We start from the raw sequence: 57,671 nt of genomic DNA, 5'->3' as shown, positions 1-57,671 counted from the left end.
CCGCCGACGGCCCACTTCACGAAAGCGCGCCGGGACAAATAGGATTGCGGACTTGCCGCAGGGTGAAGGACCGTTGCTTCGGCCTCGGCTTTCCCTTCCCGTTCCGTGCGCACGACTCGGCGGTTAGGCTCCTTGAGCCACTTGGCCCGCGTAATGGAGTGGTAGATGATATAAGGCAACCCAATCCAAGTAAGCAGATCATGCACCGTCAGCGCATGGTTCGACCACCATGGTCCAACCGCCCGGAACTGCCAGAGCAGCACGCCCGAGATAAACCATCCGACGAGTAGTCCCAGCACAACAAAGACATTAAACTTCTGCCAACGTTTGCCCCGAAGCTGCTTCCAGTGCTTGGCCGCGAGAAGCAGATAAAAGATTACCGGTACCAACGACAGCAGTCCGACAATAATATGCAGCTCTTTCAGCCATACCCGGCCTTCGCCAAGCACGCCCCGCCAATAGTTCATGACCAGCATAATGCCGGACAAAGCCAGAACAACAACAATCCAGCCGTTCCAGGCGTGCAAGATAGCCAGCTTTCGTCCAAAACCTTTGCGCAGCCGCCGCAATAATTCGCCCATTCCCACGCTTCCTTTCCTTAATGAACCGTCTTCGCTTCACGAACCGTGAACCAGAATCTGCTGCCTTGCCCTTCCGGCTGCTCTACCCCAATCGTCCCGCCATATTGCTCGACGAGCAGCTTGGCTATGGATAATCCAAGCCCGGCACCTCCGCCCTCGCGGCTGCGGGAGCGGTCCGTCCGGTAAAAGCGGTCAAAGATCCGCTTGCGGTCGCTTTCCGCAATTCCCGCTCCTTCATCGGTAACCGACAGACGGACAACGTCGTCCGCCAATTCATCTGCAGCGATCCAAATAATCCCGCCTTGCGGGGAGTAACGAACCGCGTTTTCCAACAGATTTTGCAACACGCGCTGGAGATGTCTCGCCCGCATGTTCACGCGCAGCGGCCGCTCGGGCAAGCGGACGCGAAGCTGCTGCCCCATCGCTTCAAGCTGAAGCGAGAATCTCGGATGCAGCTCAAGCAGCACATCCTCTACCACGGCAGGCTCAACGCCTTCCTCTGCTTCTGCCCTGGCATCCAAGGTAGACAGTTCAAACAGATCCTGAATGAGTTCGCTTAGCCGAATGGTCTCCGATCGAATAGTAGCGATGTAACGCCGGTATTCCGCTTCGTCTTCCAGCACGCCATCCTCGAGCGCTTCCGCATAAGATTGCATGGAGGCAAGAGGCGTGCGCAAATCATGGGCCATATTCGCCACGAGCTCGCGCTGGGCGGACTCGGCGGCTTTTACTTGCTGAAAGCTGTGCTCAAGGTTGGTACCCATCCGGTTGAATTGTTCGGCTAGTTGCCTGAACTCCTTCAACCCCGTCGCCTCGACCCGTGCCCGCAAGTCCCCAGCAGCAATTCGCGTTGCCCCTTCTCCCACCCTTCGAACCGAGTTTTCAAGCGGTCGCACAAGCAGGAAGAACAGCAGCGCAGAGGCTAGACCGGCGCCAACGGTAGCGGTACATAACCAGACCAGTTGCTCCCGCGTGACAAGCATATATTGAAAGAATACAAGGAGCAGCACAATAATAAAGGCGATACTTATCGTGCTCGCGAGCAAAAGGTAAGTGCGGAGTTTCATGCCGGACTCCCCTTATGGTCCAGCTTATAGCCGATGCCCCATACCGTCTTGATCCAGCGGGGATCGGAAGGATTCGGCTCAATCTTCTCCCGCAGACGCCGAATTTGAACCGTAACGGTTGTCGTGTCGCCGTCATACGCAATATCCCATACTTGATTCAATAGCTGGCTGCGCGAGAACACCTTCCCCGGGTACATCGCCAATAAATGAAGCAGGTCAAATTCCTTAACGGTCAATTCAATGTCCGATCCAAGAACGGAAACTCTTCTCTCCTGCGGGTAGATCGACAAATCCTCGAGATGGATCGCTTGCTCGCCTGCTGCCTGCTGATCCAAGCTTTTTACATTTTCGGCATGGTTGCCTTTGCTCCCTGCGGCAGCTTCCTTGCTCCAGCCCATTCTCCGCAAAATATTATTCACCCGCAGGACAAGCTCCCTCGGACTAAACGGCTTAATCATGTAATCATCCGCGCCCATCGTCAGACCTAACAGCCGGTCCGGCTCCTCCCCTCGGGCAGTCAGCATAATAATCGGCGTATCATCGGTCTGCCTAATCGTATCGCATACTTCCAGTCCATCCATCTTGGGCATCATCAGATCGAGCACCAGCAAGTCCGGACGATGCTCCTTCCAGAGACGGACCGCCTCTTCTCCATTCTCGGCCACCCATACCCGATGGCCTTCCCGTTCCAAATACCGTCGGCACACATCCGTAATATTCCGTTCATCGTCCGCGACTACAATGCAGGCTCCCATCTTCTGCCCTCCGTTCAATAACCTCTAGTTGCTTTTATTATACGGCTTGTTTCTATAAGATACGACTTTACGCTCGGCAAAAAAGATAGAAGAAGAGGCCGTCCCATGAGGGGCGGCCGTTTTACCGAACATTATTTGCTGTCGTTCATCATCTTGCTGTCGTTCATAGCTTTGTCGTCATTCATCATCTTGTCGTCGTTCATCTTGCCATCGTTCATAGCTTTGTCGTCGTTCATCTTGCCATCGTTCATAGCTTTGCCGTCGTTCATCATCTTGTTGTCGTTCATCTCGGCCGATGTCGACGGCTTATTGTTCATGTCGTCTTTATTGTTGTTTCCATTGCATGCGCTTAGCAGCAACACGCCTCCTATCACAACAATCGCCCATACTTGTTTCTTCATCCCGATCTCTCCTTTAAGCCTATGAATATCGTCCCTGCTCTCTACGATACCCAGCTTACCGGACATAACTAACCATTGAAGAACGGGGCTCTTGCAAAAGTCTTATTAAATCCTTACAAAACCATTACGTCCGCGCTTGTCCGATTTCCGGCACAAAAAAGGCCTTGCACCCGCAATCTACAGGTACAAAGCCATTTCGTTAGTTACTCAGCTGACCGAGGAGTTGATCTTACCCATCTCGTCTTCCACCAAAATTGTTAGCTCATCCTCATAACCGCCCGTAATTCTGTACTTCCGGATATAATCCCGTACAAATTTACGAGGATCTTTCGGTTGAAAAATTCTCGTGAGTTCCTTCAGGCTTTCCTTGACCTCATTTTGGCTATGTTTCGCCATGAAATCTCCTCCCCTATACGTTGGATGGTCGTCCTAAACAACAAATCCGAGAACGGATGCGGATTTTACCCCCCATTTTAGTGCAGGCAACTCCATGGTCAATGAGTCACAATGTTTGCATTTTTCTTACTATTATAACATTCCGGGCCAGATTGTGAAATATCCAAATTGCCTATTGGGCCCTTGCCTAATTGTCCCGGGGAGGGTTTGCAGCCGGACCTGCATCCTCTGCCGGAGCAGACTTAGGAGGCGTTGGAGGCGGAATTTCAACAGAGGAATGATGCGTTTCGTTTCTATTAAACATTCGTAAATAAGCAAACACGCCAATAAGTGCAACAGCAATGCCAAATATCAATACGACTGCCGTAATCCATCCGTCGACCATTCTTCCGCCTCCTCTCTTCTTATATTTATCGGCTGAACGCTGATTTGGTTTCACTTTATCCGCGTAATTTTTTTTCTTCCATATATAGGTTATTATATCGGACCGGCAATCCGACAGCAACTCGGCCAATCAGCCTAAAAAAAAGTTACCTCGACACAATTCGGTAAGACCCGCTCCCCCATGCAATCAACCTCTCGTCTTCATCTTTCACGCCGGCCTGCAGGGTAATCGTCCGTCCGATCCGGTGTATAATCTCGGCTTCGCACACCAATATTCCGCTTCTCGCGCTCTCCAGAAAATGCGTGTTAAGGCCCGCGGTTACCGTCTTTTCGCGGCATGCCATCATAACGACCAACCCCATTGCATTGTCGAGCATAGACATCAATACCCCGCCATGAACGATGCCAATCAAATTGAGATGACGCCTCTCCGCGTGTAGGCGGATCGCCGCTTTTTTCTCATGGGCAAATACGACTTCACAGCCTAGCTCGCTCCAAAATGTTCCGCTGGCCATCTCCTCGAGCTGGTCCAGATGACTTTTCCTATCCGCCTCTTCCGCGGCAAAATCCTCCGCCACGCGCCATCACCGCCTCATTGCTCTTGATCTTTCTCAAGTTCCTCTTCAAGCAGCTTGCGCCTTAATACTTTGCCGATCATCGTCTTCGGGAGAGACTCCCGGAACTCATACAAATGCGGAACCTTAAAGGCCGCAAGCTTCTGTCTGCACCAGACATCAAGCTGGGCAGCCGATGCGTAGGTTCCTTTTTTAAGTACAATGTACGCTTTCACCGTCTCGCCCCGGTATGGATCCTTCACGCCCAACACGGACGCTTCCATCACGGCCGGATGTTCGTACAGCACCTCTTCGACCTCGCGCGGATATATATTGAAGCCGCCTGCAATAATGATGTCCTTGATTCTGTCCACAATCGTAAAAAAGCCGTCTTCGTCCATATAACCGAGGTCCCCGGTATGCAGCCAACCTCCCCGAAGCACCAAATCGGATTCCTCCGGATTGTTCCAATACCCCTTCATTACCTGAGGCCCCCGGATGCATAACTCCCCGACTTCGCGGATAGGAAGAAGCTTGCCTTCCGGACTTAAGATGGCGGCAACCGTATCGGGAAACGGCATGCCGATCGTGCCGTTCTTCCGTTTGCCCCAGATCAGATTCGCATGCGTCACCGGGGAAGCTTCCGTCAGGCCATAACCTTCAATCAGCTTGCCTCCGGTCATTCGCTCAAATTGCTCCTGCACTTCGAGCGGCAGCGCGGCCGATCCGCTTATGCAAGCTTCGATGGAAGACAGATCGGTGCTGGCGGATTTCTTATGATTGATAAGAGCGACATACATCGTTGGCGCGCCGGGAAACAACGTTGGTTGTTGGCGGCTGATCGTATCGAGCACCGTTTCCGTCTCAAATCGCGGCAGCAGCACCAGCGAACCGGCACGCATAACCGAAAAGTTCATTAATACGGTTAATCCAAATACATGGAATAAAGGCAACGCCGCTAGAAATCTTTCGTAGCCATCCTTCACCTTATAACACCAAGCCGAGGTCTGCATCGTATTGGCCACAAGGTTCCGATGTGTCAGCATCACCCCTTTCGGCGTTCCGGTTGTACCGCCGGTGTATTGAAGCTGGGCAAGATCGCTGCCGTGAATATCGATGATAACGGGAAGATTGGAACTGGAAGAGAGCAGCTTCCGGTAGGATACAACGCCTTGGCGGCCATACGGAATGTCGGCTTTGAAGCCGTCTTTGCGTTGTTTGATTGGATAGAGGAGATTTTTGGGAAAAGGGAGTCCGTCTTTGAGCGACGTAATAATGACGTTCTTCAGCTTCGGCAGCGGCCCTGCCTCCGGGTCTTCGCCCCGTACATTGGCAAGACGCCCGTAGAACAGGTCAACCGTAATCATCGTTGTGGCCCCGCTGTCCTTCAGCTGATGCTCCAGCTCCCGCTCGACATACAGCGGATTCGTCTGGACAACAACGGCCCCAACCTTTAGAGCGGCATAGTAGGAGATGACCGCCTGCGGGCAGTTCGGCAGCATGATCGCGACCCGGTCGCCGCGGTTCACTCCAAGCGAGATAAGGCCATTCGCCAGGCGGCAAGTATGATCGTACAGCTCGCGGTAGGTAAGCGACTTGCCAAGGAAATGCACGGCTTCGTTCGCCGGAAATTTCTCTACCGCGTTCATGAGAAATTGCGGAATGCCATGGTTCGGATAGTCTAGAGAAGCCGGAATCTCCGGCGGATAATGGCGCAGCCATGGCTTGGGAACTTCCTTCGGAGCCTCCGGCTCCTCGGGCGCGGCGGACGCGCGAGCGGCAACTTCGGCGAGCGGTGCCTCCGGCGGCTCGGGCTCGGGGCGGGCCGCAGCGGGAACTGGCTCCGCTTCGGGCGGATCTTCCGCCGGAGCGGCATCCGCGACTACCGCTGGCTCGGCGCTTGGCGCAGGCTCCGCCGGCGGAGCCGCTTCCGCTTCAGGCGGATCAGACGCCGGGATCGCTTCCGCGACTGCCGCGGGCTCGGTGCTTGGCGCTGCCTCAGCAGGAGCCGATTCCGCTTCGGGCGGATCAGACACCGGGGTCGCTTCCGCGACTGCCGCGGGCTCGGCGCTTGGCGCCGCCTCCGCAGGCGGAGCCGCTTCCGCCGCTACAGCTGGCTCGGCGCTTGGCGCCGCCTCCGCGGGCGGAGCCGCTTCTACGAGCTGCGGGGCTGCGGCTTCCTCCTGCCGTGATGGAAATGCCGGATCGTTAGGTACGGCATTGGCCGGCTCTTCTTGCCGATCTTCGGGTACAAGCGGGTTTTCCGGATTTGCCCTATCCATATGGAGTTCCCCCTCTTACACAATATATTGCTCCCCGCTAATGACACGCGCCGCAATGTCCCGTTTGGTCGCGATCGTATCCACGAGTGGACCGCGCATCAGCTTTTTCAGGACAGACAGCTGCATTTGCAAGGTATCCCCCTTGACCAGACCAGCCAGCGCAACCTTCGCAATGGCTTCGATTTTCTCTAGTGCTTCCTGCACGAATACTTCCGTCATTTGAATCGCGTTACGGGCTTCAGCTCCGCTTTGCACAAGCTTCTGCGTGCGCAGCAGCGCGCTTTCGGCCGCGAAGAGCTGAATCATAATGTCCGATAGCGAACAGAGTACCTCTTGTTCCTGATCCAGACGCACGCCAAGCTTTTGCACGGCGAGACCGCCAACGGCTAGAAACGCTTTTTTCCCTTGCGATACCCGGTAAGCCTCGCGGCTAAGCGGTTCGTCAAAAGCGGGAACCGGCATCGGCTGCAGCAACTCGGCCTGGAGGGACTGCGCTTTTTCGAGGAGCGGAAGTTCGCCTCTCATCGCTTTTTTCAGCAACGTTCCGGGAATCAGCATCCGATTAATCTCGTTTGTTCCTTCAAAAATCCGGTTAATCCGCGAATCCCGGTAGATCCGCTCCACCTTATATTCCTTCACATATCCGTAGCCGCCGTGAATCTGCACCCCTTCGTCCGCGACAAAGTCCAGCGTCTCCGAAGCAAACACCTTGTTGATGGAGCATTCCAGCGCGTATTCGCTAATCGCTTTCGCTGCCCGCATGCCGGCATCCGGAGCATCCGCGCCAGCACCTTCGGCGCTCAACATCGCGTCAATCCATCCGGCGGTACGGTAAACCATAGACTCCAGCACGTAAGTGCGAATATTCATATCCGCCAGCTTGGCGCCAATGAGCGGGTAGGACGAGATGGCGCGGCCAAACTGTTTGCGCGTATTGGCGTATTTGGAAGCGAGCTCGATCGTTTCTTTGGCAGCGCCCAGACAGCCCGCTCCCAGCTTGAAGCGACCGATGTTCAGAATATTGAACGCGATCTTATGGCCTTGGCCGACCTCGCCAAGCACATTGTCCACCGGAACGGCCACATCCTCGAAAAATAAAGGGCGCGTCGACGAGCCTTTGATGCCCATCTTGTGCTCCTCGGGCCCGAGACTGAAGCCCGGCATTCCTTTTTCCACGATAAACGCGGTAAAAGCTTCGCCATTCACCTTCGCATACACGATAAACACGTCCGCAAAACCCGCGTTCGTGATATACAGCTTGGAGCCGTTCAAGAGATAATGGCTGCCGTCAGCAGACAGCTTAGCCGTAGTTTTGGCGCCTAACGCATCCGAGCCGGAGGCCGGTTCCGTCAAGCAATAAGCGGCGATCAACTCGCCGGTAGCAAGCTTCGGCAAATATTTGCGCTTCTGCGCGGCGGTTCCGAAAAAAACGATCGGCAGCGTGCCAATCCCCGTATGCGCGCCTACGGACAACGCGAAAGAAGAGGCGCGGGCAAGCGTCTCCGACAGCAAAGTCGTGCTTACTTTATCCAGCCCCAGTCCGCCGTAGGCTTCCGGCACATCCGCCCCGAGGAGGCCAAGCTCCCCCGCCTGGCGCATCAGCTTAACCGTGAGTTCGTAGTCCAAACCTTCAAGCTGTTCATCAACCGGAAAAATCTCGCCCTCCATAAATTGCTGCGCCGCATCCGCCATCATCTGCTGCTCTTCGGTGAAGTCCTCCGGCGTTACCGTTGCGGACGGCAAAGCATCCTCGATGACAAATCTACCGCCAAACCGAATGTTTTCTCCCATGCTTCAAGTCTCCTTTCAGGCGTATACCTCAAACACCCCTGCCGCTCCCATGCCGCCTCCGACGCACATCGTAACCACGCCAATCCCGCCGCCGCGTCTCTTAAGCTCGTGAATAAGCGATACCGACAACTTTGTCCCCGTACACCCAAGCGGATGGCCAAGGGCAATAGCTCCGCCGTTCACATTTACGCGTTCCGGATCGATGCCAAGCTGCTCGATAATCGGCACGCATTGAGCGGCAAAAGCTTCATTTAGCTCAAAAACATCAACGTCGTTAACCGTTAAGTTAGCGGCATTAAGCGCTTTGGGAACGGCCTCAATCGGGCCGATGCCCATCACTTCCGGCGCTACGCCGGCCACCCGGTAGGTACGGAATGCGGCAAGCGGCGTCAACCCAAGTTCTCTGGCTTTGGCGCGGCTCATGATGACAACCGCTGCGGCTCCGTCGCTCATCTGCGAGGAGTTGCCGGCCGTAACCGTGCCTTCCCGGGCAAAAGACGGCTTCAGCGGCGCTAATGTCTCCGGCGTTGTTTCCGCGCGCACCCCTTCGTCGGTGTCGAAGGTAAAAGTCTTCTCTACAGGCCGGCCGTAATCGTTCACATCGGATCGCGTAGCGGTAACCGGAACGATCTCGTCTTTGAATCGGCCTTCCCGGATGGCCGCCGCCGCTTTGCGGTGGCTGGACGCGGCAAACGCATCTTGCGCAGCGCGGGTTACGTTGTAGCGGCGCGCCACTTCTTCCGCCGTGTGGCCCATGCCCATGTAGACCTCCGGCATCGTATCCACGATGCCCGGATGAGGCGACAGCTTGAAGCCGGTCATTGGCACATGGCTCATGCTCTCCACGCCGCCCGCGACCAGAATGTCCGCGTCGCCAAGGCGAATCCGTTCCGCCGCATAAGCGATCGACTGCAGCCCCGAAGCGCAAAAGCGGTTAATGGTCACCGCCGGCGTTGTGACCGGGAAACCCGAATAAAGCGCGAGGATCCTCGCCATATTCAGTCCCTGCTCTCCTTCCGGCATCGCACAACCGATGATGACATCCTCAACCTGCGCCGCATCAAGACCGGGCACTCTCGCCACCGCTACCGTTAACACGGCCCGTCCGAGGTCCTCAGCCCTCGTCTCCGCCAGACTTCCCTTCTTCGCTTTGCCAACCGCCGTCCTTACCGCGGATACGATAACGGCATCGCGGTCATTGTCCGCAAACTTGCCCTCTGCTCCCATAAACGCCCTCCTTCTTATTGCCTCCGCCAACGCATATGCGGTGGCGGAACCTTGTGCTCGCGCTGCGACGATGCATAACATTTAGTGGCGTTAAGGTCCCTCAACGACCTTAACGACCTTAACGACCTTAATCATTGTCCATCAGAAACTCACAAACTGAAGCTATTAGCCCGACTGGCATTAGTTCCGCAGAGGCTTGCCGGTGGACAACATGTGGCTCATACGGTCTTGCGTTTTGCGCTCGCCGCATAGGCTGAGGAACGCTTCGCATTCCAGGTCGAGCAAATATTGTTCGCTTACTTCCGCCCCCGGCGCCGCGTCGCCGCCGGACATAATATGGGCGAGCTTACCCGCAATAAGCGCGTCATGCTCGCTGATCTGGCCGCCGAGCAGCAGACCGTGCACGCCCATGCGCAGCACGGCTTTGCCTTCTCGGCCGGCTACGCGGACACGCGTTTCGGGCTGCGGCGTATAGCCGGCGCGGTCTAGCTCAAGCACCGCCCGCTTCGCTTCGGCAATACGCGCATCCTGCCGCATAATGACGCGGTCTTGCGGGCGCTTCAGCCCAATGCGGTCCACATCAAAGCCGGAGCTCGAGGTTTTGGCCATCGCCACCGTCTCAAACAGAGCATTCAAATGCGGCTGAATATCGCCGCCACCCGCTCGCGCCGCCGCCATGACGGCCGCTTCCTTCGAGCCGCCGCCCGCCGGAATCAGGCCGACCCCGGTCTCCACAAGACCGAAGTACGTCTCCGGGGAGAAAATAATCCGGTCCGCCGGCAAGCAAGCCTCGACGCCTCCGCCTAGCGTCATCCGATGAGGCGCGGCGACAACGGGGCGGTCTAATTTTTTGATCGCATACATGCTGCTCTGGAACATCCGGATGATGTCCTCGACTTCATCCCACTCGCCGTTTTGCGCCTCCATCAGGAGAAGCAGCAGATTCGCGCCTACGCAGAAGTTACGTCCCTCGTTGGCAATAACTAGCCCGCGCCAGTTGCGGCTTACCTCATCCGCCGTCCGCCGAATGGCGGTAAGAATATCTCCGCCAATCGCGTTATTAGGCGAATGGAATTCGAGACAGACGACATCGTCGCCAAGATCAATCAAGCTGGCATCGGAGGTACGCAGCACCGTACGGCCCGCTTCCTTCAAGGCAGCTAACGAAATCTCATCGGGCGATATCTCTTCGGCCGCATACCCTCCGCCCCCGCCGGCGTATACGAGCCTTTTGCCCTCCTGCACCTTATAGAAGCTGCCATTCCCCTCTGCAATCCACGCCTCAACCCAATCCGGAACCAAATCTCCCTCAGCCTTCATCCGCGCAACGGATTTCTCGAGGCCTAGGGCATCCCATAGCTCAAACGGGCCAAGCTCCCAGCTAAATCCCCACTTCATCGCCTTGTCGATGTCCGTAATGGAATCGGCGATGACGCCAACGAGAGCGGCCGAATAGAGCAACGTCCGTTTGATCGTCTGCCAAGCAAACTGCGCATATTTATGTTTCGGATCGGTGCCAATGAGCGCCCGGACTTTGCCACCCGTTCCTTTGGCCGCCTTGGCCGCATCGATAATAGGCCCTTTCACCGGGATTTTAGCCCGGTAAGCAAGCGATTCCAAATCGAGCGATTCGATCTCGCTGCCGCCTCTTGGCCCTTTGATTTTCCGGTAAAAACCGCCGCCGCTTTTCTCCCCCAGCCTGCCCGAAGCGACCAGCTTCTCCAAGAGCGGAGGCCGTGCGAACGTCTCGCGTTCAGCCGCATCCGTGCTTTTCTCCCGGACGTTGTCTACGACATGCAAGAGCGTATCGAGACCAACCAGATCGAGCATCCGGAACGTCGCGGTCTTCGGCCGGCCCATCGCAGGACCTGTCAACGCATCGGCTTCTTCCACGGTGAGGCCGAATTTCAAGCCCTCCTCGAGCGTCACCAGCATGCCGTACGTCCCGATCCGGTTCGCGATAAAGTTAGGCGTGTCTTTGGCCACAACAACCCCTTTGCCCAGACGTTCCTCGCAAACCGCGGTCAAAAGCGCCGTCACCCCGGGATCCGTATCCGCAGTCGGCACAACCTCAACCAGCTTCATATAACGCGGAGGATTGAAGAAATGAGTCACCGCAAAATGCCGCCGGAACGCTTCGCTCCTGCCCTCTGCCATCTCCGCCACGGACAAACCCGATGTATTGGAGGTCACGATCGTGCCGGGCTTCCACACCGTCTCCACCTTCGCAAACAAGCTCCGCTTCACGTCCAGCCGTTCTACAACCGCTTCCACAATCCAATCCACCTCGGATAGTCCGGCTAGATGATCCTCGAGATTACCGGCCGTAATCCTTCCTGCAAAAGAAGGCTCATACAGCGGAGCCGGCTGGGTTCTCGCCATTCTGGCAACGGCAGCTTGCGCGAGGCGGCTGCGCACCTGCGAGGAAGAGAGCGTCAGCCCGCGCTTTTCCTCCTCCGGCAAAAGCGTTTGCGGCACCACATCGAGCAGCAGCACGCGCATGCCGGCATTGGCCAGATGCGCGGCAATTCCCGCGCCCATGACGCCGGAGCCGATGACGGCTGCGCGCTTCACTGTACCCGTTCGATTCATCGACATTCGTAAGTACCTCCTACGTGAAATTTTTTAAGGAGTTAGATGACTGGCTTAAGCCGTTTCCCGCCCGAATACGCTTGCCGCAAGGAGTTCGGCCACATCGCGGGCAGCCGTGTTCTCATCGGCCTCGAGCAGCTTAAGCCCGTCTTCCATCATCGTCAGGCAATAAGGGCAAGCCGAACCAATCACCGTCGGGCGCACCTCCAGCGCTTGGGACACTCTGGCACGGTTAACCCGGACGCCGCTTTGCTCTTCCATCCACATGAGGCCGCCGCCGGCTCCGCAGCACATGCCGTTCTCGCGGTTTCTTGCCATCTCCTCCAGTTCAATGCCCGGAATGGCCTTAAGCACCTCGCGGGGGGCATCATACACGCCGTTATACCGGCCGAGATAACAGGAATCATGGTAGGTGACGCGTTCTTTTACAAGATGCTCGGGCGTTAGCCGCCGATCTTTCAGAAGGCGGGCAAGCAGCTCCGTATGATGCTCGATCACAATGTCCCTCGGCAGCCCGAAATCCGGATATTCCTTGCGGAACGTGTTGAACGTATGCGGGCAAGCCGTCACGATCCGGCTAATTCCATAACGCGCGATGGTCTCGATATTTTCCCGGCATAACTCCTGAAACAGCAGCTCGTTGCCGATCCGCCGCGGCGTATCGCCCGAGTTTCTCTCTTCCGCGCCAAGGGTGGCAAAAGAAACCCCCGCCCGGTCGAGCAGCCGAACCAAGTCATACAGCACCTTCCGGCTTCGCGTATCGTAAGCGCCCATAGAACCTGCCCAGAGTACAATATCCGGCTTTGGGGCCCCCGCGCGTTTGAGTTCCTGCATCGTCCGGACGCGGACGCCGGTACGGCTCTCGCAATCTTCGATCCAGGCCGCGCGTTCCTGTCTTGGAAGCCCCCAGGGGTTGCTTTGGCGTTCGATATTTTGCAGCGCGCGTTGTCCGTCAAACGGCATTCGGCCTTCCATCAGCACGAGATAACGGCGCATATCGATGATTTTGTCGACATGTTCGTTGCCAACCGGGCATATTTCCTCGCAGTTGCGGCAAGTGGTGCACGCCCACAGCTCTTCCTCGGACATGACATCCCCGATTAGCTCGAGCTCCTCCGCCTTGGTGCCTTCGCGCACGCCCCACGCTTCTTTCTGCGCGGTCATCGTAGGAATAATGGAAGTGACGCTTCCTTCCGGACTGTTCTCCCATTCGGGAATAAGAGCACCCATCACATGCGCTCCGGCAAGCTGCCCGCCCATCACGCGCGGAATCCAAGGCGACTTCGACGTGATGGCGGCGCCTTTTTCCGTAAGATGGTCCCGAAGTTTGGTCATCAAATGCATCGGCGACAGCAGCTTGCCGGTATTCGAAGCCGGGCAAACATTTGTGCACCGTCCGCATTCCACGCAGGCGTACAGGTCAAGCAGCTGTTTTTGCGAAAAATGCTCAATGGCGCCCGCGCCAAACGACTCCGCTTCTTCATCCTCCAGATCTAGCGGCGTGAGCCGGCCTACAGGCGCGTTGCGCCCCAGCCACAAATTAACGGGAGCCGTCAGCAAGTGAAAATGCTTGGATTGCGGCACATACACAAGGAAAGACAGCAGCACCAGAAGATGCAGCCACCAGAACAATTCATATCCAGCCTCCGATGCCAGGCTGCCTGTCGGCACGCCAAGCTTCCCGATCCAGTCCGCAAGCACGGAAGAAACAGGCGCGTAACGAGCGGCTACCGCATGCGGATCCCCCGACAGCCGCTCGAAGGAAAGCGTAAGCAGAACGGTCAGCATCAGACCGCCGATAAACCATAGGACAAGCGAAGGCTTCCAGCCCCGCTTCAGCCTGGGCAGCTGCTCGATATACCGGCGAAAGCCCCCGTACAAGACGGCGAGCAACACAAGCGATACCGTCAGCTCCTGCGACCAGGCGAACTGCCCGTAGAAGGGGAAGGGAATCGGGCTGCCGCCAAGTTTTTTCCAGATTAGATCCGCCGCGCCAAACTGCAAAACGATAAATCCATAGAAGTAAATCAAATGCATGACGCCGCTCCGGATATCGCGCAGCAGCTTGCTATGCCCGAGCACCTGGCTTGCAACCGAGGGACGCCGGGATTGTTCGCCACGCTCATCCTTTGGGATTGTTGCTTGTTCGGCCTCCCTGCCGAGCTTCATATAACCTACCCTGCGCAAGACGACCGTCGCAAAAGCAACTGCGGCAAGCCCTGTTACCGCCGCGAACATAATCCACCTGACTGCAGCCGTTACCCCATCTGCCGACCACCATTCCAGCATGGCCATCACGCGCTTCGCCCCCTTTTGCAAGCCTCGTTTCGGACAAGCTTATAAGCGCTATTGCTCAAAATACCGCGGTGCTCCAGTATATGAGCCCCTTAGCATGAACATGCCGCCCCTTTCGCCTTGCCGGGGGGTCTATTTGGCCGAGTTGGCTCATATCGTAGCACTGATGGAAAGCGGTTTTGCCGAGCCTTGCGGCGGGTATGACCATGCTGCGTAGCTGCTGGTTGGAAAGGTACATTGGGAGATAAGGAACTATAGGTTTAAGGAGGTTGCTGCGGTGTTGAACATTGTTGTTCTGCTCAAGCAAACGTTTGATACGGAGGAAAAAATTATCGTGAAGGACGGCGCCGTCGTCGAAGCGGATGCCAAACTCGTCATTAATCCCTATGACGAATATGCCTTGGAGGAAGCGCTGCGCCAGCGGGAGCAGCATGGCGGTGAAGTGCGCGTCGTCTCTTGCGGCGGCGACCGCTCGGAGGAAGCGCTGCGGACCGCGCTAGCAATGGGCGCGGATGAAGCGATCCGGCTGGATAGCTCCACCGTGGCGAGCGGGGACAGCTTTGCGCTAGCGACAGCGCTTGCGAAGGTTATCGCGCCGCTGAAGCCGGACCTGCTGCTGGCGGGCTTGTTCGCCGTCGACAGCGGCTCCGGGAGCGTAGCGCTCCAGGTCGCGGAGCGGCTTGGCTTGCCGCATGCCGCAGCCGCGGTCAAGCTTGTTGTGGTCGGGCCGGATGAAGCGAAGGCATCCGGCGAATTGCCGCCGGGCGCTTCGGGGGCGGCACGGTTTGCTGTAGTGGAGCGCGACGTGGAGGGCGACACGGAGACGGTTGTGATCCCGCTGCCAGCGCTGGTTACGGCGCAGCAAGGGCTCAACGAGCCGCGATATCCGTCGCTGCCGGGCATTATGAAGGCGAAGCGGAAGCCGCTCGCCCGTGTGGAGGCAGCCGCAGGCGGCGAGGAAGAAGGCGCGCGGACCTCGCGCCTGGCGCTTGTTCCGCCGGCACCGCGCGCAGCCGGCCGGCGCCTGGCGGGGACGCCCGGCGAGCAGGCGGCGGAGCTCGTTCGCCTGCTGCAGGCGGAGGGGCAGATGCCGCAGTGAAGCGGCTGTCGCTTGCGCGGCGGATGGCGAAGAAGCTGCTGCGTGGAAGGTTAAGGACGGTTAAGGACCTATAGGGGCGTTAACTTTGCGGGGATCGCTCACTTTGTTGGCTTTCTAGCACGTTTGGTTATTGTTAAGGTCCCTTAAGAACCTTAACATGCCGCGTAACTCGATTGTTCTGCTGGTTAAGGTCCATTAGGGGCGTTAATCTTGCTGGGACCGCTCACTTTGGTGGCTTTCTAGCACGTTTGGTTATTGTTAAGTTCCCTTAAGGACCTTAACATGCCGCGTAACTCGATTATTCTGCTGGTTAAGGACCTTTAGGGGCGTTAACTTTGCGGGGATCGCTATTGTGGCGGGTATCCCGCCCCACCGATGCAGGTGGCAACCCAATAAGACCCCCGCAGGGTCTTATTGGGTTGTTTCAGGGCTTTTACCTTATCGATAAGACCCTATCAGGGTCTTATCTCGCACGAAGCAGCAAGAACCCAGGCAAATTTGAGCTTTTTAAATAAAATAAGACCCTGCTAGGGTCTTATGCGATAGAAATGCTAGCCAATTTAACGCAATAAGACCCTCACAGGGTCTTATTGCATCCGTATATCAAACAAACAAGTTAGTTACTTCAGTTACGTTGGGAGAATGGAGTTCATCTGCAGTTCGCCCTGCAACAAAGGAGGAATTACGATGGGAAGAACGATACTAGTGTTCGCCGAGTGCCGGGACGGCAAGCTGCGCCGCGTGGCGCTTGAGGCGCTTGGCGCCGCGCGGCGGCTGGCCGGTGTGGACGGCGCGGTCCATGCCGTCCTCGCGGCCCCGGGCGGCGCGGCCGATGAAGCCGCCGCGCTGGCTGCGCGAGGGGCGGACGTCGTCCATATCGCGGACGACCCGGCCCTTCGCGCCTATACGCCTGAGGCGTACATCGCCGCCTTGCGCGCAGCCATTGAAGCGGTTAGGCCGGACGCGCTGCTGCTCGGCCATACCGCCATAGGGCGCGAGCTCGCGCCCCGCGTGGCCGCGGCCATCGGCGCCGGCCACGTCGCGGACGTAACCGCCATCAACGAAGAGGATGGCGTGTTCACGCGGCCGCTCTACGCCGGCAAGGCGTTCGAGCAGCGCAGCTTCACCCCGGGCGGACCGTGGGTTGTCACGGTCCGCCCGAACAACTTCGAGCCAGCCGAGACGCTTCCGGCCGGCGCACCGCAAGGCACCGTGCAGGCGCTGCCGTTCACGGTGCCGCCAATCCTGACCGCCGTGCGCTCGCTCGTTCGCCGCGCCGGCGGCCAAATCGATCTCGCCGAGGCCGACGTGGTCGTCTCCGGCGGCAGAGGCGTGCGCAGCTCGGCAGGCTTCGAGCCGCTTCAAGCGCTCGCCGGCGTTCTCGGCGGCGCCATTGGCGCATCGCGCGGAGCATGCGATGCCGGTTATTGCGGTTATGCCCTGCAGATCGGGCAAACCGGCAAAGTCGTGACGCCGCAGCTCTATATCGCCTGCGGCATTAGCGGCGCGATTCAGCATCTGGCTGGCATGAGCCAGTCCCGCGTCATTATCGCAATCAACAAAGATCCCGACGCCCCGATCTTCAGCGTCGCGGATTACGGCATCGTCGGCGACCTCTTTGAAGTCGTCCCGTTGTTAACGGATGAGTTCCGCAGAACACAATCCGGCTAATTTCTAACGATATTAATGTTCGTCGAGTACTGGGACGGTAAGCAGCGCGTAGTGCTTGATGCGCTTCCGCGCTCGCAAGCTAACCGATGCGGCTGCATGGTACATTCCGTCCTCGCGGCCTCCCTTCTCTTGAATCTGCTCCGCTAACGAAACGTCAGACGCTTAAACCGCCCAAATAGGGCTTTGCACCATTCTAACGAAACGTCATCACTTTATTCAGCCCATCAAGGACGCCAAAGCGCTCTTGATGGGCTACTAGCGTTACATAGTTTCGTTAGCCGTCTTAAATCGCCTAAATCGGCTAAATAGGAATATGACGTTTCGTTAGCCGAGAAAAGCTTTAAGCCTTAGTCTTTCGTCTTTCGTCTTTCGTCTCTCGTCTCTCGGCTCTCGGCTCTTAGCTCTCGACTTTCAACTCTCAGCTCCCAGCTCTCGGCTCTCGACTCCCAGCTCTCGACTCCCAGCTCTCAGCTCTCCGCTCTCAACTCTCGACTCTCAAACTCTCAGCTCCCAGCTCTCCGCTCTCAGCTCTCCGCTCTCTCGACTTCCGCTTTTCCGCTTCTCGGCTCTCTCGACTCTTTGCTTTTTGCTCTTTGCTCTTTGCTCTTTGCTCTTTGCTCTCTCGTCTTCCAACTCTCGACTCTCGACTCTCGACTCTCGGCTCTCAACTCCCGTCTCCCAGCTCTCGACTCCCGCCCCCCCAGCCTTCACCCCCACAAAAAAAAAGACGGTTCCCGCAAGCCATCAGCTTGCCGGAACCGTCCCTTCTTGCCTATGCGAAATCCGGAAGGCGAATCTCCCGGATGCAATCCGGCGACTCGTACGCCTCATCGTTCACCGCGTTTGTTACCGGATAAGCTCTCATCCGGTAACTGTCCATCGGCTCGAGGTGCTTGCGAAGCGAGCGGAAATCCGAAATCCGCGGGTTGAGCCAATCCTCCATGCCATCCTCGTCCATAATGACCGGAACGTTAGGCTGCCATTGCGACATCGCCCCGCTCGCCGGAGCCGTAATCATCGTAAAGGCGCGTACTTCTTCACCGCTGTAATTCCGCCATACATCGAAGAAACCGGCAATCCCGAACAACCGTTGGTTCGGCACCACGATATGCATCGCCCGCGCATCCTTCTCCTTCTGGCCCTTCTGCCAGCCGAAAAATCCGCTGCACGGCACCACGCAACGCTGCTTGCGAAGCATCCGCTCAAAAAACGGCTTATTCGAGAGCATCGAGCTGTCCGCGTTAATCGAGTCTTTTGCCCAGAACGGGAACAGCCCCCATCTCGCGTCATGCATCGTCCGAAGTCCCCAGCGGTCATTCATCACGATGGACACCGTCTGCGTCGGCGCCACATTAAACCGGTTCGTATAGCAGTTAATCAACTGCTCCACTTTGAAAGCTTCAATCATATCTCCAACATCTGCGGTAATGGAATAACGTTCGATCATAATTCCTTGGCCCCCTGTGCTTTTTTACCAAGTATTTGCTTAAGCACAGGTCAATTATGCGTTCGATCACAATGAATTTATAATTGCCTCTTCCATTAATTCGTAAAGCGTTTGCGGAATTTGAGCGGCGGCATGCCGGTCTGCGCGGCAAAAAGCCTGGAGAAATGCGGTGTTTGCTTAAAGCCGGTCTCCTCCGCCACTCTTGCGATCGGCCAGTCCGTCTTGATCAGCAATAACTTCGCCTGGTCCAGCCTGTAATACAGCAAATACTGCTGCGGCGTACAGCCGAACACTTCCGTCATGCAGCGGGTTATGTAATTCGTATGCAGCTGAAGCGCTTCGCTCAGCATCGTATTGGTAATGACGCCGCGGTAGTTCATTTTCAAATAGGCGGCGGCGCGTTCCGCAACCGATACGCCAGCCTTAGCCGCATCCGAACGCCAGCCTTCATCCAGCATCTGCAGCAAATGGAGAAAACGTTGCTGGCGTTCCCAGAAAGCGCCATGCGAGGAGCTTTGCGCCGCATCATGCAGCTGGGAGAAGAGAAGTTTCGCTTCGTCCGGGAAGGACAAGTGCATTTTTTTCGGCAAACGAATGGCGTATGTATAATAATCCCCGCGCAGCGAGCCTTGGCTTCCTTCCGTTTCCTCCCAAGCCCCAACCGTCTGGAAATGCACCCAATCAAACACGGTTTCTTCCTCGCAAGGCTTGTACGAGTAATGCCACCTGTCAGGCCGCAGGATCAACACGTCCCCGGCATTCAACGTCCAACGCTTGCCCTCCTCGGCGATGTACAGCGAGCCCTGTTGCACAAACAACAGATCAAATACGCCAAGATTCGTCCGGTTTGGATGCTCCTCCCCCGCCAGATACGTTCTCCGGTTCGATTCTATGAAAAACGGCAGCGGCGGCGACCGAAACGTGAGCAGCAATTCCTCTGACACCATTAACCTCTCCTTGTTGTCTGATATGTGTGTATGTATGCAAAAATCTAGAAATCTATCTGCCATGTTACCGAAATCGCTGCCATTTGTCTACAATCTTCGACTATGAAAAAACAGCCCTATTCCTCTGAAAGAAGAATAGAGCTGCTTGGCTTTACATCAATAGCGCTTCCGCCGCTTCCGGCGGCTTTGCGCATTCCTCAATAAACGGGCAGCGGCGGCATTCCGCGGAACCTGCCGCCTTGCGGAGCGGCCCGCGCCCAGAGTCTGCTTCCGGCATAAAGCCGGCGGCGAGATTCATATAATCCATCGACTGCCTAAGCGTCTCCGCTGTCGGATGCACGATGCGGCTTTTTCCGCCTAATACGGGGAACACTTCAATCCGGGAGGGAAGCCGTCCAAATGCGCTTGAGCAAAAAACAGCCGTTAAATGTTGAAATAAGAGAATCATGTCTTCATCTTCGTCCACGATATATTTGCGAACGATATAATCGGCGGGTTCTCCGTCATTGTCGTTAAGTACGAGTTGAAAGATTTGCACCAGCTCCGCCTGAAGTTCCGGCACAACCGTCTGATGCTGCTCGAACAAAATAATCGGAACCGCGGACATTTCCGTCACAAACAAGGAGGACAGTCCGTCAATCAGTTGCTGCTTCACCGACCAGTAATGTTCCGGAGATTCGAACTTTGATACCTTGTTGGTCCACCAGCGCTCCAGCATTTCCGGGATCGAGAACCTAGACCGCTCCTCCGCCGGCGTCGTATAAAAAGCATTCACCACATAGCTGACAGCCAGCTGGGCAAGCTGCATCCAATTCACTTCCGCCTTTGCCGATGGCGCAGCCTCCTGCCGCTTGGCATACCGGTACGGACATCGCAGGAGCTCCTCCAGCTTATAGTCTTCAATTACCGTCCCTTTCGCCGCAGCATTCAAGCCGGCCACCTCCTCCGGGTATTTCCCGCACTCTAACTTGCTGCCGTAACCACGTCTCCGGCAATGAGCCTGCCAACCAACCGGCATTGCCCGATCTCGTCCTTGGACGGATCAAACTCAACCTTCACGCCTGGTGCAACAAGCTCCGCGCCTAGCTCTTTCAGCTTCTGTTCTATCGTATCTACCGCTCCGCAAAAAATAGGATAAGAAGAGTCCCCTGAACCAAATACTATCGCTTTGCGTCCGCTCAAATCCAGATGGTCCAATGCCTCGTAGAAATCGATAAATTCATCGGGCAGCTCGCCGTCTCCCCAAGTATAAGCACCTACCGCGATGCCGTCATATTGATCAAGTTCGGATGCATCCGCGTCGTAAGCGTCTCTCACCGCAACCTCGGCTCCTGCCTCTCTTGCCCCGGCGGCAATGGCCTCCGCCATTTCCTCCGTATTCCCCGTCAAACTTGCGTACGCCACAATGACCTTCATGACTACCTCCTATAAAGAATTGCGAAGCATCTATACATCCATGTACTGAATCCCTTGGAACAAGGTCGCCATGTACAATCTGCCATCCTTCAGTTCAACATCCGTCACCGGAAAACCAAGCTTCACCGACAATAACATAACCCGGTCCTGAATCATGCTAAGTCGGAATAAACCGTGATCGGTGCACACATACGTATCAATGCCGATAGAGACGACGGAGAAAATAAACTTGCCGCTGAAGCGGATCCGTTCGAAACGTCCTCTTTTATCTCCAACCAGCAATTCTCCCTTATCGCTTGCCCCGATCAAGAAGCCGCGAAATACGGATAAGCTTGTTACGGCGCGGTTCAGCTCGAACTCGGCCCATTCATCCATAAACCGGTCGTATAGCGCAATGCCGCTCTCATGGCCAACGACAAGATATTGGGGCAGGTTCATGAAATCGAACACTTTTTTGCCTGGACACGCGAACTTTTGCCACTCGCCCCGAACTTCCGACCAAAGCCCGTATTCGGTAGCCGCATAACCGGTTCCGCCAAGCATACGGTATTGGGAGCACGGAACAGCTAGCCCCGTATCCACCCATTCCTCGTCTTCGTATAGGTACAATCCATCACTCGTGCAAGCATGCAAAACGCCGCTATGCAGCTGAAGCCGGTTCACAGTCGCATGTGGCGGCAGCCCCGTGGCCAGCTTCGTCCATTCTCCGTATTCATCAATTTCGTATATGCCATAACCGACGGAAGCGGCTATTATGGTCTCATGGCTAACTCTCACCGAGGAAAAAGGAAACAGCATCCAGTTCCACGGCTTTCCTTCGTTATTCGCCTGTTCCGCCGTATGTTCAGACTGGCCGTTCTGATTAAACCGACCTTCCTTCATAACCTTCTTCAACTCCAATGCTATGTAATGCCCGCTCCCGCAGGCTCACTTCTTCTGCTCTTTCCTCTCATTCGCCGCATGAATGGTGATGGACTCCACTGCCCAAGGGTTTGAACCCCGTTCATGCTGCTCCGGCTGAGGGATAATCTTCTTTGGCTTCATGGACTGCTTCTTCTTCACAACCATCTCATACAACAACCCCAACGTTTTCGAACCTCCCTTTCTTGCGAAGCCGGGTTATTAACCCGGTTGGCAGCCGTCGCTCGTTTGTCAGCAACATCCTATCCACTAGCCATATCTATTGATAATGATTATCAGTTTCGTTAAATATATGATAACTATTCTCAATGGCACTGTCAACCGTACCCAAGTCCTTATTCCATTAGAACTTATTCCGGTCCCACTCGGCATGGATAACTGCGTCGCTTCGACGCCAGAAGCAGCCATGCTAATATAGCGTGACTGCCTTCGCTCGCACGTTATCGCGCGTAGTTTTACAATGTATGCCCGCTCCCGCCAAAATATCTGTCTTGCTGACAATTTTTTCGACGAACTTGTCACGCAAAAAAAACCGTTCTCGAACCAGAAGGTTCAAGAACGGTATCCGTTTCTGCTTATTCAACTATCTCCTACTTCCAGAGGTAGGTCCCCACGCTTCCTGCCGGGAGGGTCGCGACGAATTGTTTGCCTTCGCAGAGCACGCGGAATGGCTGCTCCTCCGCCGTCCTGTTGATGGCAACTAGGACAATCGTGCCGTCCGGGTTGCGGAACGCGACGTTCGTAACCGTCTCCCGCGAGCCGTAATTGCTGCCGATTCGATAAGCGCCACGCTCGACAAATCGGGAGTACTGGGCAATGAGGTTGAATTCCGGCGTACGCCAGGAGCGGTTTGGTTCGTCGGCATCCTGCACGAGCATCGTTGGGCCCGGTTGGCCAAGCCATTGATGCGTGCCGATCCGGCTGTCTAGCATTGTTACCCAAGCATTGTAGCTGCAGGCATAATTGCGGAAGTATTGCGCCATCCGGTCCGCGCCGGCCGTTCCCCAGAGGGAGCGCTCGGTCAAATAAATCGGCTTCTCCGGGTAGGCCGCATGAATCTCGCTCATGACTTCCGGCGAGCCGTCATAATCATGGAGCGCAATGCCGTCTACGGCCGCATAACCTTCCGAATCATTCAAGATGGGCGTCACGTAACCCATCGCATCCGCAAAGTTATGATCGAAGATCCACAGCTCGGTCGTCAGGTTATGCTCTTCGAACTCCCGCTTCAGCGCAATCGCAAGCTCCTGTTGGCGCTCCGGCGACATATAACAGCTTGGATAATCCGTCTCGAGCAGCGGTTCGTTCTGCAGCGTCATCGCGCAGACCGGGATGCCATGCTCCTCGAATGCTTGAATAGCTAGGCGATAATATCTCGCCAGCGCTTCGGTATATTCAATGCCTTCCTTCAAACTTCCCCGCTTCAGATCTCCGTTTGTCTTCATCCAAGCCGGAGGGCTCCAAGGCGAAGCAAATATCCTCGCATCGGGCGCAGCCTTCAGCAACTGTTGAACCGTCTCTATGATCGACAAGTCGATATCTTTCTGAATGGAGAAATGCTCCATCTCAAAGTCCGTCTCCCCCTCCGGGAGATCGTTATACGTATAAAACGGCTGAGCCGTAAAATCCGATGTTCCAATCGTAATCCGGAACAGATTAAAGCCTAGACCATTCTCCTTGTCCGCCAGTTGCTGGATGAACCGGTCCCGCGAAGCCGGATCCATCTTCAGCAAATTATGAATCGTTGTTTCTTCAACCGACGTGCCGATGCCAAGCATCTGCTGATACGTATGGCCCGGCGTTACCAGGATGGTCGTTAAATCCGAGACCGAAGGAGCGGTTAACGCGATTGCCGACTGATTGCTTAAGGCATAATCGGGGACTGCCGGACCTTCGAACCAACGATTATTGCCCGGCGCGAGCTCCGAGCTGAGCCAAGTTTCAACTGTATGAAGCGTAGACATTGTCGTCTCCTCCTCTAACCCTCTACTAATTTACTTGCGATCCGTTCCCGGCAGCACAAACGTAGCTACAGCCCCTGCAGGCATCGTGTAGGCAAACAATTGGCCGCCGATCTTTACCTTCAGTTCTTGATCTTCGCCAGCCGCGTTAAGCGCGACGAGTACAATCGAGCCGTCCGGATTTTTGAATGCCACCTGTTCAATCCCACCGCTAACCGACTCGCCGGATTCAATCCGGTAAGCCCCGGATTTGACGAATTTACTCGCATGGCCAAACGAGTAATATTCCGAGTTCAAAGTGACATCGCCGGTTCCTTGGTTAATCGTCACGACGCCCATGCAATCCTTGCAGCCGCCAATCGTTGGACCGTAGTTCTCATCTAGCGCCAGGTTCCACTTCAGGACCACCTTCGCCCAGTTGCGCGTTGCGCCGATAATGAGATTTTCCATATCCCATTTGAGATTGCCGCCGAAGTCCGTCGACCATGCGCCGCCGCTGCTCTCGGTGAAATAAAGATTTTTGTCCGGATACGCGTCATGCACCTGAGCTTGGTTGCCAACCTCTCCCGCATAACCGTGAAAAGCCGTCCCGTCCACATATTTCAAAGCATCCGGATCATTCAGAATCGTCAGCGGGTAATACGGCTCATCCCAGTTATGGTCCCAGATGACGATCTTGGACTTAATGTTGTTCTTCTCAAATGCGGGGCCGACATCATTCTTAATCAATTCTGCCTGCTCCAGTGGCTCCATCCGCATACCCGGATAGTCCTCCGGCGTATAATGCGGCTCATTCTGAAGCGTAATCGCGTCAAACGGAACGCCTTCCGCTTCGTAGCCCTGAATGATCTTCACCAAATAATTCGCAAACGGCTCATATGCCTCCTGCTTCAGACTGCCGCCAATAACGGAATCCGTTGTTTTCATCCAGCCCGGCGGGCTCCAAGGACTGCCCATCAGCTTCAAATCCGGATTAATCTTCAGCGCCTGCTGAAGAGTCGGAATGATATATTCCTTGTCGTGGCCGAGAGAGAAGTTCTTCAGCTCCGGGTCGCTCTCGCCTGCCGGCATGTCATCGAAAGAATAATTCTCCACGGCAAAATCCGAAGCGCCCAGCGGCACGCGCAAATAGCTGATGCCAATTCCTTGTTCATGATCAAACAGTTTGCCCATCAAATCGCCGCGCTGCGCGTCATTCATCTTATTCGCAATAAGCCAAGCCGAAGAATCCGTGAGCGAAGCGCCAAAACCGTCCATCTGCTGATAGACCTTCTGGTCATCGATCGTTACGACGCCCTCTTCTGAATCCGAATCCTTGGCTTTAGTCAGCTTCAGACTCTCCTCTTGCTGCAGCAGCTTACTACGATCCGGGGTGGTCAGCCATACTTGAACCTGCTTGCCGCTTGATGAACTTGTGCCACCAGAATTCCCTCCGCTGCAAGCCGTCGCCAGCATGGCCACCAAGAGAACGGGAAGCATAACCGCACTAAACCTTCTCATTCGCCGCCCCCTCCAGCGCCTGGCAGCCAAAACCGCGATTATGGCTCGTGATCACGCCGTAATCCCGGCGAATGAGCGAAGCAACCGGCTTCTCCGTATTGCGGTCCATATGAATAACGCCAAATGTATCAATCCAGTTGTTGTGGTTCACGTACCAGTCGTACATAATCCAGAAGTCGATCCCGGCTACGTAGCCAACCGGATTGTCTTCTCCTTCCGCGCTCAAAGTCCCCTTCTCCATTAAGGCGCGCAACGTCTCTTCATAAGTAATGGCCTGCTCGCCTTCCATGCCGCCGGAGGACCAATGGCCAAACTCGGTATTCAGGATCGGTTTGTCCGGGAAGATCCGGTTCGCTTCCTCCAGAAACTGCCGTGTCCCTTCGTAATACGTCCCGCCATGGAAAATGCCAAAATACATCGTCCAAGCCGCCACATCAAGCGGCGCCATCGACGGATCATGAGGACCCGGCTGATCCGCCGCCGAGCTTTGCGTCAGCAGACGGCCGTCGTTGTAGTTGTCGCGCAAGTCGCGGACCAGACGTTCGTTATAGGCGAGGCGAAGCGATACGTCCTTGGATTCGTTTTGCGTGCTCCACAGGAGAACGGACGGTCGGTTGTACTGGGAGAACACCATCTCGCGCCACATCTGATCGGCTAGGCGTTTCTCCTCCTGCGCTTCATAATGCTCCGACTCGAACTGCCAGAGCGGAATTTCGCTCATCGCCATCAACCCCATCCGGTCAAGCAGCAAATACGTGTACACATGGTTTGGATAATGTCCGGTTCGTACCATGTTGACATTAAGCTCGCGGATTTGCTCAAGGTCCGTGCGAATCCGCTCCCAAGCCGCTGTCCGTCCGGTGTCCGGCCATTCTTCATGTCTTGCCATGCCCGCCATGAAGACCGATTGCCCATTCAGCAATATTCTCGTCTTATCCGTGCGCACGGTACGAATGCCGAACTGGGTGCTGAACGAATCCTGCGCCAACGTAGCCGCGCCGGCCGCGGTAAGTCTAAAGGTCGCCACATACAAATTCGGCTGCCACACCGACCATAACTTCGGATCTTGGACGATCACTTCAAACTGTACCGCCTGTACTTCATCCGGCTGCAACGTCAGCTCGCTATTCATTGGTTTATCCGTGACGACCGGAATGCCGATAAGCGACGAGGCAAGCGGGGATTGCAAGAAGTTGGGCGCTTCCGGATGTGCTTCGAGCAAGCTTCCCGCCAGCGCTACATGAACCGCATCCTTGCCGCGGTTATGCAGCACGACCTTCACATCCAGCTTGCCGTTCACATCTTGCGGAACGATATCCACCCGAACGATGGCCGCTTGAGGCGTCATTTCGATATATAGATCTTGAATAATACCCGTGTAATTGAAGAAATCCGTTCCCGCAACCGCCGGGATCGTATCGGTACGGCTGCCCCACGGCGGATTGTCGACGCGGATGCGAATCTCATTGTCCCCCGCGCGCAGCACTTCCGTCAGATCAAACGCAAATGGCGTAAACCCGCCTTCATGGCAGCCAATCCAGCTTCCGTTGATCCAAATATCAGCCACGTAACTAATGCTCAGCGCTTTAAGCGTATAGGCATACGCTTCGGATTTGCTTGCCATGGTGAACGTTCTCCGGTACCAAACGCCGTCTTCATACGTCTCTGCCGATTTCGCTTCCGGCAGCCCTGTCAGGTTGTTTTCCGGCGATGGAACTTGATGCGGCTGCCAAGCGTCTAGGTCTGTGCCCCCGACATAGTCTCCCTCACGGCTCTCTAGCTCAGCTAGCCATTCTTTCGAACGGGGAGCAAGCGAGAACTCATGATCCATGGCAAGGCGGCGTTTCCGCCACTCGCCGTTCAGCGTTATTGTCCCCCTTGTCTGCGGTTCGAAGGAAGGGACGGGAATCCCATTCTGGAACGGAATATTTACGCCATTTATAGTTTCCAGCGTTAAAGTTGTCTTCAGCATGATGTCTCCCCTGTCTATCTTTATTGGTAAGCAAAAAAGAGGATGAGGACGAATGCGTACGCCAATCCCTACGCACAGGTCACACATCCCCTTTGGTCATGCAAAACCTATTATTTTAATCCTTGTGCATCAAACGATTTGTTTGCTTGCTCTTGCACGTATTTCAGCACATCGTTTACGCCTGCCGCTTCCAGCTGCTTGCGGTAAGTCGCGATAGCCTTATCCACGTCAGGAACAAGACCCATCATAAGCGGCATGCCGTATTGCTGGATAACCGAGTTAACCGCTGCTTGCTGCGATTTCACGGGAGCGTAGTCCATGATAACTTGCGCAAAAATGTTCGGTTTGCTTTGCGATTTGAACTCTTCAAGCAAAGCGTCGAAGCCGCTCCAGCCGCCCGCTTGCTTCACGCGCTCCATCGATTCCACGCGGTAGCCCCAGCTTGCGATGCCGTAGCCTTTGAAGTCTTTCGCCTCTACGCCGGCAGGAGGCGTAACGATATGTTTGCCGTCCGCATCCATCGAGTAGTCCGTGCCTTCCAGACCGTAGCTCATCAGATCATAATACTTCGGATCGTTGCGCAGCTTGTCGAGAACCATCAGGGAACGTTCTGCGTTAGGCGCGCTCTTAGGAATAGCCATTGCGTTGTTAACCGACAACGTAGGCATCGTCAAGTTGTGGAAACGGCTAAACGGGAAGTAGCCGAGCTTAATGTCCGGATTGGATTTCTCCATGCCCGTGATGAAGCCGCCTGCTCCAGGAGCGTTACGCCAGTACACGGCACCTTGGCCTGTTTTGATCGCGTCGCCTGCTTCTTTTTGATCAGACAGCGTATCGGATTTCCAGAAGCCTTTCTCGGACCAAGTCTTCATCTTCTTCACCCAAGCTTCAAACTCCGGAGTGAACGGATACGCAACAATATCGCGCGGAGTGTCGTACGATTTCGCTACGATCACGCCGCTGTCGCCGCCGATTTGCTGGTAGCCTTGAGACGCTTTGAACATCGTAAATACTTCGTTGTACGCTTTGCCGTTAATTGGCGTTACGCCTTTGTTTTTCTTCACGCCGTCAAGGTAAGCCTCGATGGAATCCACGTCTTTAATCTCGGGAAGACCAAACTCTTGTCTCCAGTCGTCTCGGTATACAAGGCCGTCTGGCGTATATTCCGGATAAGTGGCAGGAATCGCATAGATCTTGTCGTTAACCGTTGCTTCCTTCCAGTCTTGCTCCGACACGCTGCTCCATGTTGTTGGCGCATAGGTTGGGAGGAGATCATTCAGAGGCATAAAGGCGCCCTGGTTTGCGAATTTATAAAAGTCCGCCCATGAGGAAGCGAAGATCATATCGACTTTCTCGCCGGAAGCAAGCAGCAGGTTATATTTCGTTTGCCAGTCTGTCCAAGTCGTGAAGTTCAGCTTAACGGTCGTATTCAAGTCTGCCGAGAGCATCTTGTTCCACTCCGCAACGACTTTTTGCTGATCCGGAGCCGGATCGCCGAGCAGGTACCAAGTCAGTTCAACCTTTTTGGAAGTATCCGGCGTTTTGGCTTCTGCCGTGTTGCCCGAATTCGTATTGCCGCTTGCTTCTGTACTTGGACTCGCGCTTGCATTCGACGAATTGTTCGAATTATTGTTGCCCGAGCCGCAGGCTGCAAGCATACTTGCCATAATAGCGGTGGAAACGAGGACAGTGCCCATTGTTTTTATCTTTGTTTTCATGCTTGATGACTCCTCCTTTTATTTAGTGAACCTATATGTTAGCCAGCCTAATGGCCGGTTCTAACCTTTCACGGCGCCGATCGTCAGCCCTTTAACGAAGAAGCGCTGAACGAACGGATACAAGAATACGATTGGCCCCGTTGCGATTACGGCTGCGGCCATCTTGAGCGTCTCGGCAGGCGGCTGGAACGTAGGCGACAGGTTGCCCGCCACGTTGGTCTTCAGTACGGCAGCGCTTGCGAGAATCTTGTACAGCAAGAATTGCAATGGATAATGGGATTCGCTCGTAATGAACAAATTCGCCATAAACCAGTCGTTCCAGTAGCCTAGCGCCATAAACAATCCGATTGTGGCTAGGCCGGGACCGGATAGCGGCAGGATCAGCTTCAAGTAGATCGTAAACTCGCCCGCGCCGTCGATCTTGGCCGATTCCACGATCGAGTCGGGGATGGACTTCATGAAGTTTTTCATGAGGATGATGTTCCATGCGCTAAGAAGCGTTGGCACGATAAGCGCCATATAGGTGTCTTTCAAATCCAGGTGTTTCGTGATCAGAATGTACCAAGGAATAAGTCCGCCGCTGAACAACGTCGTTAAGTAGATGAAGAAGGACAGCTGGTCGCGGTATTTGAAGTCTTTTCGGGACAGGACGAAACCCGCCATTGAAGTTAGAAACAAACCAACGGCCGTACCAACCACCGTGATAAAGATCGTCACTTTGTAGCCGTCGAGAATTTGTTTCGGATTGCTGAACGCTGCCTTATAAGCGTCCAGAGAGAACGTTTCCGGTATGAGGCTGAAGCCTTTGGATATAATCTGGATCTCCGGCGTAAACGAGCCGGAGACGATGAGCAGGAACGGCAGCAAACATAGCACGGTCAATATAGTTATCAACGCGTAACCCATGATGTTGAAGACGACCGTTGCTCTTTCCATTCTAATTTTCATGTTGGTCCTCCTAAAAAGTTTTTCGAGTGAAAAACTTACTTCGTAAGCATTAGCTTTGTTTTTCGAATGAAAAACTTACAGCTTAGAACAGTGCGTAGTCCTTCTGCACTTTCCGAATGATATAGTTAACCAAGATAATTAACACGAAGCCAAATAGCGATTGATAAAGTCCGGCTGCCGTACCCATGCCGATATCGAAATTGACCGCAAGCGAGCGGTATACGTACGTATCGATAATGTCTGTCGAGTTGTACAACATGCCGTTGTTGCCGATGATTTGGTAGAAGAGGTCGAACTGGCCTTTCAGAATGCCGCCGAGACTGAGCAGGATCAGCAGAACAAACGTTGGAACGAGCAGCGGAAGCGTAATATGCCTAACCCGTTTGAAAATGTTCGCTCCGTCAATCTTCGCCGCTTCATGGTATTCGTCGCTGATGCTCATAATCGCCGCCAGATAGATGACCGTTCCGTAACCAAGTCCCTTCCACACATGGAAGAATACGATGATGTATTTCCAAGGCGCCGTATGCAGGTAGAAGTCGTAATTCTGCAAGCCGAGCGACGTCAGCATCGTGTTGATAACGCCCGCGTTCGAGAACAGGTTAAATACGAAAGCGCCTACAAGAACAAACGATACGAAGAACGGCAGGAACATGATGGACTGCGTTGATTTCTTGAACCATTTGCCGGGCAGCTCGCTTAAGAAAATCGCGCAAGCCAGCTGCAGGACATTGCTGATGATGATGAAAGCGATGTTGTAAAGCACCGTATTTTTCGTCAGATTCCACAGTACCCCCGAGTTAAACAGAAATTCGAAGTTTTTGAATCCGATGAATTCGCCGCCGAACAATCCGCCGTCAAAGCTGAACCTGGTGAACGCGTAGTAGACGCCAACCATCGGGACGTAAGCAAACACAATAAAGAATAATAAAGCAGGCGCAATCATGAGGAACAAAATTCTATTCCTTGCGAGCTCCTGGAACAATCCTTTCATACCGGCATTCCTCCGTGACTTCAAAATAAGCTGATGCAGAATTCGAAAATGTAATCGATTTCTTTATGTTGCAAAAAAAATGGCTTACCGTGTTGCTTCGCTTGCGATCGTCTCGGCGTTCCGATCCCGGCTAAACATCGAAGATTCCCGGATCAGCAGCTTGGACTCGACCTTAAACGTCCTTCTGTCCTTAAACTCGTTGTTGTTCATCTGGTCTATCAGCTTCTCGGTGAGCAGCGCTCCCATCGTATATTTCGGCTGGTCGACCGTGCTAAGACGCGGCACGATATACTTGGTCAGCCTAATATTATCAACCCCAACTATGGCGAGTTGCTGCGGTACCCGGATGGACAGCTGCTTGCAAGCTTTGTACACCCCTAATGCCATCTCGTCGTTTGCGGTAAAGATTGCGGTGAAGTCGTCGTTCTTCTCGAGAAGCCTCAGGAAGCTGAGGTAACCGCCGTCTTCATTAAAATCCCCGTTGTCGATGAGATCCGGAACAAACGGCATTCCCGCGTCTCGAAGCGCTTTCATATAGCCTTCAAGCCGTTCATAGCTGTCGATGGCGTCGGCATATCCGCTCAGGAACGCAATCTTCTCATGCCCCTGCTCGATCAGATGATTCACGACATCCCTCGCAATCTTCACGTTATCCGTGAAGGCGCATGGAATCTGCTCGTGATCAATGTTTCTCCCAATAACGCCGATGCTGCAGCCGTCCTCAACGAGGGCGATCAATTCTTTGTTGGTCATCTCGGGAGTAACGAATATCATGCCGTCTACCGTTCTGTTCTGCAGCAGCGATACATATTCGAGTTCCTTCTGCTTCTTGTTCTGCGCATCGCAGATAATGACGTTGTAGTCGAGCGAGTTCGCCATATTCTCGATGCCTTTAATGATCTCCGCGAAATAAGAAACTTGAATGTCCGCGACAACAACGCCAATCTTCATCGTTTTCCTGGACCGCAGGTTCTTGGCCATTGCATTCGGCGTGTAATTCATCTCCTGAATGGCTTCGAGCACCCGCTTCTTCGTCTTCTCGCTGACCAACTCACTGCGATTGAGCACTCTTGATACGGTTGCTACGGATACGTTTGCGCGATTGGCTACGTCAATGATTTTACTCTCGTTCATTGCATCACTTTCTTTTTGCCTGACTTATATAAACAGATCTTAGCACGGACTGAAATCGATTTCAATAATTGTTTTTAAAGTTTTTGGAATTTTTTTTGTGGAATAGTGATAAACCGCGTGTTTATGGGGTTTATCGGATACTCCGCATGGTGATCGTTGATGTAACCATTGTGAAATCGATAACAAAGTTCCGTGAAAAGGGACGGATTTATAGCGATATGGCCGATTTCCGGCTCATTCGCTCGCCGATTACATCGGCAACGCATTCTGCAAGCAACCCCGCTTAGCGATGCTGCGCATCGTTAAGCCTTCTCGTTTTCCACGATTCCGGCTCCTTTACGATGCCGCGCATCGCTAAGATCACCCAACTAGCAACTTTCCCGACCTTTTTGCTCGTTTCCGCCACACTTAACAATGCCCTGCATCGTTAAGCCCTATCGCTTTCCACTATTACGGTTCCTTAACGATGCCGCGCATCGTTAAGATCACCCAACTAGCTACTTTCCGACCTTTTTGCTCGTTTCGCCACGCTTTACGATACCCCACATCGTTAAGTGACTTCTCCGGTCAACAAAAAAAGACTGCCGCGCGGCAGTCTTTAAATCCCAAATCTATTTACGCTTATAACTCGATGAATCCCTGATAATTAACGTGGATTCGATCATATGCTTTTTGCGCTCGTCGACGCTATTACCGTTCATCTGGGCGATCAGCTTCTCCGTAAGCTGGGCTCCCATCTCGTATTTCGGCTGCTCTACCGTGCTTAGGGAAGGCAGCAAATATTCCGTAATCCGGTTGTTATCGACGCCTACGATGGCCATGTCTTCGGGAATGCGAATGCCTTTCTCCCGGCAGGCGCGGTATACGCCAAGGGCCATCTCGTCGTTGGCGCAATAGACGGCCGTGAACGATTGGTTACGCTCAAGCAGACGGCAAAACGCCTGATAACCGCCCGTCTCCTCAAAATCCCCGTTATCGATCAGCGTTGGCAGGAACGGTATTTTTCCATCCTTCAGCGCCTTCATGTAGCCTTCCATCCGCTCATAATTCTCGAGAGAATCGGAGTAACCGCCAATATAAGCAATCTGCTGATGCCCTTGCTCAACCAGATGGCGTACCGCTTCGTTTGAGAACTTCACGTTATCCGTCTTGCAGCTCAATATATCTTCATGTACGACGGCTCGGCCAACTACGCCAATCACATAACCTTTCCGAACATAATCGTTAATGGTGTCGTCACTGACGCGCGGCGTAACCAGAATCATGCCGTCAACCGTACGGTCCGGCAGAAGTCCGAGGTACTCCATCTCTTTGTCGATCTGGTTGTCCGAGTCGCAGATCAGTACTTTATATTTATGGGCGTAAGCCTTATTTTCAATGCCTTTGATGATCTCGGAGAAATAAGACACATTAATATCCGGTACGATAATGCCTAGCGTCATCGTCCGTTGGGAACGCAGATGCTTGGCTGCCGCATTCGGATGGTAATCCATCTCCTCGATCGCTTTGAGCACTTTTATTTTCGTTTTTTCCGATACCAGACTGCTTTCGTTAAGCACTCGGGATACGGTAGCGGCGGATACGCCTGCCAGCTTTGCAACGTCCACAATTTTTTTGTCCACGATATGACCCTTTACCGTAACGTATTTTTCTAAATTATATGAATAATCTCTAGCAAGTTCAATATAAGCTTTCCGTAAACGCCATATACAGCTATCGATCTCCAAAATTTAACTTTTATGATATACTTCTGTTCAAGTCATCTCTTAATTATCCAACATGAATAGGGGAGAAATTACATTGCCGATCAAATCAAAAAAATCCCTCATCGTCTTGATGATCACGGGAGCGGTTGTCTGGCTGCTAGGGGCCATCGCAAGCGGAATTTATTTCTTCAAAGTCATCGACAATCCAGCCCGGTATTATGAGATTGCCTATACCGATCCAAGTCCGGTGCCCTTGTTTGTATTCGGCTTCATCTCCAGTCTAGGCTTTATATTGGCCGTCGTGACGGGCATTATCTATCTGACCGTGTACATTACTTCTTCCCAGCGCGTAAATAGCGGCAAATAAAGTCCGGAGACCATGATCCTTGTACGTCAGGGATCATTTTTTTATGCGATCCGCCTCTACACGCTACAGTCGTATACTCAGCTTAAGCCCGATGACAATCTGATTGCTCTGAAACTGCATGTCGCGGATCGAGATCATGCTGGGCAGCTGGATGGGGACAACCATTCGGTCCAAACGTTCCTTGCCTAGATCATAATCTTTGACGGTAAGCGATACAGGCTCAATGATCAGATTCGGCGCCTTCCAGCTCATCTTATAAGTCGCGAGCATGCCAACCGGCAAGAAGTCGCGATACGTCATGTTCAAATGGGCAATCAACCGGTCACCGCTAAGCTCAAAACGCGCGCCATCCAGCTTCATATCCGGTGGCAGCGATGCCGAATGGCCGCCTTGCAGCTGGCTTTTGATCAGATTGTTCACATCCGCTTCCGACAGCACAATCTCAGGCTTCAGGTTCGCGACCATCTGAAGAGCTTTATCTTCAATCGAGACCGGATCATAAGCCAGATCAAGCTTCTCCGAAGGAGCCACGTAAGATTTGAGCCACAGTCCCCCGCCAGCGGCGGCGGCAACGAGCAGTACCAATACAATGATGGACCATTTCAACCAGCGGAACATTTTGTCTCCCTCCTTTTCGCCTACATAATAACAAAGATAGTGCTATAATAAATCATTAGTGTTTGTCGAATGACGACTGTTTGCGACTATAAATGAGGTGACTTTTAATATGGATTTTCAATCCTCTTATTCTTACAAGATCGGGCTCGAAGATATCGTTCATGCTCAAATGCATCTAAAAGATGTTATTACCCGCACGCCCTTGCAATATAACCGCGTGTTGTCCGAACGTTACGGCTGCAATGTATTCCTAAAGCGCGAAGACTTGCAGATCGTCCGTTCGTTCAAGATCCGCGGCGCTTATCACCTCATGCGGTCACTTCCGCCTGAACGTCTCGCTGCCGGCGTTGTTTGCGCTAGCGCGGGCAATCATGCGCAAGGGGTCGCTTACTCCTGCCAGAACCTTGGCGTTCACGGCAAAATCTACATGCCAAGCACGACGCCGCGGCAAAAAGTGAACCAAGTCTCCTTCTTCGGCGGCGAGTTTGTCGAAGTTGTGCTGACCGGCGATACGTTTGACGATGCTTATGCCGAAGCCGTGGCCGAAAGCCAGCGCAGCGGCATGGCCTTTATCCATCCGTTTGACGATCCGAAGATCATCGCGGGCAACGGAACAGTTGGCCAAGAGCTGATGGAATCAGCCGATACGGTACCCGACTATATCCTGGCGTCCGTTGGCGGCGGAGGTCTTGTAGCAGGCGTTGCCTCTTACGTCAAAACCGTATCCCCTATGACGAAGGTCATTGGCGTGGAGCCGGAAGGCGCGCCATCGCTGCGCGTGTCGCTTGATGCCGGCGAAGTTACGCCGCTAGAGCATATCGACAAGTTTGTAGACGGCGCTGCCGTTAAGCGGATCGGCGATATGACCTTTGCAATCTGCCGCGAGCTGCTTGACGACGTGCTCACCGTTCCGGAAGGAAAAATCTGCACGACCTTGCTTGATCTGTACAATGAAAATGCCATTGTCGCTGAACCGGCCGGCGCGTTGCCGATTGCGGCGCTCGACTTGATGCGCGACGAGATTGCGGGTAAAACCGTTGTTTGCATTATTAGCGGCGGCAATAACGATGTCGACCGGATGCAGGAAATTAAAGAACGCTCGCTCATCTATGAAGGACTAAAGCATTATTTCATGCTTAGTTTTCCACAGCGAGCTGGAGCGCTCCGAGAATTCCTGGATGATGTCCTTGGTCCAAACGACGATATTACCCGCTTCGAGTATACGAAGAAACATAATAAAGACAACGGACCGGCCCTTGTCGGCATTGAGCTCAAGCAGCGCGAAGACTATGCGCCGCTGATCGGGCGGATGCAGAAGAAAGGCTTTCAGTTCGTTGAACTGAACAAAGATCCCGTCCTCTTTAATCTCTTAATCTAATCCAACCATCGGCGCGCCGACGGCTTACCGCTTGCAACGAGTTTTACCAAGCGTAGGCTTTCGGCGCGTCTGCGCCTGGACCAGGGAAAATCTCGTCGATCCGCTTCAGCACCGACTCGTCCAGCTCAAGCTCTACCGCGCGAAGCGAACGTTCGAATTGCTCGAGCGTACGCACCCCGATAATCGGTGCCGTAACGGCCGGATTCGCAAGCAGCCATGCCAGCGATACGAGATCCTCGGTTTCCCCAAGCTCATCGCATAATGCCGCATACGCATCAAGCTGCGGCTTCACTTGCGCGAAGCGCTCGTTCTTCTCCCCGCTCCGTCTGCCCGACCCGCCATGGCGATGGCTTCCGGATAGCAAACCTCCGTCAAGCGGACTCCAAGGAATAACTCCGAGTCCAAGCGCCTTCGAAGCCGGTAATACTTCAAGCTCCGGCAAACGGCAGAGCAGATTATATTTGTGCTGCTCGGATACTAGTCCCAGCACGCCTCTAGCTTTTGCTTCCCCTTGCGCGACCGCAATATCCCAGCCCGCAAAGTTGCTCGATCCCACATAACCGATTTTGCCTTGGTGAACGGCTGTCTGGAACGCGCCCCATAGCTCATTCCAATTCACGTTCCGGTCAACGTGGTGCATCTGGTACAGCTCGATATGATCCGTCTGCAGACGGCGAAGCGAGCTATCGAGGTGACGGCGAATTTTATAGGCCGAAAGACCAGCTTCTCGGTTCGGACCGTCATAAGGATCATGCATGTCGCCGTATACTTTGGTAGCGAGCACTGTTTTCTCGCGGCGTCCGCCGCCTTGCGCGAACCACTTGCCGATAATCTCTTCCGTGCGGCCGGAATTCTCGCCCCAGCCATAAATATTTGCGGTATCAAAAAAATTAATGCCTGCGTCTAGCGCCGCATCCATGATGCGGAAAGCTTCTTTCTCTTCGGTGTCTACGCCAAAATTCATCGTTCCCAGGCAAAGCCGGCTCACACGAAGGCCAGATTGGCCCAGATAGGTGTACTTCATCTCCCGATTCACTCCTATTCGTCCCAGATCAAATTTTGGATACAAGTCCCATTATACAAAATTAACACGAAGGAACCAACTTGATCACAATGCGTTGACATTGATCCGCTATACTGGCGGCAGGAGGTGTGCATCTATTGGTTCGTTATCCTAACAGCCATCAGCCAAAGGTGTTGATTTTGTATGCTTCGTACGGAGAAGGACATTTGCAGGCAGCCAAAGCGATCCGGGACGCGCTAGAGGAGCAGGGCAATGACAGGACCGTGATGGTCGACCTGATGGCCGAGTCCCATCCTTGGCTGAACGAGATGACAAGACGCGTTTATTTGAAGAGCTATACGCATATTCCTTATTTGTACGGCTGGGTCTATGATGTTACCCGTCCGATGAAGCACAACTCCCTATTCGGAGGTTTCCTGCACTCCTTTGGCCGCGACAAGATCAGAAAGCTGCTTCAAAAAGAGCAGCCCGACGCGGTCATTCATACCTTTCCCTTCTTCGCATTGCCTTCCCTACACCATCGCAAATTGAAAAAAAACATGAACATCCCTACTTACACGGTTATTACCGACTTTGATCTTCACCGCCGCTGGGTACATCCCGGAATCGGCCGGTATTTCGTCGCTACCGATGATTTGAAGCAGGAGCTTGGCTCGCTTGGCATCCATCCCGGACGCGTCTCCGTAAGCGGCATTCCGCTAGGGCGGGGCTTCCGCGGCACTCTGTCTCCCACCTTCGAGTTATATGAAAAATACGGCCTCCGTGCCGATCAACCCGTCATTCTGATGATGCCCGGCGCTCAAGGCGTTATGCCGGACTCGGGCGAGCTCTGCAGCCATCTGCTGGAGCAGCTTCCGAATACGCAGATCGCCCTCGTATGCGGACGCAACAATGTCTTGAAATCGTCTATGGAAAGTCAAATGGGCCATGACAAGCGGCTTCATGTATTCGGATTTGTCAATGAAGTGCATGAGCTGATGGCTCTCTCCACCTGCCTCGTCTCTAAACCCGGCGGCGTGACGCTTGCCGAAGCCATATACGCGGGTCTTCCGCTCTTCCTCTACCGTCCGGTACCCGGCCAAGAGAAGAAAAACGCCCTTTACCTGCAGTCCAAAGGAGCTGCGAGCATTGCCTATGATCCGGAAGAGCTGGCGGCAGCCATAACCGGGTTAGTAACGAATCCCGAGCAACTTCAGCGCAGCCAAATGGCGGTGCAACGCCTGCAGACCAAAGAGGCGGCAGCGGACAACATTGCCCATCATATTTTGCAAGAATACGATTGGAATACAAAATTTGGTCAACGCTATAGTTAAGGATGAAATTTGTAATCGTAGGTGCTGAACATGGGGATGAGGTTCGGATCGGGGCTCAAGTTGATCTCCGTTATCTTGTTTCTTGTTGAATTCGTGCGGGGAGCGGTGCTGATCAGCCTGCTCCCCATTTATGGCGCAAAGGTGCTTGGCCTGTCGCTGGATGTGATCGGAATAGCCATTACCGCGCATTATTTGACGGATACCTTGCTCAAAATGGTGATAGGCTACCTGCTCGACCGGTTCTCGATGCGGTTCGTTGTGCAGACCGGGCTGATGATCTCGCTCGTTGGCGTATTTCTTATCCCGTTTGCCGACATGGCCTGGCTATTTATTGTGGCTAGCGCCTTATACGGAATTGGGATGTCGCCGATCTGGATCGTTTGTCTGACGAGGGTATCGAACAACGAGCGGGCTACCCAGATGGGCTTTTTCTACACGATTTGGCTTGCCGGTCTAGGCGCCGGGCCAATTGTGTGCAATATTCTGCTCGACTACTATGTCAACGGTACGTATAACATGCTGCTGATATTGTCCATCTTTGTTGCTTTCCTGACCTTCTTCATCAAGGACGTTAGACCAAGCGGATCGCAACAGTATCAAGCGATTCCGTTAAAACGGCAACTTGTTGCGTTATCCGAACGTATAAAAGCTATGCGTATGCTTCTGCCCGGCATGATTCTGCAAACGGCCGGCGCAAGCATGCTGGTTCCCGTTCTGCCGAACTTTGCAGAGCAGGAACTTGGACTAGCCGGTGCCCAGTACTCCATGCTGCTTATTGCCGGAGGGGCCTGTGCCGGAGCCGGGCTAATCCCGATGGGCCGACTGTCGGACAAGCTTGGCGGCAAGAAGTATTTTCTCATTCTCGGATTCGCCCTGTTTGCTGCCGGTCTCTATTTATTGGCATGGCGGCTCCCATTTTGGTATTGTTTAATTATTGTCGTAATTCTCGGCTTATCTTATGCAGCGATTTTGCCGGCTTGGAATGCTTTGCTTGCGGCTTATGTACCGCCGAAGCAAGAAGGGCTAGGCTGGGGGCTGCTATCGACCGTTGAAGGACTGGGCGGCATGATTGGCCCGGTTGCAGGCGGCGTGCTGGCCGCGAGTTTCGGTTCGCATACGGTGATCTGGACAAGCGCCGTGTTGTTTGGACTCATTGCCTTGCTATATGTCCTGATCCCAGCATCCAAGATGAGCGGCGGCAAATGAGGAAGAACGAATTATTCCCCGATTGGGGTTAAGTGGGGTAGGTATTGAACAATGCATGTGATGGAGAGCATGGATCAATTGTATGTCGAAATGAGAAGTCTGGACCTTGAGCATTTGCAGCGGACGCTGGAAAGCTATTCGCAGTTTGGCATTTTGCCCGGCATCTTGCTGCCGCTTCTTGAATCGTTCCTGCCTTTCCTTCCTTTAGTGGTCATTGTGGCGGCTAACGCGAATATTTTTGGGCTGTGGCTAGGTTTTCTGCTCTCCTGGATCGGCGTATCCATCGGAGCGATCTGCGTATTCCTCATTAGCCGCAAGCTGGGGAAAAATGTGAAGGCGAGGATTGAACGCAGGTTCCCCCGCAGCGAGAGGTTCTTCAAATGGGTGGACCAAAAAGGGTTCACGCCGCTTTTTCTGCTGGCCTGCTTCCCATTCTCGCCGTCCTCCATTATTAATATTGTTTCGGGCTTTAGCAAAATCCCCTTGAGTACCTTCGTTCTCGCAACGATTCTCGGCAAAGGGGTCATGATCCTAAGCATCTCTTTGATCAGCTTCAATATCAGCAGCTTCCGCGAGGAGCCTTGGCGGATCTTCGTCACTTGCGCCGTCATTATCATTATGTGGTTCGGCGGCAAGAAGCTCGAGTCCCGCTACCACGTGAATTAAACAGCAATTTGTTCCTCTCGCCCCCGATAGCTCATACAACGCCTCCTTTCGTGGCAAACTCTAAAGGATCAACTGCCGAAAGGAGGATGGCAGCATGTCAGGTGAATGGCCGTCCCATAAACAAGTCGAAGCCAGCAAAGCGCAATCATTAGCCGATCGTACCGGCAAAGGCAAGCAGAAAGTAAGCCAGATGCAATCCCAAGCCGATGCAGCAGCGGTACCGAAGCACGGATTATAAGCTAAGGGAAGGACGAATGGGCCATGAGCGAGCAAGAACAGCATAATGAAATGGATCCGATGTCAGGCGAACATGTCGAGGTATCGGGTGTTTATAAAAATGAATTAGGCCGCGTAGAAAAGCTTGAACGCGGCGGCGTATTCCCTGCCGATCCGCAGAACGGCACGACGGAATGGGAGCTTGTCGAGCTTGACTTCGACAACCACCATGAAGGACGTACCGACCCGCGTCTCGTCGCGAAAGACGGCGACGATGATCCGGAAGCCCATATGCAGCATCCTCGACGTCACAAGGGGAGTAATAAGACGGACTCTTAGGATTGTTTTTGCTGGATGCTGGGGGTGGTCGGGGATGACGGGAATGTATCTCCTTCCGGTTGCTGTTGTGTACACTTTGCTTGAACAATGTTCAGATGTAGCAAAGTGTACACAAAGGCAAACGCTACGCTCCTCCAGGAGATACATTCCCTCTACCCCTCCTCCCTGCGCCGCAGCAAACAAAAAAGAGGTCCCCTCATTATTTTGAGGGGGCCTCTTGTCGTCGGCTGGTAATTAGCCGACGGCTGTCGCTGTTATCGCCGCGCTGCGCTGGCTCGTTTTTTATGACCTTAACGATGTGACGCATCGTTAAGCAGGCTAAACACTTTCTCTTTCGGCCGATTCTTGGCCGATTTGGTAGCTAGTCCCCTAACATTGCCGGTTCGTCGGCTTTGTCGACGGGGCGGCGTTCTTCGGCTTCGCCGGGGGTACGCTGGGAATGGTCGACGAGTTTTTCGAGGCGGCGAAGATGGTAGGCGTATTCGAACAACGCCGAAGCAACGAAGATGAGCCGCTTATGCTCATCAGGATCCTCGCGGACATAGTCCGTGAGCTCGGAGACGAGACGCGCTTCCCGCTCCTCTCCCGGCTCCATGGACATATTGCGCTTCATTTTGTTCTCCAGCTTCAGCACGATGGATTCATGGTACTTCGTCAAATCTTCGATTTGCCGGTCGAACCGGGCGGCCCAATCGCCTGCTTTTGGCGCCGAGAAATAATGCTCCTCGACGACCTCGAGCAGATCCGAACCCTTCTGCAGCGCCTTGATCATCTGTTTGGAGACGAGCAGCTGGCGGGCATGGCTGATTTTCGCGCGAGCCAGCACCTTGCGCTCCTCTTCAAACAGATTGTAGCTATCCTCGAGCTTGCGCAGCGTCTTGTGCAGCTTGTTTTTCTCGCTGCGGTATACCTGCTCCCGCATTTCATTGGATATCGCGGTCCGAAGCAGCAGCGACATTTGGTTAAACGCATGATGCACCTGATCGCTGAACTGTCTCCTTGGCCGGGGAGGAAAGACAAGCACGTTTACAGTAAAAGCCGCCCCGATTCCTGCCATAACCATCAGGAAACGCTCAAGCGCGATTGTCATTTCCTGCCCATGTGCCTCCATAATGGCGACTACGGTAACTAGCGTAACGCCAATCGTTGTTTCCATCTTCAACCGAATACTTACCAAAATAACTAAAATACATACAAGTCCAACCGCAATCGGCGTTTGTCCAAATAACTTCATGGCAGCTAGCGCCATCGCGGCACCTAAAACATTCGTCTGCAGCTGATCGAGCACTTGCTGCCACGAGCGGTAGATGGACGGCTGGATCGTCAGAATCGCAGCGACCGTCGTTATAAGCGGCGAAGCAAAACCAAAAATTTCACTTATGTAGATGGCTAGTGCGACTGCCATTCCCGTCTTGAGCACCCGCGCCCCAATTGTCATACCAACTTCTCCTTCACGAGCGACATGCGATATGCGATATGCGAATACGCGCCACCCTTCTTGTCTTCCCCTTATTATGCCACAAACGCTAAATTAGCCAAGCCTTCCCTGTCAGCTGCGGGCAGATTCCATCCAAACAAAAAAATCCGAGATGCCCCAAGCGAAGCATCTCGGACCTCCTACCCACTAGATCGTTCTGGCAATGAGATCGGACAGCTGACGGGCGATTCCCGCAGGTCCCGCTTGAAGCTGCTCTTCCGTAAATCTGCAGCGCACAAACGTCTCATCCAGATCAAGCGCTTCCGCGAACAAGCTGCCGAGCCCGCGTACTTTCCGGTCTACCTGAAGCAACAGCTCAAGCTCGCGTTCGGAGGAGTAGAACATCACTTCGAGCTCATCCAGTTGACCGCGAAATTCACTGGTCGGTACAAATTCGAACTCCTGCACGAACGGCAGCACGCCGCCATGGCGGGGAGCATATTCGCATTCTGCCTGACGAAGCCGGAAGCCCAGCATATCCAATGCGTTAAGCACGGTATTGATGCCGTTTGAAGGCAGGACGTCAATCCTGTCGTTGTCTCCCGGATCTACGCCGCCGCGTACTTCAAGCTCGGTCTTGACCCAGACCGGCGCTCTGCCGATCGTAAGCGGTGTCTGGTATGGCAGAGCGAACGAGAACGGAACTTCCTTCGTCTCGCCCGCCTGCAGCGTGAACGGGGCGCTGACATGATAACGTCCGATCTCCCCATGCTGGCGGATTTTGCTGTCATTGCTTTCGCGAATGTATTCGGTCATCACCGATAGCTGAATGGTGTCTATGTTTTGCGGAACGTTGCCCCCACGAATATTGACTACACCCCGGACCTCTTCGCCAGGCACATATTGTGACTTTTCAAGAAGCGTATCGATTTTGGCGGAACCAATTCCAATACTGGCCAATAAACGATTAAACATGTCATCCATCCCTTCATTCTTAGCATGAAATTAATATTCAAAAACAAAAGCCTAAGCCTATTACGGCCAATGGCTGAAGGAAGTTGCATTTTTCTAAAAGCTGCCGCGCTCAGGATCCCGCCCTTTCTATCAGCTGCGAGATCGACTAATATAGTAGAGTAGATTACATAGATAGTGGTTATATTAATGTTTTGCAGGAGGGAATTTGGATGAAAAAGATTATTCACGAATTTAAAGAATTCGCCATCAAAGGGAACGTTATCGATCTGGCGGTTGGTGTCATTATCGGCGGCGCCTTCGGCAAGATCGTTACTTCGCTCGTCAACGATATCATTATGCCTCCTATCGGGCGATTGCTCGGCGGTGTGGACTTCAAGGATCTGTTCATTAATCTCGGCTCGGACAAGCCGTTGCCCGAAGGCGTCACAATGGACAGCATTCACACGATTGCGGATGCGACCAAATATGGCGTGGCGGTTATCGCTTACGGCCAGTTTATCAACGTCTTGCTGGACTTCCTAATCGTTGCCTTTTGTATCTTCATGCTGGTGAAAGGGATTAACATCCTGCGCCGGATCAAGCCTGAAGAGGTGGCAGCGCCTGCCGCACCTACGGAGAAAGAATGTCCGTACTGCTTGTCCCAAGTACCGATCAAAGCAACGCGCTGCAAATATTGCACCTCCCAGCTGGAAGGCACCGTTAGCAGCAGCACGTAACCTTAAACCATAGCTTACAAAAAGGTGGTCCTCCAGATGGCCGAAGAATTCTTCGATATATACGATGAACAGCTTAACCCGCTAGGCACCGCCAGCCGGTCCGAGACCCATGCCCATGGCTATTGGCACCGGTCCTTTCACTGCTGGCTGACGCATCGCGAAGGAGACCGCCGCATCGTGCGGTTCCAGCTTCGCCAAGCCGGGAAAGATACCTATCCCGGCTGTTATGATATTACGGCGGCCGGCCATCTGACGGCCGGCGAGACGGTGCGGGACGCGGTGCGCGAGATCGAAGAAGAGCTGGGCGTTGTCGCCCGCTTCGAGGATCTCATTCCGCTCGGCGAGACGCGCAAGGAGATGGTCGGCGAAGCGAAAGGCGTGCCTTTTATTGACCGCGAGGTCAGCGACGTTTTTGCCCTTGTGTGCTCTGTGCCGCTTGACGCCTTAAAGCTGCAAGCTGAAGAAGTGGCGGCTGTATACGAGGCTGACGTCGAACAGATGATTGCGCTGTTCGAGGGCGAGGTGCAGGAGCTGGTGTGTGAAGGCGTTGAGCTGACGGCTGATGGTGTGCGACCCAAGGGGACGCGAGCCGTCCGAGCTGCTGAATTTGTGCCTCGGGAGCCGAGCTACTACGCGTCAATAATGAGGGCTTTGCGCGATTGTACGTAACCGACACGCCGCCCGGAAGCTCTTGTTTTCTGACATTGCTGCTATCAATGCCCGACCGTACTCCCCAGGCAGCTTCCCAGTTCTTGTACCACTGGTCGATCATGCCGTGGATGTTGTAGAATACCGTTTGTCTCGGCGCCAGGTCAAAGTTGTCGATCTCAGGTGAGTTGTACAGCCGCGAAGCCGTTGCATGGATACAACCGTGAACGCCGCTGGACTCCAGGAACCGGCCAAACTCGTCAAGCGACGGAAAAGACTGCGGATTGTATAGAATCCGGTATAACGCCTGTTGATTCATGCAGGGCGCCCGCAATATGCCAGCCGGCATTTCCGGCCAGCCCGCGATAGCCCGCTTGTCGTAACCTACGCTGTCAAACCAGTTATTCACCTTATTAATAAAATAACGGTGAAACCTTAAGAACTGCTCTCCGAACCCAATCGGAGGGATCGTGCCCGGCGTCACATGATGCTGATGATGCCAGACTTTATGTTCCTCCAGCCATTCCCGCGGAAAATTCGGGATAATCGGCATAGTTATTTCGCCTCCTGTACCACGCGATATCTTCCATATCGTATGCGTAGGCGGATGAATGAGTGTAAAAGCACAGCACGGCAAAAAGGCTGCTCCCTTGTTATTGGGAACAGCCTTTACTCTGTTACTAATAACTTATACCCGGTTTAGAAGGAGCAGCAGCCTCTGTGGCGGTCATCGCGGTCGCTGATGTCGTCAACGGCACGGCGAACGCAAATATCGAAGGAAACAGCCACATCTTTGTACGGACCAAAGGAGCATCTAACGCGTACGCAATCTGCATTTCTTGTACGGAAGAAATCTACAACGCGGCAATCGCAGCCGACCAATTTATTAATCGTTCTGGCATCATGGTTGCGGATCGCTCTTACAAGTCTTTCTGCGTTTTCTTCGTTTTTCAGATTGGCAAATACTTTGCTGAGCTCTTTACCCATATCCTGAACACCGGCAACTGCCGGATCTTCACGGTGATTGTCGCAATGATGGCGGCCATTGTTGTTGCCGGATTCTACCCCACCTACACGATCCCCCATAGTACAACCGCAGTTCGAGATACGAGCACCTTTTTTCGCTTTACGTGTAACGCTTCTAACCTTCACTTTAAATTTAGCAGACATTCAATTCACTCCTCTCAATCGATCTGCTTCTATCCTATTCAGCAATTGATAGAGTGGTATGGACAGGTGGATGCGGACAACCGCATAAATTAATAGAAATATAGATTTATAGAGTAAATGATTCATGCCATAAATTTGCCGCACATGAATATTTGCCATCCACTTGGTAAAAGCTAACTTGGAAACTACGCCCCAAGGAGGATCACATGAACAAATCAATGATGTTATGCTCGCTGGGCTTCCTCGTCGCAAGCTGCGGATTTGCAGGCGCGGCAATGGCAAACCACGGGCATGGCCACCATACGCGCAGTCATGTCATGGAAGCAAAAGCGGCTTTCGTGGATGCGAAAGGTACCCAGGTCGGTACAGCCGTGCTGACCGAAGAGAAGGATGGCGTGCATTTGAAGCTGGAGGCAAAAGGGCTTACGCCAGGCGTTCACGGCATACACTTCCATAATGTCGGCAAATGCGAAGGTCCGTCCTTCGAAACGGCCGGCTCGCACCTCAATCCGAAAAACAAGCAGCATGGCTTCGATAACCCGCAAGGCTTCCATGACGGCGATCTGCCCAACATTACGGTTGGTAAAGACGGTACCGTGAAGGCCGAGATCATCTCGAAGAACGTGTCGCTCGACACGGAAGCGGCAAACTCGCTGCTCCCTAAATCCGGCACTGCGCTTGTCATTCATGAGAAAGCCGACGACTATAAGACAGATCCGTCCGGCAATTCCGGCGCTCGCGTAGCTTGCGGCGTTATTCAACACTAACCAAGCGTAAACGGCTGCGCCGTCATTTTGGAGGAGCAGCCAAGCAAAAGGCACAGCGGACCGGCTTCCCGGACCCTGTGCCTTTGCTCATTACATAAGCGTCAATCTTTCCTCTTCAAAAACGTCTGCTTCACCAGCTGGCTTCCGTACACGGAAAAGGCCCCGCACAAAATACCCTGCAGCACGCTTTGTACCGTAAAGCCCAAGATCAGGCCGGAGCTTGCAATGGCCACAGCCGTTACCGCATACACAATCGTCCAATCCGGTACCGCCGGCGTCTGCTTCAGCATGTACCCGATTACCCAGCAAGTCACCACCACAATCATTAGCTTGGGATCAATAAAATTCGTGATATCCTCCCATGAGATCATACCGCCACTTCCTTCACTTCACACTCTATCATCGTGTTATATTCTATGAATCTATGAGCGATAAAGCGCAGGCGAATGACTTAGGTGTGATATGAAAATATATATTTTGTTGCTGTTTTTCGACAAATTACCGCTTTATTTGTTATTTCCCGAGGAATAATGGTGAATGGTCTTCTCCAATTGTTGCCTGCATTCCGCCGCCGATCGCCATCTGCTCTCCAGTAGCCCTTTCACAAAGCTCTTAACCATGGGATCAAGCGCAAGCTCCTCTTCCCAGCTTAGCTCCGTCTGTCCCTCTTCCGGTATATAACCCGCATACATGAGAAATAAGAAAAAATGGCCTAACCCGTACAAGTCGCTCGCCTCTTCCGGCTGACGCATGCGGTGCTTCACCGCTCCCCAGCTGTCAGCGAATCCGCTAGGCGCCGCTTCCCTATCCCGTTCCTGTCCGTCCGGATTCGCTTCGCCGATTCGGCAAGCCAGACCCAAATCAATCAGGTAAATCTCTTCACCGCTTAGGATGACATTCGGAATTCGGACATCGCGATGCACGTAACCGGCGTGATGCAAATGCTCCAGAGGAGGCAACAAGTCCTGAAGCATACGAAGGGACTCCAGCTGCGTATAGGTTCTTTCCTGCAATAAAATTGCCTGCTCAACGTTCAATCCTTCTATATATTCCATAACAAGCGCCGTTTCCCGGCGGTGTTTGGACCAGTCCAGCCATCTCGGCATTTGCGGATGGGCAAGCTGCCGAAGAAGATCATTTTCCCGCTTCAGCAGTCGCCTTCCGGTAGCCCGTTTGCTTGGTTTGGCCCGCTTCAGCAGAACGGTTGATCCGTCTCTCAGATCGCTGCAGCGATAGGTCTGCCCGTAGCTTCCCATCCCTAAAAACTCATCTATGCGATAAATTCCCGCCCATAGCATCCCCTGTCTCAGCGGATAATCCATCCAATTCGTTATCCATTGTTTAAACCGGATAGCAATCCCTCCTTGCCCTACACATACGGCGGCCGGCCGGTTAAGGTTTCTTCATTAAGACGCGGATTAGACGCCGTATTACGAAACCTGCCTTTCACAATTACGTATAACTTGATAAGTCTGCGATGTTTGAAAATTAGTAAACAGACTTAATATGAAGTAAGCTTGCATTGCTTCGCATTTTTAAGCCCATGCTTACGAAGTAAAAATTGCTTCGCATTTTTCAAAGGAGGTCAAGTTCATGATTAGACACATGCTGCAACGACTCCTCGGCTCAGTAACCGGCAAACATTACAACAAACACGGCCAATACGGAAAAGGTCACTACGGACAAGGACATTACAGCCATAGCAGCAGCGACTACAAAAAAGGCAATCACTATCCGCCTCAGCAGCCGCCTTACGGCCATAGCCACTATAAGAAAAAATACGGCAGTTACAGCAGTTAATGAAATGTTAGGAAAAGGTTAGTAAATTAAACAATTACCTTATGACCGTTTTATAAGCGGCTAAAACGTTTCGAGTAAACTGGAAAAAAACGAGTGGAGGTGCGATTGGGATGATGAGAATCATTACCTTCAAAGACCGTTCGGTTCCCGTTTATTACGTTAACGATCAGGCGGCTTCCGTAGACCAACTTCATCATAAATTGATTGAGATGGAATTCAACTTCGATTTCCGCAAAAAGTGGAAACGTATTTCAAGTGTCGAGGTTGTCCGCGACGTTGCGATTTTTCAATATAATGACGGAACCAAGCTGTATCTCGAAGTAAGTTAACCTGCCGAGCCGAGTCCTATGAACGATAAAAAGCAAAGCCCTGAACGTTTCTGCATGATGCAGACCGTTCAGGGCTTGTTTGTTATGGGCTCAATTCTATGCGGTTTGCGTTGATTTGCGGTTGATCGACATGTCTAGCAAATCCGGTTGCATCGGCGACCCGAGCAAGAAACCTTGGACAAAATCACAGTTCCATTCGCGAAGCAGCTTGTACTGCTCCTCATACTCGACACCGCCAGCGATCACTTCGATCTCCAGCTTATGGAGCAATCCGATCATCGCCTCAACGATATGCCGCTCTACGCTTTCGGTATCGATCTGGCGGATGAAGGATTTGCTGATCTTCACATTGTTGACCGGCAACTGCTTCAGATTGGCAAGCGACGAATACCCTTCCCCGAAGTTGTCGAGCGTAATCCTCACGCCGAGTGTCCGCAGCTGGCTGAGCACGGCTAACGTCTTGTCCGTGAAATGAAGAATAACATCCTCCTTCACCTCAAGCTCGAGCGAGGAAGGCTCAATGCCCACCTCCTCCAGCACATGGGCTACCATGCTGCAGAATGAACCGTCCATCAGCTGCACATGCGAGATATTGACCGAAATGACAAGCTCCTTCGAGCCGTATTCCTGCATGCCCGCGAGCATCCGGCACGCTTCGCGCAGCGCCCATTCGCCAATCGGTACGATTAAGCCGTTCTGCTCGGCGATCGGGATGAATTCTCCCGGCCATATCGTGCCAAGCTCCGGCTGATTCCATCTTAGAAGCGCTTCGAAGCCGCGAAGACGTCCGGTCTCGGTACGGAAGATCGGCTGGTAGCTTAGATGGAATTGACGCAAATATAGAGCCGGACGCAAAGCGGCTCCAACCTCGAGCCAGCGGTTCATCTGATCCGTCTCCTCTTCGCTATAGAACGTAATGCGGTTCCCGCCTTGCTCCCGCGATTTCAGGAGAGCGGTCTCCGCATGGCCTAGCAATCTCTCGCTTGTCCGTCCGTTTTGCGGGAACAGGCATGTTCCGATGCTCGCCGTCAGATGAAGTTCGGCCCCATCTATCTCCACCGGATAATGCGCCGCATATTTCATTTCTTCGACTGCGCCTGCGCATTCCGCCTGCGAGTATCCGATTTCCCTGGCCATCAGGAAAGTATCTCCGCTGATTAAGGTGACAAATACGGTGCCTTCGCCTTGCCTTAACTTCGCTCCGATCCTGTCCAGTACTTGGTTTCCTGCATCTATGCCTTTGACCTCGTTCACTCCGTAGAACCGGTCAATCTGTATTAACGCCACCACGAGCCGCTGACCGGTTGCCCGCGCGCCGCTTAAAGCCACATCCAGCTGAGCATAAGCCTCTTGCCGTTCAGGTAAATTGGCTAACCCATGCACGATTGTTACACCATCCTTTAGTCTTATCTGTAATCCTATAGTCCCATATAAATATTAGAAAAATTGCGGATTGTTCTTTAGAAGTATGTTAGGCACGGACAACTAGCGGGTATGCGGGTACAAAAAAAGATCACCCTGCAGCGAGGGGATCTTTCGGCGTTAACCTTAATCATGATCCTGACTGTGGTCGCTCGTATATTTGTAACCAAAGCCCCATACCGTGCGGATTAAGCGGGGCTCTTTCGGGTTTTGCTCGATTTTTTTGCGTAAATTAACGATATGAACGTCAATGGCTCTATCCGTTACGAATGAATCAAACCCTCGGATTGTATTAATTAATTCTTCTCTGCTGAACACTTTCCCGGGGTGAGACAAGAACAGCTTCATCATCTCGAACTCAGAAAAGGTAGTCTCGATTAGATGGCCTCTGACGAGAAGCATTCTGCGCTCGGCATCCAGCTGAATCGGCGACAGAATGGATTCTTCCGTCTCTTCGGCGCTTGCCATCTCTGCCGTACTAAAGTGAGAGCGCCGAATTAAAGCCTCTACTCTTGCTGTCATCTCATGCATGCTGAATGGTTTGCACATATAATCATCCGCCCCGGCTTTTAACGCCTGGACGCGCTCGGACACTTCATTTTTCATCGACAATATCATAATTGGCACATGCGATCGTTCGCGAATAGAGGTACAAACCTCCATCCCGTCCATATCAGGCAGCATCAGATCCAGCAACACAATATCAGGAGCAAAGTCCTGAACCGTCCGCAAACCTTCTTCGCCGCTCCCTGCTTGCCTAACCGAATACCCTTCTTCTGACAAGTACATCGACAGCATATCACTCATCATGACGTCATCTTCAATTACGAGTACCTTATTCATTGGCGCCACCCCTTAGGGAAAGAAGATTTCTGTCAAAAACTATAAATCTATTTCTAATATACAATAGGAATAGAAGGGTTAACAATAAAATGTTAGCAGAATGTTAGGAGATACTGTCGAATTTTGAAATCGATTTAGGATGCAGACCAGCGATAACAAGATTGAGCTCTTCCCTTAGCCGTTCAGCCGCTTCTATCAAGTCCTCTGTCCCATCTTCCTTCTTCAATAGGTCATTTAACCGCGCCGCAGCTTGCACGACGCCATTCGCAGATAAGTAGCTGGCGGCCCCGATCAGCGTATGGACCATCCGTCTGGCGTTCACGAATTGTCCGCTCGCAAGCTCCATCGATAAACGATCCGGGAACCTTTCGTAATCTTTCAGGAATTGCGTCAGCATATGTTGCAAAATCGAGCGTTTTCCGCTTACTCGGGCCAACGCGGTTTCAACGTCGATTCCGACTATTTCCGTTATCAAATCGGCCGTTTGGTTCCAAGAGCCCTGTTGCAGGACAGGAAACTTCTTATTGTTCAACAGATCCGTAATCACCTTAGACAATTGATCGGCGTCGAGCGGCTTAGTAACGACACCGTTCATGCCAAGCTGCAAATAATGCTCATGGTCCGCACGGAGAGAGTTGGCCGTAAGGGCAATAATCGGCAACTGCTCGTACCTGGCATCCGCCCGAATCAACCTGGTTGCTTCCATCCCGTCCATCTCCGGCATATGGATATCCATCAGAACGAGATGCCATTCTTCTTGCTCCAGCTTCTCGAGCACTTCCCGGCCGTTCTCGGCAAGGCCTACTTCAAACCCCCGCTCTTTCAGCAGCTCGATCGCAACCAGTTGGTTGATATGGTTATCTTCACCCAGCAAAATGCGTATTTTATCCTGAGGTTCTAGGGAGGCCGCTGCCTCTAGCGAACCAACCGTCCAATCCGTCGCCTGTACCGCCTTCTGATCAAGCGTACCGCTTAAAGCATGGAACAAGGCCTGCCGAGTAACCGGTTTGGTCAGAATCGCGGAAGGCCTTCCGGAATCCGGCATTTGCATCAGCTCGTCCCGGCCGAAGGAGGTGGTAAGCGCCACGGTCTTCACCCCGGCTGACGACGCTTGTTTGTGGAAGGCAAGCCACGTTTCCGCGCCGTACATATCGGGCATCTCCATATCCAGCATAATTAGCTTAGGCACAGCTCCCGTGCCCATCCGGCGCAGCTTGTCCCTTGCGCTTGCCCATGAAGAGAAAGGAACCGGCGTCAAGCCGAACGATTCCGCCAGTTTGCACCAATGCTGACGCATTTCGTCGCTGTCTTCCACGATCCAAATGCACTGATTCTTCAATTTTTCGCTGACGGTTAGCTTCTCTTCCAAGATGGAGGAGAGAACCGGGAAGGAGAGAATGAAGCTGAATCGGCTTCCAAGGCCAAGCTCGCTGTCCACCTGCAGCTTCCCGCCCATCATTTTGACCAGACCGTCTGCTATTACAAGACCTAAGCCGGTTCCGCCGTATTTGCGCGTTGTGGAGCCGTCTGCCTGCGTGAATGGAACAAACAGCTTGTCGATTTGTTTTCTGGTCATGCCGATGCCGGTATCTTCCACCGTGAATTGCAGCTTAAGCCCCTCGGAGCTATTTTCCAGCATGCTCAGAATCAACTTCACATGGCCTTGTTCGGTGAATTTAATGGCGTTCATGCAGAGGTTAAGCAGAATCTGTTCGACCCGCATCTGATCGCCAAGCAGCGCGGCAGGTAAACGTTCCGGCACCTCCAGAATAAATTCGAATTTCTCTTTGCCGCCCATAAAGACGCTCAGCTGGTCTGTCAAACGGCCAAGCATGTCCCGGGGATGGAAAGCGATCCGCTCCACATCGACCTTGCCCGCTTCAATCTTGGAGAAATCAAGCAGATCGTTAATGATGCGCAGCAGCGTCTCCGAGGAATTGCCGAGCTTATCCATATAATCCTTCTGCGAAATCGATAGACCGGTGCGCCGCATAAGCTGCGACAAGCCGATAATGCCGTTCAGCGGCGTGCGGATCTCGTGGCTGACGAGCGCAAGGAAACGGCTTTTGGCCGCATTCGCCAGCTCGGCTTCCTCCGTTGCCCTCATGAGTTCCTCTTGAATATGTTTCTGTTCCGTGATGTCCCGCGCAATACAGGAGAAATACAGCTCGCCGGTGTTCTTATTGGAATGCGCCACGATGACGAGAGAGACATTGACCTTGTCTCCCTCTTGGGTCAGAAACTCGGTTTCCCCTTCCCAAAAGCCGAATTTCTCGGCGATTTTGGCGCCTTGAATGAGATAGACATACGTCGACGGCTCAACAAAACGTTTATAGTTCTTCTGTTTATAATTAAGCGGCAAACCTAACATCCGTTTACCGGCTTTGTTCATATACACGATGTTTCCGTGGTTATCGATGGAAGCGATCAAATCTTTGGCCGAACCGATGATATCCAGCAGGAGATTGCGGGATTTCTCCACCTTCACCTGCTCGGAGATGTTATAAGCCATGCCAAGCACGCCGGTCAGGCGGCCCTGCTGGTCCCGGAGGCCGTTAGAGAAGTGGCGGACTGGGATTTTGGTTCCGTCCTTGTGGACGAAGGTCCACTGCCGTTCATAAGAGAACTTAACCTGGCGAAGCATCCGGAATACTTCAAGCCCCGGCTCAACGTGGACGCCAAGCTGATTGGACAGCAGTTCCGCTTCTTGACGGATTTCCTCCGGGTCCATGAAGAGCAGCGGCGTCGCGTGGCCGGCCAGCTCCTCCGTCGTATAACCGATCAGCCTCTCTGCAGCCTGATTCAAGTAACTGACGCGATAATTCTCGTCGAGCAGAATAAAAGAATACTCGTTCTGCGTGATGATAGCCTCCAACCGGCCAAACATGTCCTTCAGATGCTCCATCATTCCGTTAACCGATGCGGCAAGCTTGCCAACTTCGTCTCCCGGCTCCTGGGACAGATGCTCGACTTCGAATTGCCCGTCAGCCGCTTGTTTGGTCACCGACAGTATCGCTTGCAGCCGGTTAATAATCGTGCGGAAGTAAAGCGAGAACAAAATCACGATCACAATCTCCGCCAAGACGATTGCAGCAATGGTCCAGACTAATATTTTGGACAAGCCAGCCGTTAACGTTTTGGCCGGAATCTCCAGCGCCGCATGCCACGGAGCCGCGCTATTCACATCCATGTAGAACAGGACATGCTTGTCGCCACCCGCTCGCGTAACCTTTATATTGCCGGACAAGTGAAGCAAGTGGCGAAGCTTCAGATTAGGTTGTCCGTTAAGCAGTCCCGTGTTGGGGTTCTGATTGGCGGAAATGGCGTAGGAGTGGAACAGCACAACCCCGCGCTCGTTATATAGCCAGAATTCCGAATCAGGATCTTTATCTATAAGAAAATAAGGCGTCATCGTGGACATCGGCATCGACGCGTATACAACGCCGCTGATTTGGTTCTGCTGATTATAGACGGGAACAACAATCAGAGATTGCTTGATCTTGTCAAAGGTCGGCAGGAACAAATCGGTAATGAACGATCCCCCTTGGACCGCGTCCTGGAAAAAAGCCTGTCCGCTCAAATCAACCGGGTCGCCGTTCGTTCGAATCGCTTGCCCGTTCAGATCGATATACCCGATCGCATGATAAGTGTAATCGGAGCGATACAGCTCCTCCCGGAAATAGCTCATCCTATCTTCGTTCGTGCCGAATCGGACCACATTCGCCCGGCTCATCACAACGACCTCCGCCCGCCTGATCTGCAGCCAAGAAGCCAAGTAATTCGCGCTGACGCTCAGCCTGCTGGCCGCTCTCTCGGAAGCGGCGTGGATCATCTCGTTTTTGATCGACAGGTAATTGAAGACGCCAGCAATCCCAAGCGGAATGAAGGTGATCAGGACGATAATCAGCAAACCTTTTGTCCGCAATGACAAGTTGTTCACGCGCACGGTCCCCTTCCGAGTAAATCTACTAGTAATTATATCGTCAGGAGGGGGGCGAATCGATAGACGGATTTGTTGGAGTTGGGTGATTATGAAACCGTTGGCTCACTCCGGGAGATGTATCTCCTTACGCTGCTGTTGTGTACACTTTGCCTGAACGATAGGATCAAGGTTGCAAAGTGTACACAAAGGCAGGCGCTACGCTCTCCAGGAGATACATCCCCCTCCAATCGTCTCCGATTCTTTGGGGAGGGCGTGGGCGAACCGCTTGCGTTCCTTAGCGGTTTATTTTTATTTAGTGCATAACGGCCTTTGGCCTGCTGCACCGTTATGCTAGCTAGTTAGTGTGTCGTATGCATCATCCTCACAATCCCCGCCAGTTCTCTGGGACGCGACATAGGCACATTCCCCTACTAATTCTCTAGACACGCCATTCGCACTCCCTCCAGCTAATTCTCTGGGGTTGCCATAGGCAACACTCTCCTGCTATTTCTCTGGAACGCGCCATATGCAACACTCCCCTGCTAATTCTCTGGGACGCGTCATAGGCAACACAATACTAGTTAGTTTCTAGCCGCAATAGCCTTCAACTCTCCAGCTGGCGGCAATAATTCGCTCTAACCCAACATTTTCGCTAATAAGGAAATAAATTTCCTTATCCAGCGTGCATTCGTGCTGAAACCTGCTCCTTATTTACCTTTTGCATGAGTAGCGGAAACGAATTTCCGTATAAGGAAATAAATTACCTTATTCGTAAGAACAGGCTCAGAAAGATGGTTCCTTCATCAATAGAAGGAAAATAATACAGGATATAAGGTAAATAATTTCGCTACGATTCCTCTAGCACATCACCTTACCTCAGCATCTCCTACTAACTACTCCGCACCAGCTCCTACGGGAACCAACTGTTGTGTTAGTTACTTATCTGTGTTTAGGTACGTTGCATGGAATGCAGCATATTGGGATGTCTAGGGGCTTTAGGAGAAATACGGTGTATGGAATGCAGGATATTCGAGTAAATCAGCTCGTTTAGGAGGTTTGGAGGCGAATATGCTGCATTTGGTGCAATGGAACGGCCCCGCTGGATCAGAACCGGGGCGTTATGCTGCATTTCGTGCAGGATATGCGTAGGCTTAAGGCTGCTAAGGTAACAGTAGGAGGATATAGTAGTTAAAGAGATCATAAGCGGTGGAGCTTAGTATGAGCTGGATAGTAGCATGTGGTGCTCAGCATGAGCTAGAGAAACAGTATGCGGTGGTGCTCAGTATGAGCTGAGAGTAGCATGCGGTTGTACTCTGTATGAGTTGGATAGTAGCATACGGTAATGCTCAGCATGAGTTGGATAGTAGTAGGGTGCGGTTGTGCTAAGCATGAGTTGATGATGTAGCATACGTTGGTGGTGCAATGTGCTTCTGAGGTACAGTTAGTGCGGTTAAAGGTTAATCTGCTTATGCCAGATGAGGGCGAGTTGTTCCATTGCGGTGACGAAAGTTTTTTTGGCGGGGCTGTATTCGCTTGTTGAGGCGTAACGTTGGGCTAGGTCTTCTTTGAAGCGGCTGTATTTGGCGGCTTCCTCCGGATGGCGTAGCAGGTAATCTCGGAAGATCAGATGGCGTTCGATTTGGGCGTTATCTGATTGGTAGAAATGAATATGGTGGGTGCGCTGCTCGCCGCCTTTGCGGAACAAACGTCTGCCTGCAATCCCCCAGTCCCCTGCTACATCGTAGCCAAGAGAGGCCATCGTGTCGTTAAACAAATCTACCTCGTTAATGTCATCAACGATTCCCATCATATCGATGACCGGCTTCGCTTTCATTCCCGGTACTGCCGTGCTCCCAAAATGCTCAAACCGCAAGTCTACTCCCTCAAATACGGATCTAAGAAATTCCGCTTCCTCCCGAAACATCTTCGCCCATTCTTCCCGATAATCACTTAATCTTACTTCCATATCGATCCTCCCCTTCATTCTCTCTTTCCTTGCCTAACTTTAGATTGGTTTGGTGTGGTCTGGATTGGCCTGGGTTGCTTAGGCCTGGGTTGCTTTGTCTTGTCTTATCTTGTCTTGCCTGCCCTTTAAAAAAGGCTGCCGAACGAATCGGCAGCCTTCCACGGTTATAAAAACAAATCGATAAGAGCAAGAGGAAATGTATCTCCTGGAGGAGCGGAGCGCTTGCCTTTGTCTACCATATGGCTACCTTAACCTCATTGTTAAAGCCATATGGAGACAACAGCAACCGGAAGGAGATACATTCCTCAGGCGATCTATCGATTTAAAATGCTCTCGATCGACTTCAACTCATCCTCGGAGAAATCGAGGCGGTTCAGAACGGCAACGTTGTCGTCGATTTGGTCGACGCGGCTTGCGCCGATCAGGGCGGATGTTACGCGACCGCCGCGAAGCACCCATGCCAACGCCATTTGAGCCAGCGATTGGCCGCGGCTTTGAGCGATTTCGTTCAGAGCGCGAACTTTAGCGAGCTTTTCTTCAGTAATGTTGTTCGTGTTCAGGAAGACGCTAGGTCCGCCCGCACGGGAATCGGCAGGAATGCCATCCAGGTAACGGTTCGTCAGCAAACCGCCGGCAAGCGGCGAGAATACGATCGAGCCAATGCCTTCTTGATCAAGCACGTCTTGCAGACCGTCTTCGATCCAGCGGTTGAACATCGAATACGATGGCTGGTGGATCAGGCATGGCGTGCCAAGCTGCTTCAAGATCGCGGAAGCTTGCGCCGTCTGCTCCGCAGTGTAGTTGGACAAG

Annotated in this window: 52 protein-coding genes (2 of these 52 only partly in view); 14 read left to right on the top strand and 38 right to left on the bottom strand. The window is 53.2% G+C overall.

The features are described from left to right. From QQK89_RS08970 to QQK89_RS08915, 12 genes are all read right to left on the bottom strand, one after another. Positions 1–581, bottom strand: the 5' portion of a protein-coding gene (locus QQK89_RS08970) for a molybdopterin-dependent oxidoreductase (protein ID WP_284238197.1). The gene continues 676 nt to the left of window position 1, outside the view; the window shows 581 of its 1,257 coding nt (coding positions 1–581); the start codon lies at positions 579–581; its stop codon lies beyond the left edge, outside the window. Between the two features lie 17 nt (positions 582–598). Next, the gene (locus QQK89_RS08965; protein ID WP_284238196.1) at positions 599–1,648 is read right to left on the bottom strand and encodes a sensor histidine kinase; all 1,050 of its coding nucleotides are present in this window, start codon (positions 1,646–1,648) and stop codon (positions 599–601) included. After that, positions 1,645–2,403, bottom strand: coding sequence for a response regulator transcription factor (locus QQK89_RS08960; RefSeq protein ID WP_284238195.1), 759 nt, complete (start codon positions 2,401–2,403; stop codon positions 1,645–1,647). Before QQK89_RS08960 ends, QQK89_RS08965 begins: the two co-directional genes overlap by 4 nt. 131 nt (positions 2,404–2,534) lie before the next feature. Beyond that, on the bottom strand, positions 2,535–2,804 hold the full coding sequence (locus tag QQK89_RS08955) for a hypothetical protein (protein ID WP_284238194.1): 270 nt from the start codon (positions 2,802–2,804) through the stop codon (positions 2,535–2,537). A 207-nt stretch (positions 2,805–3,011) separates the two neighbouring features. Continuing rightward, a complete protein-coding gene (locus QQK89_RS08950) occupies positions 3,012–3,200 on the bottom strand; it encodes a hypothetical protein (RefSeq protein WP_091188370.1) in 189 nt (62 codons plus the stop codon). A gap of 187 nt (positions 3,201–3,387) precedes the next feature. Further along, positions 3,388–3,585: a hypothetical protein gene (locus tag QQK89_RS08945; RefSeq protein WP_284238193.1), complete on the bottom strand. Its 198-nt coding sequence runs from the start codon at positions 3,583–3,585 to the stop codon at positions 3,388–3,390. Positions 3,586–3,730: 145 nt separating this feature from the next. Beyond that, a complete protein-coding gene (locus QQK89_RS08940) occupies positions 3,731–4,162 on the bottom strand; it encodes a PaaI family thioesterase (protein ID WP_284238192.1) in 432 nt (143 codons plus the stop codon). Between the two features lie 14 nt (positions 4,163–4,176). Next, a complete protein-coding gene (locus QQK89_RS08935; RefSeq protein WP_284238226.1) occupies positions 4,177–5,856 on the bottom strand; it encodes a long-chain-fatty-acid--CoA ligase in 1,680 nt (559 codons plus the stop codon). Positions 5,857–6,435: 579 nt separating this feature from the next. After that, entirely contained in the window at positions 6,436–8,211 is a 1,776-nt protein-coding gene (locus QQK89_RS08930) for an acyl-CoA dehydrogenase family protein (RefSeq protein WP_284238191.1), read from the bottom strand. Positions 8,212–8,226: 15 nt separating this feature from the next. Further along, on the bottom strand, positions 8,227–9,438 hold the full coding sequence (locus QQK89_RS08925; protein WP_284238190.1) for an acetyl-CoA C-acyltransferase: 1,212 nt from the start codon (positions 9,436–9,438) through the stop codon (positions 8,227–8,229). A gap of 180 nt (positions 9,439–9,618) precedes the next feature. Further along, the gene (locus QQK89_RS08920) at positions 9,619–12,036 is read right to left on the bottom strand and encodes a 3-hydroxyacyl-CoA dehydrogenase/enoyl-CoA hydratase family protein (RefSeq protein ID WP_284238189.1); all 2,418 of its coding nucleotides are present in this window, start codon (positions 12,034–12,036) and stop codon (positions 9,619–9,621) included. A gap of 48 nt (positions 12,037–12,084) precedes the next feature. Further along, positions 12,085–14,319 carry a (Fe-S)-binding protein gene (locus QQK89_RS08915; protein WP_284238225.1) on the bottom strand — a complete coding sequence of 745 codons (2,235 nt, stop codon included), beginning with the start codon at positions 14,317–14,319 and terminating at the stop codon, positions 12,085–12,087. Positions 14,320–14,605: 286 nt separating this feature from the next. Here QQK89_RS08915 and QQK89_RS08910 point away from each other — a divergent pair, with 286 nt between their 5' ends. Together QQK89_RS08910 and QQK89_RS08905 are read left to right on the top strand one after the other, a co-directional pair. After that, positions 14,606–15,424: an electron transfer flavoprotein subunit beta/FixA family protein gene (locus QQK89_RS08910; RefSeq protein ID WP_284238224.1), complete on the top strand. Its 819-nt coding sequence runs from the start codon at positions 14,606–14,608 to the stop codon at positions 15,422–15,424. A gap of 687 nt (positions 15,425–16,111) precedes the next feature. Beyond that, positions 16,112–17,095, top strand: coding sequence for an electron transfer flavoprotein subunit alpha/FixB family protein (locus QQK89_RS08905; protein ID WP_284238188.1), 984 nt, complete (start codon positions 16,112–16,114; stop codon positions 17,093–17,095). A gap of 772 nt (positions 17,096–17,867) precedes the next feature. Here the strand turns inward: QQK89_RS08905 and QQK89_RS08900 are convergent. The 14 genes from QQK89_RS08900 to QQK89_RS08835 form a co-directional block, all read right to left on the bottom strand. Next, complete coding sequence (locus QQK89_RS08900; protein WP_284238187.1) at positions 17,868–18,542, bottom strand: SOS response-associated peptidase; 675 nt, start codon at positions 18,540–18,542, stop codon at positions 17,868–17,870. A gap of 95 nt (positions 18,543–18,637) precedes the next feature. Continuing rightward, positions 18,638–19,489: an AraC family transcriptional regulator gene (locus QQK89_RS08895; RefSeq protein ID WP_284238186.1), complete on the bottom strand. Its 852-nt coding sequence runs from the start codon at positions 19,487–19,489 to the stop codon at positions 18,638–18,640. 151 nt (positions 19,490–19,640) lie between these two features. Then, complete coding sequence (locus QQK89_RS08890; protein ID WP_284238185.1) at positions 19,641–20,420, bottom strand: hypothetical protein; 780 nt, start codon at positions 20,418–20,420, stop codon at positions 19,641–19,643. Positions 20,421–20,452: 32 nt separating this feature from the next. After that, positions 20,453–20,905 carry a flavodoxin gene (locus QQK89_RS08885; protein ID WP_284238184.1) on the bottom strand — a complete coding sequence of 151 codons (453 nt, stop codon included), beginning with the start codon at positions 20,903–20,905 and terminating at the stop codon, positions 20,453–20,455. 30 nt (positions 20,906–20,935) lie between these two features. Continuing rightward, on the bottom strand, positions 20,936–21,787 hold the full coding sequence (locus QQK89_RS08880; protein ID WP_284238182.1) for a hypothetical protein: 852 nt from the start codon (positions 21,785–21,787) through the stop codon (positions 20,936–20,938). A gap of 45 nt (positions 21,788–21,832) precedes the next feature. Beyond that, positions 21,833–21,991 carry a hypothetical protein gene (locus tag QQK89_RS08875; protein ID WP_284238180.1) on the bottom strand — a complete coding sequence of 53 codons (159 nt, stop codon included), beginning with the start codon at positions 21,989–21,991 and terminating at the stop codon, positions 21,833–21,835. Between the two features lie 425 nt (positions 21,992–22,416). Then, on the bottom strand, positions 22,417–23,790 hold the full coding sequence (locus QQK89_RS08870) for a glycoside hydrolase family 30 protein (RefSeq protein ID WP_284238179.1): 1,374 nt from the start codon (positions 23,788–23,790) through the stop codon (positions 22,417–22,419). Positions 23,791–23,820: 30 nt separating this feature from the next. Continuing rightward, on the bottom strand, positions 23,821–25,287 hold the full coding sequence (locus QQK89_RS08865; RefSeq protein ID WP_284238178.1) for a glycoside hydrolase family 30 protein: 1,467 nt from the start codon (positions 25,285–25,287) through the stop codon (positions 23,821–23,823). Next, complete coding sequence (locus QQK89_RS08860) at positions 25,274–27,259, bottom strand: glycoside hydrolase family 2 TIM barrel-domain containing protein (protein ID WP_284238177.1); 1,986 nt, start codon at positions 27,257–27,259, stop codon at positions 25,274–25,276. The genes QQK89_RS08865 and QQK89_RS08860 overlap by 14 nt, the downstream gene beginning before the upstream one ends. A gap of 110 nt (positions 27,260–27,369) precedes the next feature. After that, a complete protein-coding gene (locus tag QQK89_RS08855; RefSeq protein ID WP_284238176.1) occupies positions 27,370–28,977 on the bottom strand; it encodes an extracellular solute-binding protein in 1,608 nt (535 codons plus the stop codon). A gap of 60 nt (positions 28,978–29,037) precedes the next feature. Further along, positions 29,038–29,925 (bottom strand): carbohydrate ABC transporter permease, encoded by an 888-nt coding sequence (locus QQK89_RS08850; RefSeq protein WP_284238175.1) that lies wholly within the window; start codon positions 29,923–29,925, stop codon positions 29,038–29,040. Between the two features lie 82 nt (positions 29,926–30,007). Next, a complete protein-coding gene (locus tag QQK89_RS08845) occupies positions 30,008–30,919 on the bottom strand; it encodes an ABC transporter permease (protein ID WP_284238174.1) in 912 nt (303 codons plus the stop codon). Positions 30,920–31,003: 84 nt separating this feature from the next. Beyond that, positions 31,004–32,053: a LacI family DNA-binding transcriptional regulator gene (locus QQK89_RS08840; protein WP_284238173.1), complete on the bottom strand. Its 1,050-nt coding sequence runs from the start codon at positions 32,051–32,053 to the stop codon at positions 31,004–31,006. A gap of 611 nt (positions 32,054–32,664) precedes the next feature. After that, positions 32,665–33,675 carry a LacI family DNA-binding transcriptional regulator gene (locus tag QQK89_RS08835; RefSeq protein ID WP_284238172.1) on the bottom strand — a complete coding sequence of 337 codons (1,011 nt, stop codon included), beginning with the start codon at positions 33,673–33,675 and terminating at the stop codon, positions 32,665–32,667. Positions 33,676–33,853: 178 nt separating this feature from the next. On the opposite strand from QQK89_RS08835, the gene QQK89_RS08830 reads away from it, so the two are divergent. Continuing rightward, positions 33,854–34,126 carry a hypothetical protein gene (locus tag QQK89_RS08830; RefSeq protein WP_284238171.1) on the top strand — a complete coding sequence of 91 codons (273 nt, stop codon included), beginning with the start codon at positions 33,854–33,856 and terminating at the stop codon, positions 34,124–34,126. Positions 34,127–34,189: 63 nt separating this feature from the next. On the opposite strand, the gene QQK89_RS08825 is transcribed toward QQK89_RS08830, so the two are convergent. Then, positions 34,190–34,744: a hypothetical protein gene (locus tag QQK89_RS08825; RefSeq protein WP_284238170.1), complete on the bottom strand. Its 555-nt coding sequence runs from the start codon at positions 34,742–34,744 to the stop codon at positions 34,190–34,192. 109 nt (positions 34,745–34,853) lie between these two features. Between QQK89_RS08825 and ilvA the strand changes: the two genes are divergently transcribed. Continuing rightward, the gene (gene ilvA / locus QQK89_RS08820) at positions 34,854–36,122 is read left to right on the top strand and encodes a threonine ammonia-lyase IlvA (RefSeq protein WP_284238169.1); all 1,269 of its coding nucleotides are present in this window, start codon (positions 34,854–34,856) and stop codon (positions 36,120–36,122) included. 43 nt (positions 36,123–36,165) lie between these two features. Here ilvA and QQK89_RS08815 read toward each other — a convergent pair whose 3' ends face one another. Further along, positions 36,166–37,146: an aldo/keto reductase gene (locus tag QQK89_RS08815; RefSeq protein ID WP_284238168.1), complete on the bottom strand. Its 981-nt coding sequence runs from the start codon at positions 37,144–37,146 to the stop codon at positions 36,166–36,168. A gap of 137 nt (positions 37,147–37,283) precedes the next feature. Between QQK89_RS08815 and QQK89_RS08810 the strand changes: the two genes are divergently transcribed. The 5 genes from QQK89_RS08810 (at position 37,284) to QQK89_RS08790 (ending at position 40,886) form a co-directional block, all read left to right on the top strand. Beyond that, positions 37,284–38,459: a diglucosyl diacylglycerol synthase gene (locus QQK89_RS08810; protein ID WP_284238167.1), complete on the top strand. Its 1,176-nt coding sequence runs from the start codon at positions 37,284–37,286 to the stop codon at positions 38,457–38,459. Positions 38,460–38,495: 36 nt separating this feature from the next. Next, positions 38,496–39,665 (top strand): MFS transporter, encoded by a 1,170-nt coding sequence (locus QQK89_RS08805; RefSeq protein ID WP_284238166.1) that lies wholly within the window; start codon positions 38,496–38,498, stop codon positions 39,663–39,665. A 69-nt stretch (positions 39,666–39,734) separates the two neighbouring features. Beyond that, positions 39,735–40,331, top strand: coding sequence for a TVP38/TMEM64 family protein (locus QQK89_RS08800; protein ID WP_284238165.1), 597 nt, complete (start codon positions 39,735–39,737; stop codon positions 40,329–40,331). 94 nt (positions 40,332–40,425) lie between these two features. Beyond that, positions 40,426–40,569 carry a hypothetical protein gene (locus tag QQK89_RS08795; RefSeq protein WP_284238163.1) on the top strand — a complete coding sequence of 48 codons (144 nt, stop codon included), beginning with the start codon at positions 40,426–40,428 and terminating at the stop codon, positions 40,567–40,569. Between the two features lie 23 nt (positions 40,570–40,592). After that, positions 40,593–40,886, top strand: a complete 294-nt coding sequence (locus QQK89_RS08790) for a transposase (protein WP_284238162.1) — start codon at positions 40,593–40,595, stop codon at positions 40,884–40,886. Positions 40,887–41,247: 361 nt separating this feature from the next. Here the strand turns inward: QQK89_RS08790 and QQK89_RS08785 are convergent, their stop codons facing one another. Both QQK89_RS08785 and QQK89_RS08780 read right to left on the bottom strand, forming a co-directional pair. Continuing rightward, positions 41,248–42,324 (bottom strand): FUSC family protein, encoded by a 1,077-nt coding sequence (locus QQK89_RS08785; RefSeq protein ID WP_284238161.1) that lies wholly within the window; start codon positions 42,322–42,324, stop codon positions 41,248–41,250. A 186-nt stretch (positions 42,325–42,510) separates the two neighbouring features. After that, on the bottom strand, positions 42,511–43,287 hold the full coding sequence (locus QQK89_RS08780) for a sporulation protein (RefSeq protein WP_284238160.1): 777 nt from the start codon (positions 43,285–43,287) through the stop codon (positions 42,511–42,513). A gap of 200 nt (positions 43,288–43,487) precedes the next feature. Here QQK89_RS08780 and mscL point away from each other — a divergent pair, with 200 nt between their 5' ends. Next, complete coding sequence (gene mscL, locus QQK89_RS08775; protein WP_284238159.1) at positions 43,488–43,994, top strand: large conductance mechanosensitive channel protein MscL; 507 nt, start codon at positions 43,488–43,490, stop codon at positions 43,992–43,994. Between the two features lie 36 nt (positions 43,995–44,030). Next, positions 44,031–44,663, top strand: coding sequence for an NUDIX hydrolase (locus QQK89_RS08770; RefSeq protein WP_284238158.1), 633 nt, complete (start codon positions 44,031–44,033; stop codon positions 44,661–44,663). A 678-nt stretch (positions 44,664–45,341) separates the two neighbouring features. On the opposite strand, the gene QQK89_RS08765 is transcribed toward QQK89_RS08770, so the two are convergent. Continuing rightward, on the bottom strand, positions 45,342–45,812 hold the full coding sequence (locus QQK89_RS08765) for a hypothetical protein (protein ID WP_284238157.1): 471 nt from the start codon (positions 45,810–45,812) through the stop codon (positions 45,342–45,344). Between the two features lie 206 nt (positions 45,813–46,018). On the opposite strand from QQK89_RS08765, the gene QQK89_RS08760 reads away from it, so the two are divergent. Further along, a complete protein-coding gene (locus QQK89_RS08760) occupies positions 46,019–46,579 on the top strand; it encodes a superoxide dismutase family protein (protein WP_284238156.1) in 561 nt (186 codons plus the stop codon). Between the two features lie 101 nt (positions 46,580–46,680). Here QQK89_RS08760 and QQK89_RS08755 read toward each other — a convergent pair whose 3' ends face one another. Then, positions 46,681–46,947, bottom strand: coding sequence for a phage holin family protein (locus tag QQK89_RS08755; protein ID WP_284238223.1), 267 nt, complete (start codon positions 46,945–46,947; stop codon positions 46,681–46,683). Positions 46,948–47,085: 138 nt separating this feature from the next. Beyond that, entirely contained in the window at positions 47,086–47,901 is an 816-nt protein-coding gene (locus QQK89_RS08750) for a serine/threonine protein kinase (RefSeq protein ID WP_284238155.1), read from the bottom strand. A gap of 271 nt (positions 47,902–48,172) precedes the next feature. On the opposite strand from QQK89_RS08750, the gene QQK89_RS08745 reads away from it, so the two are divergent. Then, positions 48,173–48,379 (top strand): hypothetical protein, encoded by a 207-nt coding sequence (locus QQK89_RS08745; protein WP_284238154.1) that lies wholly within the window; start codon positions 48,173–48,175, stop codon positions 48,377–48,379. Between the two features lie 110 nt (positions 48,380–48,489). Further along, entirely contained in the window at positions 48,490–48,708 is a 219-nt protein-coding gene (locus QQK89_RS08740) for a hypothetical protein (protein WP_284238153.1), read from the top strand. A gap of 96 nt (positions 48,709–48,804) precedes the next feature. Here the strand turns inward: QQK89_RS08740 and QQK89_RS08735 are convergent, their stop codons facing one another. The 5 genes from QQK89_RS08735 to mgrA all read right to left on the bottom strand — a co-directional run. Further along, the gene (locus QQK89_RS08735; RefSeq protein ID WP_284238152.1) at positions 48,805–50,091 is read right to left on the bottom strand and encodes a putative bifunctional diguanylate cyclase/phosphodiesterase; all 1,287 of its coding nucleotides are present in this window, start codon (positions 50,089–50,091) and stop codon (positions 48,805–48,807) included. A gap of 165 nt (positions 50,092–50,256) precedes the next feature. Beyond that, entirely contained in the window at positions 50,257–50,973 is a 717-nt protein-coding gene (locus tag QQK89_RS08730) for a response regulator transcription factor (protein ID WP_284238150.1), read from the bottom strand. A 103-nt stretch (positions 50,974–51,076) separates the two neighbouring features. Continuing rightward, complete coding sequence (locus QQK89_RS08725) at positions 51,077–54,913, bottom strand: response regulator (protein WP_284238148.1); 3,837 nt, start codon at positions 54,911–54,913, stop codon at positions 51,077–51,079. Between the two features lie 1,432 nt (positions 54,914–56,345). Next, on the bottom strand, positions 56,346–56,861 hold the full coding sequence (locus QQK89_RS08720; RefSeq protein ID WP_284238147.1) for a GrpB family protein: 516 nt from the start codon (positions 56,859–56,861) through the stop codon (positions 56,346–56,348). 314 nt (positions 56,862–57,175) lie between these two features. Next, positions 57,176–57,671, bottom strand: the end of a protein-coding gene (gene mgrA / locus QQK89_RS08715; protein ID WP_284238146.1) for an L-glyceraldehyde 3-phosphate reductase. Its footprint extends 497 nt past the window's final position; 496 of the gene's 993 nt are visible here — the last part of the coding sequence; its start codon lies beyond the right edge, outside the window; it ends in the stop codon at positions 57,176–57,178.

Source organism: Paenibacillus glycanilyticus, assembly GCF_030161375.1.
Classification (GTDB): Bacteria; Bacillota; Bacilli; order Paenibacillales; family Paenibacillaceae; genus Pristimantibacillus; species Pristimantibacillus glycanilyticus_B.
The sequence above is the reverse complement of the archived record's forward strand: the minus strand, read 5'-3'. Positions and strand labels throughout refer to the sequence as shown.

What these genes read in the sequence shown, in the direction of transcription:
- QQK89_RS08915 (WP_284238225.1), bottom strand. Translation starts at nt 14,319, where the DNA reads ATGCTGGAATGGTGGTCGGCAGATGGGGTAACGGCTGCAGTCAGGTGG.
- ilvA (WP_284238169.1), top strand. Translation starts at nt 34,854, where the DNA reads ATGGATTTTCAATCCTCTTATTCTTACAAGATCGGGCTCGAAGATATC.
- QQK89_RS08880 (WP_284238182.1), bottom strand. Translation starts at nt 21,787, where the DNA reads ATGAAGGAAGGTCGGTTTAATCAGAACGGCCAGTCTGAACATACGGCG.
- QQK89_RS08920 (WP_284238189.1), bottom strand. Translation starts at nt 12,036, where the DNA reads ATGTCGATGAATCGAACGGGTACAGTGAAGCGCGCAGCCGTCATCGGC.
- QQK89_RS08905 (WP_284238188.1), top strand. Translation starts at nt 16,112, where the DNA reads ATGGGAAGAACGATACTAGTGTTCGCCGAGTGCCGGGACGGCAAGCTG.
- QQK89_RS08780 (WP_284238160.1), bottom strand. Translation starts at nt 43,287, where the DNA reads ATGGATGACATGTTTAATCGTTTATTGGCCAGTATTGGAATTGGTTCC.
- QQK89_RS08930 (WP_284238191.1), bottom strand. Translation starts at nt 8,211, where the DNA reads ATGGGAGAAAACATTCGGTTTGGCGGTAGATTTGTCATCGAGGATGCT.
- QQK89_RS08750 (WP_284238155.1), bottom strand. Translation starts at nt 47,901, where the DNA reads ATGGATTATCCGCTGAGACAGGGGATGCTATGGGCGGGAATTTATCGC.
- QQK89_RS08870 (WP_284238179.1), bottom strand. Translation starts at nt 23,790, where the DNA reads ATGTCTACGCTTCATACAGTTGAAACTTGGCTCAGCTCGGAGCTCGCG.
- QQK89_RS08800 (WP_284238165.1), top strand. Translation starts at nt 39,735, where the DNA reads ATGGATCAATTGTATGTCGAAATGAGAAGTCTGGACCTTGAGCATTTG.
- QQK89_RS08885 (WP_284238184.1), bottom strand. Translation starts at nt 20,905, where the DNA reads ATGAAGGTCATTGTGGCGTACGCAAGTTTGACGGGGAATACGGAGGAA.
- QQK89_RS08965 (WP_284238196.1), bottom strand. Translation starts at nt 1,648, where the DNA reads ATGAAACTCCGCACTTACCTTTTGCTCGCGAGCACGATAAGTATCGCC.
- QQK89_RS08815 (WP_284238168.1), bottom strand. Translation starts at nt 37,146, where the DNA reads ATGAAGTACACCTATCTGGGCCAATCTGGCCTTCGTGTGAGCCGGCTT.
- QQK89_RS08950 (WP_091188370.1), bottom strand. Translation starts at nt 3,200, where the DNA reads ATGGCGAAACATAGCCAAAATGAGGTCAAGGAAAGCCTGAAGGAACTC.
- QQK89_RS08720 (WP_284238147.1), bottom strand. Translation starts at nt 56,861, where the DNA reads ATGGAAGTAAGATTAAGTGATTATCGGGAAGAATGGGCGAAGATGTTT.
- QQK89_RS08825 (WP_284238170.1), bottom strand. Translation starts at nt 34,744, where the DNA reads ATGTTCCGCTGGTTGAAATGGTCCATCATTGTATTGGTACTGCTCGTT.
- QQK89_RS08895 (WP_284238186.1), bottom strand. Translation starts at nt 19,489, where the DNA reads ATGGTGTCAGAGGAATTGCTGCTCACGTTTCGGTCGCCGCCGCTGCCG.
- QQK89_RS08855 (WP_284238176.1), bottom strand. Translation starts at nt 28,977, where the DNA reads ATGAAAACAAAGATAAAAACAATGGGCACTGTCCTCGTTTCCACCGCT.
- QQK89_RS08785 (WP_284238161.1), bottom strand. Translation starts at nt 42,324, where the DNA reads ATGACAATTGGGGCGCGGGTGCTCAAGACGGGAATGGCAGTCGCACTA.
- QQK89_RS08955 (WP_284238194.1), bottom strand. Translation starts at nt 2,804, where the DNA reads ATGAAGAAACAAGTATGGGCGATTGTTGTGATAGGAGGCGTGTTGCTG.
- QQK89_RS08730 (WP_284238150.1), bottom strand. Translation starts at nt 50,973, where the DNA reads ATGAATAAGGTACTCGTAATTGAAGATGACGTCATGATGAGTGATATG.
- QQK89_RS08860 (WP_284238177.1), bottom strand. Translation starts at nt 27,259, where the DNA reads ATGCTGAAGACAACTTTAACGCTGGAAACTATAAATGGCGTAAATATT.
- QQK89_RS08900 (WP_284238187.1), bottom strand. Translation starts at nt 18,542, where the DNA reads ATGATCGAACGTTATTCCATTACCGCAGATGTTGGAGATATGATTGAA.
- QQK89_RS08865 (WP_284238178.1), bottom strand. Translation starts at nt 25,287, where the DNA reads ATGAGAAGGTTTAGTGCGGTTATGCTTCCCGTTCTCTTGGTGGCCATG.
- QQK89_RS08765 (WP_284238157.1), bottom strand. Translation starts at nt 45,812, where the DNA reads ATGTCTGCTAAATTTAAAGTGAAGGTTAGAAGCGTTACACGTAAAGCG.
- QQK89_RS08805 (WP_284238166.1), top strand. Translation starts at nt 38,496, where the DNA reads ATGAGGTTCGGATCGGGGCTCAAGTTGATCTCCGTTATCTTGTTTCTT.
- QQK89_RS08790 (WP_284238162.1), top strand. Translation starts at nt 40,593, where the DNA reads ATGAGCGAGCAAGAACAGCATAATGAAATGGATCCGATGTCAGGCGAA.
- QQK89_RS08840 (WP_284238173.1), bottom strand. Translation starts at nt 32,053, where the DNA reads ATGAACGAGAGTAAAATCATTGACGTAGCCAATCGCGCAAACGTATCC.
- QQK89_RS08960 (WP_284238195.1), bottom strand. Translation starts at nt 2,403, where the DNA reads ATGGGAGCCTGCATTGTAGTCGCGGACGATGAACGGAATATTACGGAT.
- mscL (WP_284238159.1), top strand. Translation starts at nt 43,488, where the DNA reads ATGAAAAAGATTATTCACGAATTTAAAGAATTCGCCATCAAAGGGAAC.
- QQK89_RS08760 (WP_284238156.1), top strand. Translation starts at nt 46,019, where the DNA reads ATGAACAAATCAATGATGTTATGCTCGCTGGGCTTCCTCGTCGCAAGC.
- QQK89_RS08745 (WP_284238154.1), top strand. Translation starts at nt 48,173, where the DNA reads ATGATTAGACACATGCTGCAACGACTCCTCGGCTCAGTAACCGGCAAA.
- QQK89_RS08850 (WP_284238175.1), bottom strand. Translation starts at nt 29,925, where the DNA reads ATGAAAATTAGAATGGAAAGAGCAACGGTCGTCTTCAACATCATGGGT.
- QQK89_RS08845 (WP_284238174.1), bottom strand. Translation starts at nt 30,919, where the DNA reads ATGAAAGGATTGTTCCAGGAGCTCGCAAGGAATAGAATTTTGTTCCTC.
- QQK89_RS08740 (WP_284238153.1), top strand. Translation starts at nt 48,490, where the DNA reads ATGATGAGAATCATTACCTTCAAAGACCGTTCGGTTCCCGTTTATTAC.
- QQK89_RS08795 (WP_284238163.1), top strand. Translation starts at nt 40,426, where the DNA reads ATGTCAGGTGAATGGCCGTCCCATAAACAAGTCGAAGCCAGCAAAGCG.
- QQK89_RS08945 (WP_284238193.1), bottom strand. Translation starts at nt 3,585, where the DNA reads ATGGTCGACGGATGGATTACGGCAGTCGTATTGATATTTGGCATTGCT.
- QQK89_RS08925 (WP_284238190.1), bottom strand. Translation starts at nt 9,438, where the DNA reads ATGGGAGCAGAGGGCAAGTTTGCGGACAATGACCGCGATGCCGTTATC.
- QQK89_RS08770 (WP_284238158.1), top strand. Translation starts at nt 44,031, where the DNA reads ATGGCCGAAGAATTCTTCGATATATACGATGAACAGCTTAACCCGCTA.